The sequence below is a fragment of the Mycobacterium sp. ACS4331 genome, from assembly GCF_001667265.1.
In the GTDB taxonomy this organism is placed as follows: Bacteria; Actinomycetota; Actinomycetes; order Mycobacteriales; family Mycobacteriaceae; genus Mycobacterium.
In genome coordinates this window covers 56,088-111,493 of sequence record NZ_LZHW01000103.1, presented here as the reverse complement: position 1 = coordinate 111,493, position 55,406 = coordinate 56,088, and the positions used below count along the sequence as shown (strand labels likewise).

Genomic DNA, 55,406 nt, shown 5'->3' with positions numbered 1-55,406 from the left:
GAAGTTCCTCGGTTCTCTCGCGGTGCGAGTCGGCCGTTGTCGGCGGACAGGTCCTTTGACTCTATAAACATAGAGCGCAAGCCTCGGGTGGAACGGGGTGTATCGACCCCACAACGCGACAGTGCCCCGCGCGCCGAGGCGGGGGGGCACTGCCACTTCTCAGGGCTGCAGAGAAGTCTTACTTCTTGACGTCGAACCGGTCGGCGTCGAGCACCTTGGTGAACGCCGCGACGAAGTCCTTGACGAACTTCTCCTTGGCGTCGTCCTCGGCGTAGACCTCGGCGACCGCCCGCAGCTGCGAGTTGGAGCCGAACAGCAGGTCCACCCGGGTGCCGGTCCAGCGCTGCTCGCCGGTGGCGCGGTCGATGGCGACGTAGGTGCCGTCGTCAGCCGGCGACGGCTTCCACTCGACACCCATGTCGAGCAGGTTGACGAAGAAGTCGTTCGTCAGCGCGCCCGGGGTGTCGGTGAACACGCCGTGCTTGGTGCCACCGAAGTTGGTGTCCAGCACGCGCAGACCACCGATCAGGACCGTCAGCTCAGGGGCCGACACGCCCAGCAGGTTGGCGCGGTCGATCAGCCTGAACTCCGCCGGAAGGACGCCGCCCTTGCCGAGGTAGTTGCGGAAGCCGTCGGCCTTGGGCTCGAGGTAGGAGAACGACTCGACGTCGGTCTGCTCCTGCGTGGCGTCGCCACGACCCGGAGTGAAGGGCACCGTGACGTCGAAACCGGCTGCCTTGGCGGCCTTCTCGACACCGACGACACCGCCGAGGACCACCAGGTCGGCGAAGGACACGTTGACGCCCGCCGAGGACTGGATCTCCTCGAGCTTCGCGATCACCTGGGCCAGCTCGTCGGGCTCGTTGACCTCCCAGCCCAGCTGCGGCTGCAGGCGGATCCGACCACCGTTGGCGCCACCACGCAGATCGCTGCTGCGGAACGTCGAGGCGGCCTTCCACGCGGTCGAAACCAGTTGCGAGACGGTCAGACCCGAGTCGGCGATGGCCGACTTGAGCGTCGCGACATCAGCGTCGGACAGCTGCGGCCCGGCCGGGGTGATGTCCTGCCACAGCCAGGTGTCCTTGGGCGTCTCCGGCCCGAGGTAGCGGTCCACGGGTCCCATGTCGCGGTGCAGCAGCTTGAACCACGCCTTGGCGAACTCTTCGGCCAGCTCTTCGGGGTGATCCAGCCAGCGGCGGGTGATCTGCCCGTAGATCGGGTCGAAGCGCATCGCGAGGTCCGAGGTCAGCATCGACGGGTGCGTCTTGCCGGTGCCCTGGGCCTCCGGCACCGAGTTGGCCCAGCCGTTGTCCTTCGGCTTCCACTGGTTGGCGCCGGCCGGGCTCTTGGTCAGCTCCCACTCGTTGCCGTAGAGGATCTCCAGGAAGCTGTTGTCCCACTTGGTGGGCGTGTGCGTCCAGATGACCTCGAGGCCCGACGAAACGGTGTCGTTGCCGTGGCCGGTGCCCTGCGGGTTGTGCCAACCCAGGCCCTGCAGCTCCAGGGGAGCGGCCTCGGGCTCGGGGCCGACGAGTTCGGCGTCACCGTTGCCGTGGGTCTTGCCGAAGGTGTGGCCACCGACGATCAGTGCCGCGGTCTCGACGTCGTTCATCGCCATGCGCGCGAAGGTGTCGCGGATGTCGACGGCCGAGGCCAGCGGATCCGGGTTGCCGTTGGGGCCTTCGGGGTTGACGTAGATCAGGCCCATCTGGACTGCGGCCAGCGGGTTGTCCAGGTCGCGCTCACCGGTGTAGCGCTTGTCGTCGAGCCACTCCTGCTCGGGACCCCAGTAGACGTCCTCCTCGGGTTCCCAGCGGTCCTCGCGGCCGAACGCGAAACCGGCGGTGCGGAAGCCCATGTCCTCCAGCGCCACGTTGCCGGCGTAGACGATCAGGTCGGCCCACGAGATGTTCTTGCCGTACTTCTTCTTGACCGGCCACAGCAGGCGGCGCGCCTTGTCCAGGTTGACGTTGTCGGGCCAGCTGTTGAGCGGCGCGAAGCGCTGCATGCCCGCCCCGGCACCGCCGCGGCCGTCCTGCACGCGGTAGGTGCCCGCGGCGTGCCACGCCATCCGGATGAACAGCGGGCCGTAGTGCCCGAAGTCCGCCGGCCACCAGTCCTGCGAGGTCCGCATGACCTCGACGATGTCGGCACGCAGCGCGTCGACGTCCAGCGACTGCACGGCGCTGGCGTAGTCGAAGCCCTCGTCGAGGGGGTTGATGACCTCGGGGTTCTTCTGCAGGATCTTCAGGTTCAGCTGGTTGGGCCACCAGTCCCGGTTGGAGCCGCCGGCGACCGGAGGCTTGACGCTGCCGAAGCCGGCGGGGCAGCCGCCCTGGGCCGCGTCCGTCTGGGCCTCGCCGACGGGCGGGGAGTCTTGAATCGGGCGATCGTCAGGCACTGACTGTTCCTTTCGAGAGGGTGAAATGGGCTGTGATCACGAATGTGATCGCGAAATCTGAGCTTTCGAGCAGTCGGGGCACAGACCCCAGTAGATGACCTCGGCCTCGTCGATCATGTAGCCGCGGTCATCGGAGGCCGTCAGGCACGGGGCCTCGCCGATCGCGCAGTCGACATCGGCGATCTCGCCGCAGGAGCGGCAGACGATGTGGTGATGGTTGTCGCCCACCCGAGCCTCGTAGCGCGCCACCGATCCGGAGGGCTGGATCCGGCGGATGAGGCCGACGGCGGTCAGGGCGTTCAGGGAATCGTAGACCGCCTGGTGGGAGACATCGGGGAGGTCCTCGCGGACGGCCCGGATGATGGTGTCGGTGTCAGCGTGTGCGTGCTCACACACTGCGCCCAACACCGCGACCCGGGGCCGCGTCACGCGAAGGTCAGCTGCACGCAGCTGATTCGCGAAGTCGGGAGCCGTGGTCATGCGAACATGTCTACCGAGTTTTCTTGATTCAGTCAAGAATAGCGATTGCGGCGAGTCGAACCACCGCCGGCGACGTTCAGCGGGACCAGCGTACGACGAAGTTGCGCAGAATCAGTGAGGAATGCTCGATGTGTCGTGCGTGCGCGGCGGCCTTGATCGCGTCGGCCGTCTCCGGCGGGAAGTACCCGGCGTGTTTGTACGCCTCGACCCGGGTGGCCATACCGTCGGCATCGAGTTCGGGGTGGAACTGCGTGGCGTAGACGTTGGTGCCCACGCGGAATGCCTGAACGGGGCACGCTGCCGACTGCGCCAGCCGAACCGTCCCCGCCGGGAGGGCGGAGGCCGCCTCTCGGTGCCCGCCCAGTGCGTCGAACACCGAGGGGACGCCGGCGAACAGGGGATCGGCCCGTCCGTCGTCGGTGAGTTCGACGGTCACCGGCCCCACGGGTTCGGGAAACCTGCGGTCGACGGTCGCGCCGACGACGGCGCCCAGGGTGCCGACGCCGTAGCAGCAGCCGAGGAACGGGAAGTCCCGATCGACGATGCGCTCGAGCAGGCCACGAAGGTCGCCCTCGACCCGCCGCTGGGTCGCGGACTTCGACTCGGGCGGGTCGCTGACGTTGTAGGGGCCCCCGCCCAGGATCACCCCAGACCAGTCGTCGAGATCGATCTGGCCCAGTGGGGTTCGGGTCAGCACCACTCGGTGCAGCTCGTCGGCCCCCAGACCGCCGAAGCGCCGCACGGCCCGGTACTCGTCGTCCGCGGCCGCGCGGTCGTCGCGGACCGAGAGCAGTAGGAAGGGCCGTCGCGGTGCGCGTGTCGCGGCGGGTCCGGTCACGACGGGTCCGGTCACGACGTCGACCTTCCTTCCGGCGGAACGGTCCAGAGTCGATTCTCGCACCGAACATCGTCGGCTACCGTGAGCGCCGGTGCGGACTTTCATTGATTTCGACGATGCTCCGGTCTTCGCGATTCCCAGGGTCGACGGATCGGTGTACTCCGGCGTGCTCATCGAGGGCCCGCAGGGCTGGGGTGAGTTCGGCCCCGGCCCCGACGCTGACCTCGAGACCGCGGTCCGCTGGTTGACCGCGGCCGTGGAGCCGGGGACGGTGGGTTGGCCCGATCCGAGGCGGGGTCGAATCCCCGTCGCGCTGTCGGTGCCGGCCGGCGGGCCCGAGCAGGCCCGCCGGCTGGTGGCCCAGTCCGGCTGTGTCGCAGCCGATGTCACCGTCGCGGCTCATCCGGGCGCACTCCGTGAGGATCTGGCCACGGTGGCCGCCGTACGGGAGGCCTTGGGCCCCGGTGGTGCGATCCGGGTTGATGCCGGCGGTCGCTGGGACCTCGACGCCGCAGTGGCGGCGATCCCAGAACTCGACCGCGCCGCCGGCGGGCTGGAATTCGTCGCGCAGCCCTGCTCCGATCTGACCCAGACCGCGCGGGTGCGCGCCACAGTGGGCGTGCGCATCGCGGTGCCGGTGACGGCGCGGACGGCGACGGCCGAACTGGCCGACTCCGCCGACGTGCTGGTGCTGAGCACTGGTCCGCTCGGCGGCGTCCGCCGTGCGCTGCGCGTCGCCGAGCGCTGCGGGTTGCCGGCGGTGGTGACCTCGGCGGGGGAGACGACGATCGGTCTGTCGAGTGGCCTGGCCCTGGCCGGGGCGCTGCCGGAGCTGCCGTTCGCGTGCGCCCTCGACGGAGTGTCACGACTGCGCGGTGACGTGGTGCCGGGATCCCGGTCCCTGATCCCCTCAGACGGGCACCTGCCCGTGGCGCCCATGCCGCCGGCCCCGGATCGCGAGGCCCTGGAGCGCTTCGCGGTCGCCGACGCGGCCACGGTCGCCCGGTGGCGCGGGCTGGTGTCCGCGGCGCTGACCAGGTTGTGAACTGGCGCGATGCGCACCCGGTCCAGTGCAACCGGCGGCGGCTTGGCAGACTGTGCGCATGGCACAGATAACCTTGCGCGGAAACCCCATCAACACGGTCGGTGACCTGCCCGGCGTCGGATCTTCGGCACCCGGCTTCGAGCTCACCGGCACCGACCTCGGCACCGTCGACAACGCTCAGTTCAGCGGTAAGGCAGTGGTGCTGAACATCTTTCCGTCGGTGGACACGCCGGTCTGCGCGACCAGCGTCCGCACCTTCAATGAGCGGGCCGCCGCCAGCGGTGTCGCGGTCCTGTGCGTCTCGAAGGATCTGCCGTTCGCGCAGAAGCGGTTCTGTGGCGCCGAGGGCATCGAGAACGTGACCACCGCGTCGGCGTTCCGCAGCAGCTTCGGCGAGGACTACGGCATCACCATCGCCGACGGCCCGATGGCGGGCCTGCTCGGTCGTGCCGTCGTGGTGATCGGTGCCGACGGCAACGTCAGCTACACCGAGTTGGTGCCCGAGATCGGAACCGAGCCCGACTACGACGCGGCGCTGGCCGCGCTGGGCTGACCGCCCGGGACTTCGGCGCCCGCACCGCATCGCCTCTGCGATGGGTGCGGGCGCCGTTCTGTCTGCGGGATTCGTCACGCATCACCGTTCGGTCACGGAACCGCAACGCCTTGAGCGGGCGGCCCATCGCGATTGGTCTGTTGTCGGCCCACTGTTGTAAAAGTGAATTAAGTGGCAGACGTGACGAAAGTTGAAGATCGATGAGACGCATGTGGGCGCCTGTGGTCGCAGTGGCGGTGGCTTTGGCGACGGTTCTGGCGACGGCCGGCGTGGCCGTGGCCTACCCGCAGAGGCCCGCGGTCAACCAGAAGGCCGTCGAGCAGGTCATCGCGCGCGCGGTGGCACAGCGCGGCGTGCCGTTCACCTACGGCGGCGGGGACGCGACAGGTCCCACCAAGGGCAGGCCGCAGGCGCCGCCGGCGGCCGCGCCCGGCCTGACCGAGACCGTTCCGGCTGTGCCCGGTTCCTCGCCGCTGATCCCGGGACTCGACGTGCCGCCGTCGCCCGGTCTGGTTCTGGGTGGCCAGCCGTCGGCCGGGGCTGCCGCGGTCGACCAGCAGGCCGCACAGCAGGCCGCTGAGCAGGCGAATGTCGTCGGGTTCGACGCCTCGGGCCTGATGGTCTACGCGTTCGCGGGAGTCGGCGTGAAACTGCCGAGGTCCTCCGGCGAGCAGTACCGGGTCAGCCAGAAGGTTGCGCCGTCGCAGGCGCTGCCCGGCGACCTGATCTTCTACGGGCCCGAGGGCACCCAGAGTGTCGCGCTGTTCATCGGCAACGGGCAGATGGTGGAAGTTGGGACTCAGGGTGTCGCGGTGTCGCCGGTGCGCACCAACGACATGACGCCCTACCTCGGACGCATCATCGCCTGACTCGCCGGTGACCCTTTGCCGTGAAGGCAACAGTATGGCCCTAGACTGACTGGCCGTGGGCACCCTCATCGCGTTCGCACCCTGGATCGTCTACTGGATTCTCGTAGGCAACGTGCCATTCCTGACCGCCGTGCTGGTCGCGCTGGTCATCGCGATCTTGGCGTTCGTGGTGGGGCGGATCCGCGGTGGACCGGGCCGCTCGCTCGAAATCGGCGCCTTGGCAACCTTTGTCGTGCTGACGGTGCTGGCGCTGACGGCGGACCAGGGGTTCATGGAGCGCTGGATGCAGCCGCTGAGCAACATCGGCATCTTCCTCGTCGCGCTTGTGGGTGCGTTGGTGGGCAAGCCATTCGTGCGCGAGTTCGCCGAAGTCGGCCAACCGCCGGGCGTCGTCGAGACCGACCTGTTCAAGCACATCACCAGCGTGCTCACCTGGATCTGGATCGCGGCGTTCGCGGGAATGTCGGTGTCCTCGGCGATTCCGCCGATCGTGTACGGCGAGGCGACCATTCTCGACACCAAGACCCCGCTGTCGTTCGTGTGCTACTGGGTCATTCCGTTCGCACTGCTCGGCGCGGCCGCGGTGGCCTCCCGCTATCTGCCCGACCGGATGCTCGCGGGCATCGACGACGTCGAGCGCAAGACCAGTTTCGTCGCCTACAGCGAAGCCGCCATCGACGAGTTGTACTACCTGGCACAGCAACACGTCGACAAGGAGGTCGGTGCCGGCCAGGAGGCCTACAACGTCAAAGTCGGCGGCAGCGGCACCCCGTTGACCGGAGACGAGAGCCGCCTGTCCTGGCCGGCCACCTACAAGGTGCGGGAGCGTAAGCGCTAGACGGGCCAGGTTTCGATGCGGTGGCCCGCATCGAAGAACATCCACTCATAACGAGACGTCGTCACGAAATGTCCGCGGGCGGCGGCCTGCTCGTCGGCGGCCAAACCCGGGCCGACTCGGTCGGTCAGCGTCAGGACCTCGGTGACGGTGGCGGCGAACTCGTCCCCGCCGTAGCTGTCGATCCAGAGTTGGTAGCGCGGATCCGACGAACCCCGTTGCAGCAGTTCGGCACCCACTCGCGCGTAGATCCAGTAGCACGGCAGCACCGCGGCCAGCCCCTCGGCGAAGGACCCGCCGTAGGCGGTGGCCAGCAGGTAGCTGGTGTAGGCGCAGGTGGTGGGGCTGGGCGGAATGTCGGCGAGGCGCGCTGAGTCCAACCCCAGCTGCGGCAGCAGTTCCCGGTGCAGCGCCAACTCGACGTCGAACACCTCGGCCGCGTGCCGGGCGAACATCGCGGTGTCCGCGGGCGTCGGAGCCTTGGCCGAGACCACCGAGAGGGCCTTGGCGTAGTCGCGCAGATAATGCACATCCTGCGCGACGTAGTGGCCGAACGCCTCCGGTGCCAGAGTGCCGTCGGTGAGTCCCGAGATGAAGGGATGCCCGATGATCGCCGGGTAGATGTCGTGATCGATGGCGTCCCACAGCCGGGCCGACCACGACTGGGGATCTCGGACGGTCAGAGATTCTGCGCTGCTCATCGCGCCACAACTTACCGGACGTCGAGGCTGCGGTGGTCAGCCGAGTCGGCGGGACGACAGGGTGCCGTCGGAGATCAACGCGCGCAGCGTGTTTCGGTCCAGCTTTCCACTGGGCAGGGTCGGTATCTGCTCGCTGGTCGCGATCACCCAGCGGGTCGGCACCTTGTAGCTGGACAGCTGCTCGCGGGTCAACCGCGCGACCGCGTCGAGGTCCAGTGCCGGGTCCGCGGGGACCAGCACCGCGCACACCTCCTCGGTGCGCACGGCGTCGTCCACGCCGAGGACCACACACTGCGCCACGCCGGGGAGTGCGGCGACGACGGCCTCGACCTCCAGTGGCGAGACATTCGCCCCGGCGGACTTGATCAGGTCCGTGGTGCGGCCGACGTAGAACAACCGCGGGTCACCGGACCTGCGGTAGACCCGGTCGCCGGTGTGATACCACCCGTCGGCGTCGAAGGTGTCCCAGCGTTCGCGCTTGTTGTAACCGGCCATGACGCCGATGCCGCGGACCAGCAGTTCGCCGACGGTGCCGTCGTCGACTGGGCGGCCCTCGTCGTCGACGATGGCGATGTCGGTGTGGACGAATCCGCCCGCGGTCTCAGACATGGTGCGGTGCACGGGAAATCCGTCCGGGACGTTGACCATCGCGATGTCGATCGGGCCGTCTTTCAGCAGTGGGGCACTGGACAGGTCGCGGGTGTCGAACGAGGGATCCTCACGCAGCTTCTGGGTGAACGCCGGCCACCCGATGACGCCGGTGCCGCGTTCGCGCTCGATCAGATCCAGCGCGGTTTCGGCGTCGAGTCTGGGCAGGGTCAGCAGGGTCAGGCCGCCGTGCAGTGCGCCCATCGCCGCAAGCACACCGCCGATCCAGAAGAACGGCATGGCGCACAGGACCCGGGCCGACGCGTCGGAACCGGTGACCGCGCGGACGGCCTCGGGCCAGGTCGAGGTCTGCCGCACCAGGGTCCCGTGGGTGTGCAGCACGCCCTTCGGGTCGGCCGTCGATCCCGAGGTGTGCACCATGATCGCAAGGTCCGCCGGCGAGACCTCGCGCTCGGCGGCGGCGAGAATCTCTGTGGGGCACCACGACTCGCTGTCGGTGTGACCGCCGGTCGCCCAGGCGCGATCAGTCGGCCCCGTCAGCACGATCGTACGCAGGTAGGGGGCGCCGACAACGGAGAGCGCCGCGCCGGTCTGCTGCGCGAGATCGGGGAATGCGGACTCGAACTGCCGAGCGACGTCGATGCTGAGCACTCGATCGGGTGCCACCAGCACGGCGATGTCGGAGAGCCTGGCGACCTTGGCAACCTCGGCCGGCGTGTAGAGGGTGCTCAGAGGCACGGCGAGCGCACCGATTCTGGCCGTCGCCAACCACCACAGCACCCAGTCGATCCCGTTGGGGAAGAACAGTCCGACACGGGTGCCCTTGCCCACACCCCGGCGCAGCAGCCAGCGCGCGATCTCCGCTGACCGCTGCTGCGCCTGGGCGAAGGTCAACCGCTCCGTCGGGGTCACGACGTAGTCCTGTGCGCCGAACTCGGCCGCGGTGCGGTGCAGGAGGGCCGGGACGGTCAGCGGCGATGAGGTCACGAGTCGATCTTCGCCGATGCGTCCGCACGGAGGGAGGCGGCCACGCCGACTACCCTCGGCAGGGGAACGCGTCACGTCGTAGAGAGCAGCACTGGAACGGAACTGAGAGGGACGGATGGACGCAGAGTCGGATCCTGGGGCCGGCAGCGCTGACAACACCGAACCCCTTCCGGTCCCCAGCCTCGGCGGTTACGCCGTGCGGCCCAGCCGCGAGCTTCTCGAGCACCACGCGCAGCGTGCCGTCGTCGACGACCCACGGCACGTGCCCACCGTCCTGCCACCGTTCGACTTCTCGGCGCTGGACATGAAGCGGGCACCCATGAGCCGCGCCCGCTGGGCCATGCTCGCGGGCGCGGTGGGACTCGTCGCCGTGCTCATCGCGGCGGTCACCGTCACGGCCACCCGATCCGAGGACACCGACGCCGTCGCCGAGAAGACTCCAGTCCTCGAGGACACCGGCGACCCGGCGGCCGAGCAGCGGCTGGCCGCACTGTTGCCCGCCGGCTTTCCGGCGGATGTGTGTGCGGCGAGCGCGCCGCAGGCGGATGCCCTGGCGCAGCTGGACTGTCGCGCGGCAGCCGACCCGGCGGAACGGCCGGCGGCGCGGTTCACCCTGGTCGCTGACCGGGACACGCTGGTGTCCACCTTCGACCGCATGGTGCAGTCGTCCTCGGTGGTGGTCTGCCCGGGACGGATTCAGTCCCCGGGCCCCTGGCGACGCAATGCCACCCCGAACGTGGTGAGCGGCACGGTGTTCTGTGCCCTGACGGGCCAGCAGGCCCTCGTCGCCTGGACCGATGAATCCAGCCTGGTGCTCAGCGAGATCCGCTCGAACGCCGGTCAGGCCGGCCTGGACCAGCTGTTCACCTGGTGGTCCGCCAACTCCTGACGGTCACGACACGGGCAGCGGAGTTCCCTGGCTGCCCTGTGCCGGCCCGTGCGGGGTGCCCTGGACCGGTGTGCCCTGGCTGCCGGGGGCTGGGGTGGCGGCGGCTGACGGTCCGTGCGGGGTGCCCTGGACCGGAGCCTCCGGAGCGGATGTGGCCGGCGCTGCGGGCGCGGGAGCGGCCTCGACGGGAGCGGCTTCCGGTGTGGCGACGTCCTCTGCGACGGTGGCGTCCTCCGGCAGCGGAGTGCCCTGTCGGCCGGTCGCGGGTGTGCTCGCAGGTTCGGTTTCCGGCGCCGCCGCCGGCGCGTCCGCTGCCGGCTCTGCTGCCGGGGCGGTGGGGACATTCGCCGTCGCCGCCGAAGAGGTGCTGCGCGCGGGCTCGGGCGCGGGCGTGACCCACACGAGAAGATCCTCGGTGCCGTTGTTGTAGACGACGGTGTCCGGCGCCGCGCCGGTCACGTCGAAGTACAGCTTGCCGGTGGACTTCTCACCCTGCGCCAAAGCGTTGGGGCTGATGCCCTGTGGGCTGGCGATCTGGAAGAGCACCCGGTAGCTGTCGCCGGATTCGCTGCGGGCGTTCAGGTTCGAGATGATCGGCAGCACGGTGCCCTGGATGGCCTCGTTGGTGGCGGTGGCCTCCCACAACGTGCCCCGCACGGCGTAGGGCACGGCATCGGCGCTCTGCTTGAGGTCGGCGATGGTCCAGCCCTGGACGACACCGCCGTCGTCGAGACGACCCTGCGAACCGATCTCCGTGGTCTCCGCATTGGCCAGCGGACCACCGAGGAGACCGGCGGCGAACAGTGCGGCCGACGCGGCAGTGGTGACGAGCCACCTGGTCTTCACAATCGAACTCCCTGGGATTGCCGAGACGTTCCCCCCGCGGGGACTGATCGAAAGTGAAACTAGCAGGTCAGGTTCCGTCGTGATGATGTTCCCGCGAGCTTTGATCAAATCCGTTCCGTCGTGCCCCTGTTTTGACAGAGCCGTGCCCGGGCACTGTTGAACCTGACAGACTTGCGCTGCAGTCGGAAGGGGAGCGAGCGGACGATGCAGGTTCTCATCACGGGCGCCACCGGGTTCGTCGGGGCATGGACGGCCAAGGCCGTACAGGACGCGGGTCATCAGGTGCGGTTCCTGGTGCGAAGCGCGGACCGTCTGCGCACCAGCGCGGAGAAGATCGGCGTCGACGTGAGCGACCACGTCGTCGGCGACATCGCCGACGAGTCCTCGACGGCTGCCGCCCTCGACGGATGTGATGCGGTGATCCATTGCGCGGCCATGGTTTCCACCGACCCCAGTCGGGCCGACGAGATGTTGCGCACCAATCTCGACGGCGCGCGCAACGTCCTGGGTGCCGCGGTGAAAGCCGGGCTCGACCCGATCATCCACGTGTCGAGCTTCACGGCGCTGTTTCGGCCCGGGCTGCCAGTCCTGCACGCCGACCTTCCGATTGTGGGCGGGTCCGACGGCTATGGCAGGTCCAAGGCGTTGGTCGAGGCGTACGCGAGGGGTCTGCAGGATGCCGGAGCGCCCGTGACCATCACCTATCCCGGGATGGTGCTGGGTCCGCCCGCGGGCGATCAGTTCGGTGAGGCCGCAGAAGGTGTCGAGGCAGCCGTGAAGATGCGTGGTGTGCCGGGGCGCAGCGCCGCCTGGATCGTGATCGACGTCCGCGACCTCGCCGACCTGCATCTCGCGCTGCTCACGCCGGGACAGGGGCCGCGGCGCTACATGGCCGGTGGCGTGCGGGTCGCGGTGAACGAGCTGGCGGCGATGATCGGCTCCGCGGCCGAACGCGGACTGCTGGTGTTTCCCGTCCCCGACACCGCGCTGCGCACCGTGGGCCGACTGTTCGACGTGATCGGTGATCAGTTGCCGTTCGAGACGCCGATCAACTCCGCGGCCATGCAGTACTACACGCAGATGCCGACGTCCGACGACGAACCCGCACACCGCGATCTGGGTGTCAGCTGGCGTGACCCGGCCGAGACGATCGCCGACACCGTCGACGGTCTGCTCGAGGTGGGCCGACTCTGATCCTGTTGCGCCGAGAAGAGCCACGATCACACCCGACCTGGCGAAACGTGTCCGGCGGCCTCTCCTCGGCGCGGGTTCAGGATTAACCGCGCCGGGCCAGCAGCCACGCCTGACCGCCACCCTCGTCGGCGGCCAGCACCTCCAGCGTGCCGAACGCCTCGGTCAGCTCGTGGGCGCGGGCGCGAAAGGCGCCCGGTGTGCCTCCCACCTCGCTGAGCACGCTGATGGCCAGCATGCCCCCCGGCGCCAGCCGCTCGACCATCTGCGGGTAGAGCGCCGGGTCGCGGAATCTGATGCAGCACAACACGTCCACCGGATCGCCGGGCGGCAGACCGTCATCGAGGTCGACGACGTCGAAACGGCAGCGGTCGGCCACGGCATGCCGAATCGCGAGATCGCGCGCGGCCGCGACGGCGACGCCGGACACGTCGACTCCGTGCACGGAGAGACCGCGCCGCGCCAGCCAGACCGACAGCGTGCCGGGCCCGCACGCCAGATCGAGCGCTGCGCCCGAGTGCGGGAACAGGCCGGCCATTGGCCGGAACACCTCGGGGAGCGCGATGTCGTCGTCGGAGGGCGGATCGCCCTGTCCGTGGCGGCGGTCCCATCGGACTCGATCCTCGTCGGACACGGGCACCAGCCTAGAGCGAGCGACTAACGTCGAGACAATGAGCCAGGCGCGCACGAAAGTGCTCATCATCGGAGGCGGCTTCGGCGGCCTGTTCTGCGCCCGCAGGCTGGGGCGCCGCGACGATGTCGAGGTCACGGTGCTCGACCGCGCCGCAGGCCATCTTTTTCAACCACTGCTGTATCAGTGCGCGACCGGAACGCTGAGCATCGGGCACATCAGCCGCTCGCTGCGAGAGGAGCTCGCGCGCTACGACAATGTCAAAACCCTGCTCGGCGAGGCGATCGACCTCGACCCCGGGGCCCGCACCGTCACGGCGCTGCGACCCGACGAGACGTCGTTCACGCTCGACTACGACGTGCTGGTCGTCGCGGCCGGGATGCGCCAGTCGTATTTCGGCAAGGAGCATTTCGCCGAGTGGGCGCCCGGGATGAAAACGCTGGACGATGCGCTGAGCATCCGGCAGCGCCTGTTCACGGCGTTCGAGATCGCCGAGACGCTGCCGCCCGGTCCCGAGCGGGACAGTTGGCTGACCTTCGCGGTGGCCGGCGGCGGCCCGACCGGGGTCGAGTTGGCCGGGCAGATCCGCGAGGTGGCGACCCGGACCCTGGCCCGCGAGTTCCACAGCATCGATCCGGAGGAGGCACGGGTCCTGTTGTTCGACGGCGGTGACCGGGTGCTCAAGAGTTTCGCCCCGGACCTGTCGGGCCACGCGGCACGCACGCTGGAACGTCTCGGCGTCGAACTGCACATGGGCGTGCACGTGACTGACGTTCGGCGCGAGGGCGTCACCGTGACGCCCAAGTCTGGCGGCCCCACCGAGGAGTACGACGCCCGTACGGTGCTGTGGACCGCGGGCGTCGAGGCCGTGCCCTTCGCGCGCCGGGTCGCCGAGGTGCTCGGCGCGTCCACCGACCGGTCCGGCCGGATCGCTGTCGAACCCGACCTCACGGTCCCAGGCCATCCCAACGTGTTCGTCGTGGGCGACCTCGTCGGCCGCGACGACCTGCCGGGGGTTGCGGAGAACGCGATGCAGGGCGGCCTGCACGTCGCCGCGTGTGTGCGGCGCGACCTCGACGGCCGGGCGCGGCGCGCCTACCGGTACCGCGACCTCGGTTCGGCCGCCTACATCAGCCGCGGCCAGGCGCTGCTGCAGGTCGGTCCGGTGCGGGTGTCGGGGTTCCTCGGCTGGCTGGCATGGGGTTTCATCCACATCGCGTTCCTCACCGGCGTGCGGAACCGGGTGAGCACCGTGGCGACCTGGCTGGCCACGATCGCACGGGCCGGCCGCTACCATCGGGCCTTCATGCTGGGCAGCGCCGCAGCACCCGAGCAGCGGTACACCTGGTCGACCGATGACCGGCCGGAATCAGAGGCGAGGCCCGGGTGACGTCAGTTTTCGACGTTCGGCGTCGGACTCTGCTCGGACTCCCACTTGGATTCCAGTGACCGCTCGACGGGCGTGCCCGCGGCCAGGTCGAGCTGGAACGTCGCACCGCCGTCCTCCTCCAGGGTGATCACGAACCCGGAGTCGGTGCTCTCCTTGTGCACGACCTTGAGGGCGACGCGGTCGGCGGCACGGGGGATGACGACGATGTCGCCGGGGGCGACGTCATCGATGATGTCGTTGGCGGGGGAGTCGGACATGCGAAGTCCGTAGCCGTTTCGCGGTGACGCTAAACGGCTCCCAAACGAGCGGGAGTCGGTCAGTAGTTCTGACAGCTGTTGGCGACCTGGTTGATGACCGTGGTGTAGGTCTCGATGCCCTGGAAACCCTGGATCTGGGCGATCATCTGTCGACGCTGGTCAGGGCCCGCCGCGATCAACTGCTGCAACCACTGGGTGGCCATCGAGCTGGCCTCGAAATCCCTGGCGACCTGTGGGTTGGTCGCATTCAGTGCCCTGATGACCTGCGGGTATGTGCAGGACGAGTTCACGATCGCCTCCACGTCGGGCTGTGCTGAGGCGACGCCGCTGCCGGCCAGCATCGCGACTGCTGCTGCGCCGGAACCGATGATCGATCCGATGACCTTGGTGGCTTTCATACGCGAACGCCTGCCCTTCACTCCGTGTGATCCGTGTGACAGGGACTCTACCCAACCGGAGGGCGGGTCAGGCGCCCTCTTCTCTACGGCCGCGACGTCGGCCACGGTTGTTCGTTGGCCGCGCGCCGCGCGGATTCATCCGTGCGGTCCTGGACCCAGAATTCTTCGAACGACTCACCCGGATGCACATTCGGTGCCCGATTCATGGCGCGGCTCAACCACTTCGGAGGTTCCTTCGGTTCCCACTGCGGTACCGCGAAACTCAACGCGGACAGGCTCTTGAGCACGACGAAGGCACTGAACAGTGCCGTGGGTGCATCCGTGACGGCGATGCCCACCATGCCGAAGATCAGCGTGAGGTGGACGACGACGACCCGGCTGAGCCCCCGATTGGCGGTCTGCTCGACCTGCCAGAAGGACCACTGCCGCAGGCTGAGCAGGTCGAGGACGAAATCGAGCAGGAGGAACAGCATCACGCCGAGGCATCCGAATCCGACACTGCGCCAATCAAGGTCGATCAGATCGTGGTGTCCGTTGGCGGTGAGCAGCAGCACGATGATCCCCAGGAACACCCCGTGAGCCGCACTGAACCCGATACTGACCAAGGCGAAACCCGAGATGAACGACGACGTCGGAGCGCTGCGCCGGGCAGTGCTCGGCGCCCGGTAGCGGAAGTGGCCACGGCGCGGAGTCCACCGCTGGTGAAGCGCGATGCGTGCGATGACCAGAAGACACAGGGCCAGCGTCTCGAACCAGTACACCGCCAGCGTCGTCGCCCCGGACCAGTCCTGAACGAACCACCCGACGGCCGGGATCGCGATGACACCCAGCCACGTCGCGATGTGCGCGATTCGAGGCACGTCGCGACCGCCGGGGGAGTCACCCTCGGCCGGCACGCCACTTGTCCAGGGTGCGGCGGTCCTTCTTGGTGGGGCGGCCCGCGCCACGGTCCCGCACCGCCACCGGTGTCGCGACGACGGGAGGCGGGGCGGGTGTGCGGTCCAGATAGCAGGTCGCGGCATCGGCGGGTCCCACCCTCTTCTGGATCACCCGGACCACCTCGACGATCCGGGTCCGTCCGCCCACGACGGCGCGGACCTGGTCGCCGGGGACGACTGAGGTCGCGGGTTTAGCGGGCCGGTCGTTGACGCGTACGTGCCCGCCCCGGCATGCCGCCGCGGCGTCAGGCCGGGTTTTCGTCAGGCGGACCGCCCACAGCCAGCGGTCCAACCGGGTCGACTCCATGCCCTCCATGATGAACGGTCCGACCCCCCTGAGAACCCGACGCCCCGGTGCGTCGGCGGGCGGTGTCACCAGGAACATCCGCGCAGACTGGCCAGTTGCACTGTCCGGTGGCTGATGCGCGCGATACCCCTCGTTGACGAGCATGGCTTCGTGGCACTGATGTCGACCTCGTTGCCGCATCAAAGGAGCCGTACTCATGACCACGCCCCTGGTCCCGCCGTTCACCCGTGACATCGCTGTGGCGAAAGTTCGTGCAGGAGAAGATCTCTGGAATACCCGTGATCCCGAACGGGTGGCGCTGGGGTACACCCCCGACAGCCGGTGGCGCAACCGCTCCACGTTCGTGCAGGGGCGTGCGGCGATCGTGGAGTTTCTCGCGGCGAAATGGGCCCGCGAACTCGACTACCGCCTCATCAAGGAACTGTGGGCCTACGGCGACGAGCGGATCGCCGTGCGATTCGCCTATGAGTACCACGACGCCTCAGGCCAGTGGTTTCGCGCCTATGGCAACGAGAACTGGGAGTTCAACGCCGATGGGTTGATGCACACGCGGCATGCCAGCATCAACGACCTCGCAATCACCGAGGCCGAACGGTTGTTCCACTGGGACCGCAGCGGGCCCCGCCCCAAGGAGCATCCGGGTCTGAGCGACCTGGGGCTGTGACGTGGCGACGATGAAGGCAGTCGGCGTGACCGAGTACGGCGGTCCCGACGTCCTCGAGCTCGTGGAGGTGCCGCGCCCGGATCCTGGCCCGGGTCAGATTCGGATCCGCGTTCATGCCGCGACCGTCAACCCGGGAGACACGCTGCTGCGGATCGGGAACCTCGACGCGACATTGAGATCCGGTCCGCTGACGCCGCCGTACGTCCCGGGGATGGAGGCTGCCGGCGTCGTCGACGAGATCGGACCAGACACCCAGACAGAGCTCGCCGAGGGTGACCGGGTGATGGCGATCGTCATGCCCATCGACCCCACGGGCGGGGCCTACGCCGAGTACCTCGTCGTCGACGCCGACCAGGTCACCCGAGCGCCCGCAGGCAGTACACATGCCGAGGCGGCGACCCTGCCGATGAACGGTCTGACCGCCCGGCTCGCCCTGGACGTGTTGGGTCTGGGAGAGGGCGACACCATCGCCGTCACCGGGGCCGCGGGGGCGGTCGGCGGGTACGCGGTCCAACTCGCCAAGGTCGACGGACTGCGAGTGATCGCGGATGCCGCGGAGAAGGATGAGAACCTCATCGCCGAGCTCGGCGCCGACCAGATTGTCGCGCGTGGAAGCGACGTCGGACAACGGATTCGACAGTGGTGGCCCGATGGAGTGGCCGCGGTCATCGATGGCTCCCTGCAGGGCGGTGACGTCGTGCCGGCGATCCGGGACGGCGGGCAGCTGGCCACCGTCCGCGGATGGGAACTGCACGGGGACTTGGGCAGCGAGCGCGGCATCGGTGTCCGGGAGGTCTTCGTCCCGGAGTACACCCACGCCCACGACAAACTCGACGCACTCAGGCAGCTGGCCGATGAGGGCCAGTTGACCCTGCGTGTCGCCCGCACGTATCCGGCCGCCGAGGCGGCGCAAGCACATCGCGATTTGGAGGCCGGCGGCCTGCGAGGCCGTCTGGTGCTCACCTTCGACTGACTCGCGAAAGATAGGAGATGACATGAAACCGATCGGAGTCGGCGTCATAGGCGCGAGCCCACCGCCCAACGGCAATCTGCAGGCCAGCGCGGAAACCTCAGAGAGGGAAGACACATGAGATTCGCATTCAAGACCTCACCCCAGAACACCACCTGGCCGGACATGCTCGCGGTGTGGCGCGCAGCCGACGACATCGAGATCTTCGAATCCGGGTGGACGTTCGACCACTTCTATCCGATCGAGGGGAACTCTTCGGGGCCGTGCCTGGAGGGATGGACCACGTTGACGGCGCTCGCGCAGGCGACCACACGACTGCGATTGGGGACATTGGTCACCGGCATTCATTACCGGCATCCGGCAGTTCTGGCGAATATGGCTGCTGCACTGGACATCATCTCCAACGGACGGCTCGAACTCGGGATCGGAGCCGGGTGGAACGAGGAGGAGTCCGGCGCCTACGGCATCGAACTGGGCTCGGTGAAGGAGCGCATGGACCGCTTCGAAGAGGCCACCCAGGTGTTGATCGGCCTGCTCAGTCAGGAGACCACCACCTTCGACGGCGCCTTCTACCGCCTCAAGGATGCACGCAACGAGCCCAAGGGGTTTCAGCGTCCGCACCCACCGATCTGTATGGGCGGCAGCGGTGAGAAGCGCACGCTGCGCATCGTCGCCAAGTACGCCGACCACTGGAATTTCGTGATCGGCACACCCGAGGAGTTCGCGCACAAGCGTGACGTGCTGTGGTCGCACTGCGCCGACATCGGCCGCGATCCCGCCGAGATCGCCCTCTCGGCACACATCTGGGTCAAGCCCGACCACGGCCACCAGAAGGTGATGTCCGAAGTCGCGGCCTTCGGGGAGGAGGGGTTGGACCTCGCCATCCTGTATCTGCCACCGCCCCTTGACCCATCGGTGCTCGAACCCCTGGCCGCCGCGATCTCCGACGCCGGCCTGCTCAGCTCGCGGAGGGCGGCCTCATGACTCGGGTGTGGTTCATCACCGGTTCCTCGCGTGGTTTCGGTCGCGCCCTGGTGCAGGCGGCGTTGGCCGCCGGAGACTCCGTCGCGGCCACCGCACGTCGGCCCGAACAACTCGCCGATCTGCAGGAGACCCACGGCGACCGCCTGCTGGCGGTGCCACTCGACGTCACCGACCGTGCGGCCGTCGACCACGCGATCTCGGCCGCCACGGACTGGTTCGGTCACATCGACGTGGTGGTGAACAACGCCGGCTACGCCAACGTCGCCCCCATCGAAACCGGCGACGAACAGGATTTCCGAGCACAGTTCGAGACCAACTTCTGGGGCGTTTACCACGTATCCAAGGCCGTGCTTCCGGTGCTGCGAGCCCAGGGCGGCGGCCTGATCATCCAGTTCTCGTCTATGGGCGGGCGGGTCGGCGGATCTCCAGGGATCGCGTCCTATCAGGCCGCCAAGTTCGCGATCGACGGCTTCTCTCGGGTCCTTCTCGCCGAGGCCGCGCCGTTCGGCGTGAAGGTGCTCGTCGTGGAACCCAGCGGTTTCGCGACGGACTGGGCTGGATCGTCGATGGAAGTCCACGACGTCCCCGAGGAGTACGCGGGGACCGTCGGCGCGATGTCGGCGATTCGGCACAGCGATGCCGTCACCGCCGGGGACCCCGCACGTGCGGCCGAGATCCTGGTGCAGATGTCGCGACGCAAAGACATCCCGTATCACCTGCCGATCGGCGTCGATGCGGTGGAGGGGGCGATCCGCCAGGACGAATTCCTGCTCGGCGAGGATCGCAGGTGGGCGGCCGTGGGCCGCTCCGCTGATTTCGCCGAGGAGTACCCGGTCGAATTTCCCTCCGACACCGGCGGTGACGCGGCCTCCACATGAGGGTCACGGCCAGACGTGTGCCAGTTGGCTGCGTGAGGTGATCTCGAGCTTGGTGAACACCTTGCTCAGGTGGTACTGGACGGTGCGGGCGCTGATGAACAGGCGCGCGCCGATCTCGGGATTCGACAGCCCATCGCGGGCCAGCCGGGCCACCTGTTCCTCCTGTGCCGTCAGCGTCGGCCCGGCGAGGGCCGGTGCCTTCGTGGGCAGTGCGTGTCCAGTGGCCTGCAACTCGCGTCCGGCGCGCTCGGCGAAGGCTTGCATGCCCATGGTGGTGAACTGGTCGTGCGCTGTTCGCAACTGCTCACGCGCTTCGTTGCGGCGTCGTTGCCGGCGCAGCCACTCCCCGTACAGGAGGTGCGCGCGGGCGGCGTCGGGGCGAATTCGGGTGCGGCCCAGCAGTTCGACGGCCGTGCGGTACAGCGGTTCGGCCGTGTCGTCGTCGCTCACCAGGGCACGACAGCGGGCTTGAAGCCCTCGCGCCCAGTCCGTCCCGCTGGGCTCACTGACCGCGACGAACTGACTCAATGCGCCTTCGGCGTCGGCGTATTCGCCCAGTCGCGCCGCGGCTTCGATGAATTCGGTGAACGCCCAGTTGGCCGAGCTCAGACCGACTGGGGGCGTGATGGCCTCCCGCGCCGCCGCCAACGCGGAACGGAAATCACCAAGACCGTTGTGCAGCAGGGATGTCGCCCATCTCGCGACGGAGATGCCGTTGCCCTCGCCCCGCGCTGTGACCTCGGCAATGGTGGCGCTGCTCAACGCCAGCGCGGCGTCCCGATCACCGCGCATGGCCGCGAGTCCGAGGGCGGCATAGGGGGCGATTCTGCTCCCGAGGGCCTCCTGCACGGCGGCCTGCTCGTCGACCAGAGCCTCGGTGGCGGACAATTCGCCGGAGAACATCGTGACGAACGCGTGTGTGTTGAGCGCAAGGGGAGTGTCGCTCAGGGCGCCCGCACCGCGCACAAGGTCGAGGTGGCGCATCGAGAGTTCATGCCATCGCTGGTCGTCCCAGGCTCTGATCGCCGCCACAGTGCTCAGCCAGGCCCATCGGCGTTGTTGGTCGGCCGGGACCTCGCCCTCCGCCGCGGACAGCACACGCCGCAACTGCGGCATCGCCGCCCCGTAGCCCTGGGTGAAGAACGTCACCAGCCAAGCCAACAACTCGTCGTGCAGCCGGGGATCCGCCGAGGGGCGTGGTGCCCTCTCGGCGGTGCGGGCGACCTCCTCGCTGTCCGCGCCGACTGACAGTCGACCCGCGAACATCGCGGCGGTGAAGGCGTCGATGTAGGTGGCCCTGCACAGGTCGACATCGATCGCCTCAAGCCGCCGTGCCGCCTTCAGAAGCAGTGGGGGAGCGTCACTTCCGTGGTTGGTGACGAACGCGATCCGCGCGCGCACCAGGTCCGCCCGGGCCATCTGGAGGTCGGTGAGGCGCGCGGAGTCCGTCGTGGCCAGCAGGTCCATCGCCACGTCGAAGGCGCCCGCCTCCACCTTGGCCGACGCGGCGGCCAGGGCACGGTCGACGCGCTTCTTCGGGTCCAGGGTCAAGGCCGCAGCCCGCTCAAGGAAGGCAGCGGCCGCTCCCACGCCGCCGCGCCGCTGGGCTCGGTGCGCCGAACGTTCGAGTTCGGCGGCGACGGCCTCGTCGGGACCGGCGGCGGCGTGCGCCAGATGCCAGGCGCGCCGGTCGGAATCACGCTCGCTGTCGGTCGCTTCGGCGAGCGCGAGGTGCACCCGCCTCCGGTCCTGCGGGGAACCCGAGCGGTACGCCGCCGAACGGACCAGCGGATGGCGGAACCGTACGCGGGTTCTGAAGCTGATCAGGTCGGCCTCGACGGCCGCAGTCGAGGCCTCCGGTGCGATGTCCAGCGCATCGGCGGCCCGCCACATCAGTGCGGGATCTCCCGTGGGTTCGGCCGCGGCGAGCAGCAGAAGCAGCCGGGTCTGTTCCGGAAGCACGTCCATGCGTGCCCGGAAGGTCGACTCGACGTCACCGGAGATCCGCACCGCGCCAGGGAATCCGAAGCCGCCCGCCAGCTCCTCGGCGGTCAACTCCCTCGGCACCTCCAGCAGGGCAAGGGGATTGCCACGGGTCTCGGCGACGATCTGGTCGCGCACGCGGTCGTCGAGGGGACCGGTCAGCACGGTGTCGAGCAGGGCGCGGGCCTCACGCGCCTGCAGACCACGGACGACGAGAGTGGGCAGACCCGCCACGGCATCGGTCGGCTGGCGCGCCGCGAAGACCAGCGCCACCGATTCCGCGCCCAGGCGGCGTGCGACGAAGGCGAGGACCTGGGCGGAGGCGCGATCGAGCCACTGTTCGTCATCGACGAGGCACAACAACGGGCCGTCGATGGCGGCGTCCGAGAACAGGTTCAGCACGGCCAACCCCACCAGAAACCGGTCCGGTGTCGGACCTTCCGTCATGCCCAGGGCTGTGCCCAGAGCGCCGCGCTGTGGCGTCGGGAGCCGGTCCACGTGGTCGAGAAATGGCAGACACAGTTGGTGCACACCGGCATACGCGAGCTCCATTTCAGCCTGGACACCGGACGTGCGGGTGACGCGACCCGGCGCGGCTCTGTCAGCCAGGTGATCGAGCAGGGCACTCTTTCCGACGCCGGCCTCTCCCCGCATCACCAGGGCTCGGCTCTCCCCGGCACGTATGGCATCGACGAGTTGGTCGAGCACCCGGCACTCGTCGCTGCGTCCGATCAGCTCACCCATCGATCCACCCTTCGATGGACGTCCACGGGCTGACGCTATACCGCGACCGCCGTCTTTGGTGGGTGAGAACCACATTCAGATCGGCTACGACATCCCGCTCTGCACCATCGGGGATTTCAGCACCCAGAGTGATCAGCCGCTCATGAACCAGCAGATCGTCGAGGTCGTTCGTTCGGGTCCGCGACATCACCGAGTGGTGCGAATCCGGATGGGCCCGCGCCAGTCCTCGTCGGGATCGAGCGGCGTCCCGCGTTGGGTGATCGTCACGTCCCCCGACCGGGCGAGCCGACGAGTGATCTCCCGGGCATCGGGCACGAGGTCACGCCAGTGGGCACCGCCGACGGCCCGCGCGGCGTCTGAGGGGCAGGTGCTGCTGCCCGCACCGCGGTGATGCGCCAACGCCAGGATGGCCGCCTCGAGGCGCCGCAGGATCGGGCCGTCACCGAGTGCCTTCTGAGCCTCGGCGGATCCGGGCCCGCCGGACTCGAAGACCGCGCGCAGTTCCGCGGCCCGCTGGTCAGTCACGCTGCCTCCCCGAACCATCGTGGCAGGTGGGCGAGCAGGTCCTGCTGCCCGTCACCGACCCACGCCACATGTCCGTCGGGGCGCAGCAGCGCTGCGGACGCGTCGATGTCGGCGCGGGGGTCGACGACGTGGTCGACGCGATCGGCCCATCCCGACACGGACAGGCGGCCGGTGCGGTCGATGAGCAGCCCCCGGCCGTCGCGCATCCGCTCGTAGAGTCGTGCGCCGTCGAGCCCGACGTCGCGCAGTCGCCGTCCGATCAGTGGGTGGTCACCGCCGAAGTCGTACCGGATGTCGATTGCGGTGATCGTTTCGATGAGCCAGCGGTTCACCTCGTCGAACTCCATCAACTGAGACATGAGGTCACGCAGCGCCCGCGCACCCGGCGTCGACGCCAACAGCGCCATCTGCGCCCGGGTGTTGGACAGGACCCCGGCCGCCACCGGATGCCGTTCGCGTTCGTAGCTGTCCAGCAGGTCCGCCGGCGCCCAGCCGTTGACCTCGGCCGCCAGCTTCCAACCGAGGTTGAACGCGTCCTGCACACCAAGGTTGAGGCCTTGCCCACCGGTCGGCGGATGGATGTGCGCGGCGTCCCCGGCCAGCAGGACGCGACCGACCCGGTACCGCTCGGCCTGCCTTGTGGCGTCACCGAATCGGGACAGCCAGCGCGGTGAGTGCACCCCGAAGTCGGTGCCCGCAACGGCGGTCAACTGCTGGCGGAACTCCTCCATGGTGGGCGGTGTCGCACGGTCCTCGGCGAGTCCGGCGGCAGGGACCAGCACGCGGTGGAATCCGTCGCCCAAAGGCATGAGGCCGAACAGCAGCTGGGTTCGTCGGATCTCCGCCACCACGTCGGCGACCGTGCCGGGATCGGATGTCACAGCCATCTCGCCCAGCAGCATCTCCACGGTGCTGGGTTCGCCGGGGAAACCCACACCGAGCAGACGGCGCACGGTGCTGCGGCCGCCGTCGCAGCCGACGAGGTGCCGCGCCCGCAGATGAATTCCGTCAGCAAGCTCGATCGTCACACCCGCGGCGTCCTGGCTGAGTCCGACGACCTCGCAACCACGTCGGATCGGCGCGCCGAGTTCGCCGGCCCGCTCGGCCAGCAGGCGCTCGGTGACGGTCTGTGGGATGCCGAGCACATATCCGTGGGAGGTGTCGAGTGTGTCGGGAGCGGGTTTCATGATCCCGGCGAAGAATCCGTTGAGTGGATGTGTCTGTCCGTTCGACAGGAACCGATCCAGCATCCCGCGCTGGTCCATCACCTCGATGCTGCGGGCGTGCAGGCCCAGCGCTCGGACGTGCCGGGTGGGTTCCGGCTCTCTGTCGAGGACGAGCACATCCACCCCGTGCAGCCTCAGCTCGCACGCGAGCATCAATCCCGTCGGTCCGGCTCCGGCGATGACCACGTCAACCACTGTTCAACCCCCTGGTTCGGTGCGGTGTCCCACCGTGAAACAGCCTTGTTTCCATGGTGTTTGGACACGGACCGACGATTGTGCAGCAACACCCCGGCCTTGCCGCAAGCCCCGGGGTGCGCGGTACAGTGAGAGGGGGAGGCGGTCGCGCCCGTCACGCGGACTGGGTGAGCGGATTCCGCGCCAACGCGTTCACGGTGAAATCGGCTGCCTGATCGGCCATTCCATTGCTCTTGTAGCCGCTGTGCGCCGACCTGTCCAGGCCACCGGGGAAGCACACGGGATCTCCGGGTGCGCACAGTTCGAGGGTCTTGGCCGAGTAGAGGGACCCGATGGTGAGGGGCGGGGCATCACGGTCGACCAGGTTCAAGAACCAGTTGTCGGGTGTGCCGAACAGGATCACCGCCGCGACGTGCGGCGCGACGGCCGGGGGCATGGGCCCGCGGATGCCCGCGGGCAGGGTGAAGCCCTCGGGAACCGCGTCGGCCGTGATGTACCCGGCGACCGCGGCGCCCTGCGAGTACCCGCCGACCACGATTTCGGTGGCGGGGCACTCCGCCGCGATCGCCTCCACCTTGGCGCTGGCGTCCTCGACCCCGTCGGCTGCGGCCTGAAAGTCCAGAGATGCGGGGTAGTCGACGGGGTAGGCCACGACGTTCCGGCCGGGCAGACGGGCAGTGAGCGCATCGACGAAGGCCTGGCCGGTGTCGCCCACGCCGGGCGCCTCGAAGGTGCCGCGGGCGAACACCACCTCGACGTCGGGACATGACGGATCCACTGCGGCCGAGGCGGTTCCGGTGGCTGGACCGTCGGACAGCGCCAGCAGGGACAGCGCCGCCGCGGCGACAGTGAGGACACGAGATCGCGACATGGTCTGCGGGGCGGTCTGGGCGGACACATCCGCTCCTTTCAGGGGGCTTCGTCGGTCACCCCAAGGCTTCCGCGTCGCCGCACACCGCACATCGATGCCAGCGGCCACACCGGTTACCTGCTGGCAGGTACGTCCCGCACCGCTGTCGGCCCTGCTGGGCCACGATGTGGAACCCAGCTATAGCTGTACTCTAGTCTCGTCTCAACGAAAGGGGCGTGCTGTGGCGAGCCGATCGGACGACCACCGGGTGCCGGTGGAGCTGGTCGACGCGGCGCTGCGGGCCTCCGAGGAGACGGGCAGGGCCGTCGCCGAGGTCCCCATCACGCTCATCGCGCGACATGCCGGAATCTCCCGAAGCACGCTGTTGCGTCGCCTGGGCGGTTCCCGCAGGGCGCTGGACCAAGCCGTGTGCGCGCACGGGGTGGACCCGGGCGGCCGACTTCCGGTTCGCATCCGGGCCGTCGACGCGGCCGCGCAGTTGATCGGTGAGAATGGCTTGGCAGCAGCGACATTGGACGCTGTCGCGGCTCGTGCCGGGTGCTCGGTGCCCAGTATCCACGCGATCTTCGGAACCCGGGATGGGCTGTTGCGCGCAGTGTTCGAGCGGCACAGTCCGGTTCAGGACGTCGAGGAGTTCCTGGCCCAGCCGCATGGAGAACTGTCGGAGACGGTCCGCGAGTTCTACCAGGTCATCGCCGCCGCGTTGGGCCGGGCGCCCCGAGTGGTCGGCGCGATGTTCGGCGAGGCTTTCGCCCGCCCCACCAGCCCCGCGGTCCAGGCGCTCGCCGGCCATGGTGCGCCCCGGATGCTGGCGCTGCTGGGTCAGTGGCTGACCGGCGAGATCCAGGCCGGCCGCATCCGCGATGAGCCCATCCTCCTGCTCGTCCAACAACTGATGGCACCGATGCTGGTGCACGCGCTGATGCGTCCGGTCGCCGAGAAGATCGCGCCGGCGGAACTGCCCGAACTGGACACCGTGTGCGTGGTGTTCGCCGAGAACTTCGTCCGTGCCGTCGGCACGCGTCAGAGAGAGGATCACCCGTGACCCGTATCGAATCGACCTCGTGTGCCATCGCGGGCGGCGGCCCGGCCGGCATGGTGCTGGGCCTCCTGCTTGCCCGCGCCGGGGTGGAGGTGACCGTATTCGAGAAGCACGCGGACTTCCTGCGTGACTTCCGCGGCGACACGGTCCACCCGGTCACGCTGCGTCTGTTGGAGGAGCTCGGGCTGTTCGACCAGTTCGACGCGCTGCCCCACACCAGGTTCGAGCGTGCCCAGTTCGACGTGGGTGGCCGTCAGGTGACGGCGGTGGATTTCCGCCGGCTCGACCTTCCCCATCCCTATATGGCCCTGGTGCCGCAGTGGGATCTGCTCAACCTGCTCGCCGAGGCCGGAAGCCGAGAGCCCACGTTCACCTTGAGGACGAGCACGAAGGTCACCGGACTGCTGCGCGACGGCGACACCATCACCGGAGTGCGCTACGAGGGTCCTGACGGACCGGGTGAACTGCGCGCGGACCTGACCGTGGCCTGCGACGGCCGCACGTCGGATGTGCGGCGCGAGGCCGGGCTGGTCCCGAAAGAGTTCCCGGTGCCCTTCGACGTGGGGTGGTTCCGCATCGATCGGGTCGGTGACGCGCAGTATCAGCTGATGCCGCGGCTCTCATCCGAGCTGGCGTTGATCCTCATTCCCCGGGAGGGGTATTTCCAGGCGGGCTGCTTTCTTCCGAAAGGCGGCGAGGCACAACTGCATGCGCGCGGTTTCGAGACCTTCCGCTCACAGGTTGCCGCTCTGGTGCCCGAGGCCTCCGTCGCGCCGCTCACCTCGTGGGAGGACGTCAAGGTGCTCGATGTGCGGCTCAACCGGCTGCGCCGATGGCACCGGCCGGGGTTGTTGTGCATCGGTGACGCCGCCCACGCGATGTCGCCGGTCGGCGGCGTCGGCGTGAACCTGGCCATCGCGGACGCTGTCGCCACCGCACGTCTGCTGGCCGGCCCGCTGCTGGCGCATCGAGTCACCTCCCGCGACCTCGAGGCCGTGCAACGGCGCCGGCGCATGCCCGCCGTCGTCACGCAGGCGGTGCAGCGGTTCATGCACCGCCGGCTCGCGCCGGTGATCCTGTCGGGACGAACACCGCAGTTCCCGCCGGTGCTGGCCCGCGTGGGCGGTGCGCTGCTGAGTCGTATTCCGGCTCTGTCGGTGATCCCGGCGTACGCGATCGGTGTCGGTCTTCTTCCCGAGCACGCCCCAGAGTTCGCACGCCGGACGGCGTGACGCTGAGCCGGGGAGGCGCTAGCCTTTTCCGAAGCATCCAGAGAGGACATCCCCGACTCATGACTTCACGACTTCGCGGCACCCGGTCGGTCGCCGCCGCTCGACTCGGAGTCGCGGGCCTCGCCGTCCTCGGCGGCGCGCTGACGTGGGCGGGTTCGGCGTCGGCCGATCCGGCGGAACCCGCGCCCGGCGTTCCCGTCGTCACCGAGGGCGAAGGCCTCGTCGGGCCTCCTCCGCCGCCGCCGGCCGGGCCACCGCCGGTTCCCGAGATGGCCAACCCGGTCTACGGCCAGGGGGAGACCCCGGGCGCGTTCGGCTACCTGCGTGACCTCTGGCAGACGGCTCGCAGTGGTGACCCCCGAGGGCTGATGTCCGGGCCGCCGGCGAGTTCGCCCCCGCCGCCGCCGGGAGCCGGTCCCGCGCCCGCGCTGCCGCCGGGCTTCGTGTCGTTGAACGCGCCGGAATCCACCACGTCGTCGACCGTTCGCAGTTCGGACGAGCCGGTCTCGGGCCCACCGCTGCCGCCCGGGTACTACTCCCTCAATGGTCCGCCGCCTCCGGGGTGGTACGACACGCCCCCGCCGGACCCGAACGCGAGCCTCATCCCGATTCCCGGGGCGCAGTGACCGCGCTTCGAGCCCGTTTCACCCGACAAGGGCAGGTTCCAGACATCCTGCGATGAGCCGTGGCATCAGGCTGAGTCTGTACATGTGACGTCCAGACTCAGGAGGAACACGTGACGCAGCTGCTCAAGGTCCAGAATTTCACCGTCTCCAGGGACGGCTTCGGCGCCGGGGTGAACCAGAGCTTCGAGCGCCCCTTCGGCCACGCCGACCCCCAGGCCATGTTCGTCTGGGCCGGTGCGACCGCCAGCTGGCCCAACCGCACGGATCCCGGAGGCACTCGCGGCCTCGATGACTTTCTCACCCGTGACTTCGCCAACAATATCGGTGCGGAGATCATGGGCCGCAACAAGTTCGGGCCCCAGCGCGGACCTTGGCGCGACCACGAGTGGCGGGGCTGGTGGGGTGCGGAGCCGCCGTTCCACACGCCGGTGTTCGTGATGACCCATCATGAACGGCCGTCGTTCACTCTGTCGGACACCACCTTCCACTTCCTCGACGCGGACCCAGCCACCGTTCTCGACCGTGCGAAGGACGCCGCGACGGGCCGGGATGTGCGCCTCGGCGGAGGGGCGAGCATCATCCGGGCATTTCTCGACGCCGACCTCGTCGACACCCTGCACGTCGCGGTCTCGCCGGTCGAGATCGGTTCAGGATCGCGCCTGTGGGAGTCGCCCGACGAACTTCGCGACCGATTCCACGTCGATGTGGTGCCGAGCCGCAGCGGAGTCACCCACCACCTGTTCTGGCGACGGTGACGTTTGCGCGATACCCACCTGCGGATCGTTTCAAACCTGAATATCGAGGGATATTCGAGTCCGAGAAACTATTGGCCTGCAACGAATTTCAGTAAAGGCTTGATACCGTCCAGCTTGCGGTCCACACTCGAATGGATGGCTGATGGCCTCGAATTCACAGGTATGTTGCGGGCGTCCGGACTCCGGGTCACCCGGCCCCGGCTCGCGGTGCTGCACGCGGTGAGCGAGTATCCGCACGCCGACACCGAGACCGTGATCCGCGCTGCCCGCGCCCACGTGCCTGACATTTCGCATCAGACCGTGTACGACGCACTGAACGCGCTGACGGCGGCGGGCCTGGTCCGGCGCATCCAGCCGAGCGGATCACTCGCACGCTATGAGACGCGGGTCGGGGACAACCACCACCACGTGGTGTGTCGCTCGTGCGGAACCATCGCCGATGTCGACTGCGCTGTCGGTGAAGCTCCGTGCCTGACCGCCTCCGAGGACCGGGGGTTCGAGATCGACGAAGCTGAGGTCATCTACTGGGGACTGTGTCCCGCATGTTCAGCCGTCCGAAGTTCCTGATCACCCGTGATCGCAGCCCGGTCACCCCTCGATGAAAGGCCAGAACGTGACTGACACCTCCGACACCCGGCCCCCGCACAGCAGTGCCGGCACGGCCAGCAAGAGCGAGTCTGAGAATCCGGTGATCGATGCGCCGACCCCCAAGGTGCACGGCCCCCTGACCAACAAGGACTGGTGGCCCGAACAGGTCGACGTATCGGTGCTGCACCGCCAACCCGCCAAGGGCAACCCGCTCGGTGCGGACTTCAGCTACAAGGAGGAGTTCGCCAAACTCGACGTCGAGGCGCTGCGGGCGGACATGCTGGCGCTGATGACCTCCTCGCAGGACTGGTGGCCCGCCGACTACGGCAGTTACGCCGGCCTGTTCATCCGGATGAGCTGGCATGCGGCCGGAACCTACCGGATCCACGACGGCCGCGGCGGCGGCGGTCAGGGCGCCCAGCGATTCGCCCCCATCAACAGCTGGCCGGACAACGTCAACCTCGACAAGGCCCGCCGACTGCTGTGGCCGATCAAGCAGAAGTACGGCAACAAGATCTCCTGGGCCGACCTGATCGTGTATGCCGGGGACGTCGCGCTGCAGTCGGCCGGCTTCAAGACGTTCGGTTTCGCCTTCGGCCGTGAGGACATCTGGGAGCCCGAGGAGGTCCTGTTCGGGCAGGAGGACACCTGGCTGGGCACCGACAAGCGCTACGGCGGCACCAACGACTCCGACCGCAAGCTCGCCGAGCCGTTCGGCGCCACGACCATGGGCCTGATCTACGTCAACCCCGAAGGCCCAGAGGGCAAACCGGATCCGCTGGCCGCAGCGCACGACATCCGGGAGACGTTCGGCCGGATGGCGATGAACGACGAGGAGACCGCCGCCCTGATCGTCGGCGGCCATACGCTTGGCAAGACGCACGGCGCCGGCGACGGCGACCTGGTCGGCCCCGAGCCCGAGGCCGCCCCGATCGAGCAGCAGCAGCTGGGCTGGAAATGTGCGTTCGCCTCCGGCAAGGGGCCCGACACCATCACCAGCGGCCTGGAGGTGGTGTGGACCACCACGCCGACCAAGTGGAGCAACAGCTTCCTGGAGATCCTGTACGGCTACGAGTGGGAGTTGACCAAGAGCCCCGCCGGTGCCTGGCAGTTCCAGGCCAAGGACGCCGAGCCGATCATCCCGGACCCCTTCGGTGGCGCGCCGCGCAAGCCGACCATGCTGGTCACCGACATCTCGATGCGGGTTGACCCGATCTACGGCCCAATCACCCGTCGCTGGCTCGACCACCCCGAGGAGCTCAACGAGGCCTTCGCCAAGGCCTGGTACAAGCTGCTGCACCGCGACATGGGACCCGTCAGCCGGTACCTCGGCCCCTGGATTCCGGAACCCCAGCTGTGGCAGGACCCGGTGCCGGCCGTCGACCACCCGTTGATCGATGAGCAGGACATCGCCACCCTGAAGAGCCGGGTGCTCGACTCCGGGTTGTCGGTGCCGCAGTTGGTGAAGACCGCGTGGGCCTCGGCCGCGAGCTTCCGGGGTACCGACAAGCGCGGTGGCGCGAACGGGGCCCGGCTGCGTCTGGAACCACAGCGCAACTGGGAGGCCAACGAGCCGTCCGAACTCGCCAAGGCGTTGCCGGTGCTCGAAGGCATCCAGCAGGATTTCAACGCTGGAGCGTCCGGCGGCAAGAAGGTCTCGTTGGCGGACCTGATCGTGCTGGCCGGCTCCGCCGCGATCGAGAAGGCGGCCAAGGATGGCGGGTACGACATCACGGTGCACTTCGCCCCGGGACGCACCGACGCCTCCCAGGCTGACACCGACGTCGACTCGTTCGCGGTGCTGGAAACCCAGGCCGACGGGTTCCGTAACTACTTCCGCCCGGGGGAGAAGGCTCAGCTGGAACAGCTGTTGGTGGACAAGGCGTACTTCCTCAACCTGACAGCTCCCGAGATGACCGTTCTACTGGGCGGTCTGCGCTCGCTGGGCGCCAACCACGGTGGCAGCAGGCATGGCGTCTTCACCGACCGGCCGGGGACGTTGAGCAACGACTTCTTCCGGAATCTGCTCGACATGGGCACGGAGTGGAAGCCGTCCGAGAGCACGGAGAACGTCTACGAGGGCCGTGACCGCGCGACGGGTCAGACGAAGTGGACCGCCACCGCGAATGACCTTGTCTTCGGCTCGAACTCAGTGCTCCGCGCCGTCGCCGAGGTCTACGCCCAGGACGACAACGCGGGCAAGTTCGTCGAGGACTTCGTCGCCGCGTGGGTCAAGGTGATGAACAACGATCGGTTCGATCTGGACTGAGCCGGACCGTTGCGCACCGAGTGCCGGGTCGGACCCGGGCGGCTCAGCTGGTGGCGTCGAGGATCTTGATCGCGAAGACCAACGAGTCGCCCGGCTGGATCCCGGCGCGCGGCTGCCCCTCGGGGTAACCGTCAGCAGAGGTCATCGCGACCGCGACCGTCGACCCCACGTTCTGGCCCGCGATCGCCTTCTGGAAGCCGGGCACCACGCCGGTGAGCGGGAAGTCGACCGGTGCGCCTCGGTCGTAACTGCTGTCGAAGACCGACCCGTCACGGCCGTTGACGCCCATGTAGCAGACCAGCACCGTGGCCGTGTCGGCAACGACGGGACCGTCGCCCGGCTTGAGCGTCTGCACCTGGGTCTCGGCCACGCTGAACGGTCCGTCAACCGTGACCAGCGGTGCCGTGGTGTCGGTCGACCCGGTCACCGCGATGTTGCCGGTGGTGCCGGCCAGCGTCCACTCGGGTGTGCCGCCGCTCGCGGGCGCCGCCGTGGGGCAGGCGCTGGCGGCGGCGGGCGTCTCGGTGGACACCAGTTCGGCGGCCGACGAGGACGTGGCCGATGCTGCGTTGTCCTTGTCGGATCCGCAGGCGGCGAGCGACATGGTCAATGCTGCGGCACAGGCCGCGAGCGCGACGGGTGAAGACACACGGGAGAAGTTCACGGCCGCCACGGTACAGGTGTGGTGTCACGCCGTGGTGGGACTCGCCCGAGTTCTTCGGGCCCGCACCCTGGTCTGGCTGTCACCAGCCGCCCGGCTATTGTTCGGAGTCGATCAACTCTCAGGGAGGGGCAGTGATGGCGTCAGAGCAGGAACTCACCGTCGGCCAGAAGATCAAAGTCGGCTTCCAGGCTGCAGGCGCCTTCGCCCGCAACCCGAAGGCCCTGGTCGCGCTGGTGAAGTATCAGCTCGCCCAGCGCAAGCAGGCCAAGACCCAGCCCGAGCCCGGAACTCCGGAGGCCGGCGCCCCCGAGGTGTGATCGCAGCGCGTCATGTGATCGCCACGGCTTGTGCCGCCGGACGTGTGGTCGGGCACTCGCTGGGTGCCCACTGTCCTGAGCTGTTGGGCCAGTGGGCCAAGGCGGTCGACGAACTGTGACGGTCCCCGCCGTCAGTTGCGCCCGATGCCGGGAACGAAGCGCCCCACCGACGCGCGGTAGTCGCGGTAGGTCTGGCCGTGGGTGTGAAGCAGATACGGCTCTTCGACGACGCGCACCTGAAGCTCGATCGTCGCCAGCAACACGGCAAAACCGGCGAGCGCCAGTGGGTTTGGTGTCATCAGGGCGACGCCGGCGGCGAAGATCAGCATCGCCGTGAAGATCGGATTTCGCACCACGCCGAACACCCCGTGTCGGACCAGTGTCGTGGTCTCGCCGGGATCGACGCCGATGCGCCAGGATTCACCCATATCCCGCTGGGCGTAGAGCGTTGCCGCGATTCCGGCGACGGCCAGTGCGGTACCGAGGCCCTGGAGCCACGGTGTGTGCAGGGCCGCGACGGGCGCGAGGAGGCCGAGCAGTTGCAGCGCGGGGGCGGCGACTCCGACGACGATCGCGGCGATGAAGCCGGCACCGGCGCACCACTCCAGCGATCCGGGATTCCCGTGGATTCCGCGGAATCCCGTTGAGCCGGTGTGCCTGTACTGGGTCCAGCTGCGCCAGCAGAAACCGAGTGCACCGAAGACCAGGTAGAGAATCAGGGCTGCGAGGGCCATGAGGCCGACTATACATCGAAATATGTACTATCGGAACGGTGCGCCACGCTCAACGAATGCGCCGGCACGCCGCGGGCAAACCGCCGCCCAACACCGCCACTGATGTCATGCCTATTGGTTCTGCGCGTTCAGCGGGTTCGTCATCCTGAACGTCGCTGCTTGGAAGTCGTCGGGAGTCACCGCTCGCTGGGCGAACAGTTGGAAGTTCCTCGCCACGATGTAGACGTCGCTCGACTCCGCCCAACGGAAGGAGACCTGGTTCGGGTCGATGAGTCCCTTTTCGAGAATGAAGGTCGAATCTCGCAGAACCTCGGCTTTGCGCTCCGGGTCCACGATGCCGTCAAAGAACTTCTCGTGTATGCGGTTTCCGTCGAAGGTGGCGATCATCATCAGGAACCCGGCAGGGGTGGAGCCGCGCCGCAGTTGGCCCTTCTGGCCGAATCCGCCGAACGTCCCGCCGGGGCCCAGCACCAGCCCTGAGCCCGTCCAGTTGATCGTGGCGTCCTCACGGTCCTGATCGGTGACGACAGTGGCGATGTCGGCGAAGCCGCCTCGCAGGACGACGAAGTGGTCTTGGAACCTGTTCGAGAACAGCGAGATCAGCGTCATGGTGCACCTCCGTGCATTGTGGTCAACCGCGTACCAGTCGAGTGTCGGTTCCGGACACTCTGCGACCGCGCGTAATCCACTACCCGAACGGATGGGGGCGATCAGAGGCCCGCGCGGAACTCCTCGACGACCCGCTCGATCGCGTCGACCACCGGGCGCGGGTTGTACAGGTGGATGTCGTGGCCGCTGTCGGTGGCGGTGATCAGTTCCACGCCAAGGGATGTCGCCAGGCGATCCTGACCTGCCCGCCAGTCCTCGAAGGTGACCTGCTCGGAACTCACCGGCTCCGGTGGCAGCAGGTCGGTGCGCCAGGGCTTGTCGGCCGCCAGCGCGGCAGCGGGTATCGCCGGCATCGGGGGCGCCGCGTCGATCTGTTGAAAGGCGTCGATGACCCGGACTCCTTCGGCGACCTGCGGTGAGGTCGCCGCATTGCCGGCGTCCCAGTTCTCGAGTTGGGCCGGACTGATGACATCGGCCATGTGCTCGCTCAGCGCGTCCACCATCACCAGGCCTGCCACCTTCTCCGGGTGGGTCCGGGTGAACAGCGTGGCCACGACCCCCGAATAGGAGTGCGCGACGAGGACCGAGGGCCCCTCGGCCCCGACGGCGGTCAGCAGGGCATCGAGGTCTGCCACGTCCAGGTCCACGGAATGCGGTTGGCTGCGGGGTGTGGTGAGGTCGGCGCCCTCGAAGCGGACATCGGGCCGGTCGTAGGCGCAGACGCGAGTGAACCGCGCGACCGACGGCAGCACGGCGTCCTGGCTGCCGACGAGTTCGCCGAATCCCCAGGGCAGGTCATCGCCCGGGCTGTCGTGGGCGGGGTCACCGGGGGCGAGCACCTGCGACCAGTCCTCGGCTCCGTTGCCCTTGCCGGACATCAGGATCACCGTCGGCGAGCCGGTCCCACGGCACTCGACGAACATGCTGCGGCCCGCTCCGATGTCGACGGCCCCGGTGACGTCGCCGACGACAGCGTCCGCGGCGGGGGTCGGGTACAGACCTGCGACCACCAGCATCACGCCGATCGCCGTCGGCAGGGATCGGCGGCTCATGGTGAATCGGCTCCCCGTCGTCGGCGGTCTCAGCGCGCAGCTTAGCCGTGACCCGCCCGCTCACCCAGTGTCCACCTGGGTCGTCGGTTGGACTCCGGCATCTGAGAGCCGGCGCGGTGGTTACGTCGTGATCCGCATTTCGGCACCCGGGTGTGAGCTCAGGGTGATCACGGCCGTGCCACGGCCCGTCTCGAAGGTGGAGTTGGCGTAGCCGATGAACCCGTAGTGCCCGTCGATCGTGGACACCGCCGTGATGTCCCCGCGTCCAGTGGCTCCCGTGTCCAGGTTCCGCCACGCGGCTGCGACGGTGAGCGAGCAGGAACCGTCGTAGACGCCGGCGTCGTAGTGGATTGCGACGCGGACACCGTCGTCGACCCGATCGCCGATCTGGACCGGCGCCGCCTGGGCCTCGGCGCTGACGGTGCCGCCGCACGTGGGGGAGGCCACCACCGGCACGGCCTCGAGTTGTGCGAACGCGTCGGCCTGGGCTGTGGGCAGGGTCAACAAGGGCGCCGTCAGGGCGGCGGCGAGCGCACCGCCCACGCGGATCAAGGTCATGTTCCTGATATCGGCGGACACGGGGGTGACGTTAGCGCGCACCGTCAGCGGGCCAGCGACTGACCAGCTCCTCGGCCGTCCACGTCGGCCAGGCGGGAGCGCCGATGACCGTGCCGGCCGTGAACTGCGCGACGATTCGGGGCCCTTCCCGCCGGGAGTTGTCGTAAAGGGTTGCGGTGTCGGCCATGTGGATCGCCTCGGCCACCAGCTGCCACAGACGCCGGTGCCGTTCGCGGATCTTGTCCTCGGGGACGTCGTGACCACCGTGCAGGACGCGCCGCCGCACGCGCTCGACGGCGAGATCCTCGGGGATCAGCACCGCGTGCAGCGCGACGGTGTAGCCCGCGTCGTGGGCGGAACGGATCAGATCCAGCTTCGATGGATGGGAGAAGACCGTCTCGGCGATGAACGATGCGCCGGCCTCGATCAGCTTGGCGCGGGTGTCTGCGGCGACCCGCGCTGCGTCATAGGCGTGGCCGAGGGGGTCGTCAGGCCAACGCTGTTTGGCGATCTCGTCGGCGTTGACGAACACGCTGCGCGCTAACAGCGGCGCCAAGGTGAAGGCGACGAAGGTTGACTTGCCCGCGCCGTTCGGACCGACGACGAGGTCCAGTCGTTTCACCGGCGGCTCGCGACGTCAGGTGTCATCGGTCGGTGCTGACCACCACGGCGGTGCCGTCGGGACGGTACTCGACGATCTCCCCGTCATCATTGAGCGCGACCGTCGTGATGCCCCGTGCCGCCAGGGTGTCACCGTAGTTGGTGCTGGACAGGGACTCTTCGATGGCGGCCGAGATCTCCGCGTTGAACACCAGACCCTCGTCCTCGGACAGGTCTGTGGTGTCCAGGCGGCCGGCCAGCGCGGCCTCGACGCGATGGCGCGAGGCCGTCTGATGGCTTGACACTGCGCGCCCCACCCGGGCCCAATGGTCGAGCTGCTGCTTGGCCGACCGGCTCTGGCGGGCCCCTTCGGCAGCGGCGCTGTCCATCAGGTCGGCGGCGACCCTGGTGACGCGATCGGCGACGTTCGTCATTCCCGCACCTCCTGTTGTAGCAGAATGCTACGCCTTGTAGCAGGATGCTACAAGGCGTAGCCCGCTCCTACCGCCGGGCGGGGGTGTCACCCGTCAGGAGGGCGTTCTGAGGCCGGCGGGGCCGCGGGATGAGCATGGGAACCGCCTGCCGGTATGCGGCGTAGCGGGATCCCAGCGACACCAGCAGATCCCGCTCCTCAAGCTGCAACGCGATGAGGATGTAGCCCGTCGTGGCGGACGCGAACAGCAGATGCCCGGCCGTCATGGTCGGCGCAGCCCAGAAGGCGATGAGAAACCCCAGCATGAGGGGATGGCGCACCACGCGATAGAACATCGTGGCCCGGAATCCGGTCTCGGACTCAGGTTGCGCCCGCCAGGCGGCCAGCACCTGCCGCAGCCCGAAGAGCTCGAAGTGATTGATCATGAACGTCGCGGCCAGCACGATCGCCCAACCGGCCCAGAACAGCACCCACACCGCGATCCGCGCGGGTTGATTCTGCACGTCCCAGACCATGACGGGAATCTCCCGCCACTGCCAGAACAGCAGCGCGAGCACCAGGCTGGCCAGGAGCACATAGGTGCTGCGTTCGATGACCGGCGGGACGTAGCGCGTCCACCATCGTTTGAACGCCGGACGAGCCATCACGCTGTGCTGCACCGCGAACAGGGTCAGAAGGGCGAGGTTGACGAGCAGTGCCTGCCAGAGGGGCGCGTCGACGGCATGGTCGACGGTGCGCGGCACCAGCAGGTCGCCGACGAATCCGATGGCGTAGAGAAACACCACCAGGAAGAACAGGTAGCAGACGGCGCCGTAGCCGACTGCGAGAACACGCGTCATCTTGGTCATGCCTCATCGTTGAACCGCGCGGTGCGGCGACACATGAGGCAACTGCCTCAATTGTTCTCACCCGCGCCGGGTCAAAGGTGGCACGAGCGGGTTGCCCCCGCGGTAACCTCAGTGCGCAGTGGCAGGGCTGTGGCGGGTATGTGCCACCCCACGTCCCCGGCAACGCACCCGGCGGCGATGTGACGGGAGAATCCCAATGAAGCTCGGCATCGGTGTTCTGGCAGTCGTGTTGGCGGCGGCGGGTCAGATCGCCTCCGCGCCGTCAGCCAGCGCCGGCTGTGTGTACGGCGGGCCAGTCATCAGTAAGTGCGACGGGCCGTTTCAGCCCGACGGCACCTGGGAGCGTTGTGTGGCGGTTTTCAACTATGTGCCCAGCGGCCTCAGTTCCCACCTGGTCCCGGTCAAGCGCTGTGATCTCATGGGCCCCGGCCGGCAGTATCCGCCTTGGGATTTCGCCTTCACCGACCCGCCGACCCGTATCGAGGGCTGAGCCCCGGCCCGGCTCGCCGGGGCAGAATTTTCAGGAACGACAATATGGTCGGCGCGTCTCGGTCCTCGTGTGCTGGGCGATGGCTATGTTGTCCGAATGCAATCGACTTCGCTGGCAGGACGGTTCAGCGTGTGCGCCGCCGCCATGCTCGTAGTGGCCGGATGTTCCCAGTCACAGGGAACCACGCAACCGCCGACCGCTGCCGCGGAGTCCGTCACCGCCTCCTACGAGGCTGCGCCGTGCCCGTCGCCGATGGTGCCGGGGGTGCCCGAGGCCGACTACGGACCCGACGTCGTGTGCGGCATCCTCACGGTTCCAGAGAATCGGTCGAAAGCCGATGGGCGAACCATCAAACTCACCGTCGCGACCTTCCCGGCGCAGTCCGCGGACCCCGATCCCGAACCGATGGTGTACCTGCACGGCGGCCCCGGCGGGACCATCCTGCCCTACGGCGAAGCCCTGCGTGAGTTGGGCATCAACCGCGACCGCGACGTGATCCTGGTCAGTGAGCGCGGCACCCTGCACGCCGATCCTCTGTTGGCATGCCCGGAGTTCGACGAGGTCACCGAGCAGTCGAAGGGGGTGTCATCGCTGGACCCTGACCTGGCCGCACGAAGCGTGGACGCGGTCCGCGTGTGCCATGACCGACTGGCGGCCAAGGGGATTGATCTGACCGCCTACAACACCGTCGAGAACGCAGCCGACTTCGCCGACCTGCGACGGGCGATGGGAATCGAGTCCTGGCACGTGTACGGCGTCTCCTACGGCACATACGTTGCCCTGCAGCTGATCCGCGACCATCCTGAGGGGATCAGCAGTGTGGTGCTCGACTCGGTTGTTCCGCCGCAGCGGAATCTGCTCGACAATCTGTGGAGCAGCACCGCCGGTGGCCTCAACGCCCTGTTCGACGCCTGTGCTGAGCAGCCTGCCTGTGCCGCCGCCTATCCCGATCTCGCCGAGGAGTTCTCGGCCACGGTGCGCAGACTGTCCGAAGATCCTCTGCGGGTTGATCTTCCGGCAACGCCTGACCGGCCGGCGCAGACTGTCGTGCTGGACGGCTACAAACTGGCCAACGTTGCGGTGCTCGCGAGCATGGACGCCACGCGTTACGCGGGCTTACCTCAGATGATCAGCGCGACAGCGCGTGGCGACGGACGCGCTCTGGCCGAAGCGGTCGCCGGAGGAGGGCAGATGCCGGGCCTGTTCAGCCACGGCCTCAAACTCGGCGTCCTCTGTGGCGAGTTCGCCCCGTTCACCACGCCGGAGGACATCGCGGCCGCGGGGCAGAAAGCGTTCCCGGGCTTTCCGGCGGAAGTCCTCGAACTGCAGCCACAGTTCGGCCGCCCCCTGGATGACTGCGGGGTGTGGCAGGTCAGTGCGAGTGATCCGCGCATAGCCGAGCCGGTGCACAGCGATCTGCCGGTGCTCGTGTTGGCGGGGACATTCGATGCGATCACGCAGGCCGGCCTTGCCGATGTCGTCGCCGAGACACTGCCGAACAGCACCGTGGTTCGTTTTCCCGCGATCGGCCACGACGTCTATGAGGAGTCGGAGTGCGGGCGTGAGGTGACGGCGTCGTTCTTGAATGATCCGAAGTCGGTGGCTGTGGAATGCGTGGCGCAGATGGAGATTCCGGAGTTCATCAGCTGACCTGCACGCTGGACTCGTGCCGTTCGGAGTGACGCCTGCGCCCGACCCTGCGTGAGTGCGGTCAGCGTCAGCCGCAGTGTCGCCGTGACCAGTGGATTCTTCGCCGGAATTGATGATTGTGTGGGCTGCGCCACTATTATATTGTCCAGTTAATTAGTCCGCCGCGGAATGCCCGGGTCGGAATTCGGCTCGGACGTCCGACGATCAGTGAGGCGCCGCTGTGCTGCACCTTCACTCATCGCCCGTATCCCCGGTTGCTGAAAGGATCCGCTGACGATGGCTGACGAGACGACGGTTCATAAGACGCTGTGCGCGGTCTGCCACAACTGTTGCCCGATCGAGGTCGACGTCGTCGATGGCCGCGCCGTCAAAGTTCGTGGGAACAAGGCCAATCGGCACTATGACGGGTTCTCCTGCGTCAAGGGCCGTGGCCAGCTCGAGTATCACTACTCACCCGAGCGGCTTCTGCACTCGCTCAGGCGTGGGGCCGATGGTCGCTACACACCGATCTCGTCGGCGCAGGCGATGGACGAGATCGCCACCCGACTGCAGCAGATGATCAGCGACCACGGCCCGCGTTCGATTTCGGCGTACTTCGGGACTCAGGCCTTTCAGGCCGCCGGTGCCTCGATGCCCGTGGCCAAGGGTTTCCTCGCCGCGATCGGAACGCCGATGGTGTTCGAGTCGGTGACCATCGACCAGCCCGGTAAGGCCATCGCCCCGGCGCTGCACGGCACCTGGTTGGGCGGCCGCTACGGCCCCAACGAGGCAGACCTGCTGATGCTGATCGGAGCGAATCCGCTCGTCAGCATGCTGGGGTTGCCGTTGGGCAACCACGGCAAATGGCTGACCAACAAGCTCGAGTCCGGTGGCCAGCTCATCGTCATCGACCCGCGGCGCACCGAAACTGCCCGTCGTGCACATCTTTTCCTGCAGCCGCTGCCGGGGCACGACGTGGCCATCCTGGCAGCGATGATCAAGGTGATCCTCGCCGAGGATCTGATGGACACCGAGTTCGTGTCCGACCACGTCGTGGGAGTGGCTGAACTCCGCGCTGCCGTCGAACCGTTCGACCCGACCACCGTCGCGGCAACAGCCGATCTGGATCCCGCAGACCTCGTGACGGCGGCTCGGATGTACGCCGCAGCCCGCCGCGGCTACATCGACGCCGGAACGGGGCCCAATATGGCCCAGTCCGGGACGCTGCTCGAATACATGATCCTCAACCTTGGTGCGCTGTGCGGAAACCGACGTCGCGCCGGCGAGGTCGTGGCCGACCCGGTGTCGCTGTATCCGCCGCTGCCCGCGGTGGCCCAGGCGCTTCCCCCGTACCCGGCGAACGGGCTGGGGGAGGCCATGCGGGTCCGGGGGTTGAGCCTTTCGGCGGCGGGGATGCCGGTGTCCGGGCTGGCCGAGGAGATCCTGACTCCCGGCGAGGGACAGGTGCGGGCACTGTTCAGTATCGGCGGGAACCCCATCGCCGCGTGGCCGGATCAGATCCGGACGGCCGAGGCGATGTCGGCACTGGAACTGCTGGTGCAGATCGACCCGTTCATGTCGCACACCGCGCGGTATGCCGACTATGTGATCGCCCCGCGGATGCCGCTGGAGACACCGCATGTCAGCCAGATCCTCGATTACCTGCAGGCCGCGGGCATCGGTCCGGGCGCCCCGTATGCCTACTACGGACCCGCCGTACTCGACACCCCTGAGGGCAGCGACCTGCTCAGTGAATGGGAGTTCTTCTACGGGCTCGCGCAGCGGATGGGGCTCAAGATCGAAGCTCCGCATCCGCTGGGATTGGTCGAGCCGATCCCGCTGGATATGACGCATCCGCCCACGGAGGAGGAGCTGCTCGACATCGTGTGCCAGGGTTCACGGATCCCGTTGGACGTTGTCCGCGCTCATCCGGACGGCCTCGAAGGTGAGCTCGCCGCCGAACCCGCCACGGTGGTCCTGCCGGGTGATCCGAATGCACCGACGCACCTCGATGTCGCCAACGCGCAGATGATGGAGGATCTCGGCGTCGTCGCTGATGCTGTGGCGCGCAACGGCACCGCGGACATGCTGCTGGTCTCGCGGCGTGAAATGCACACCACAAACTCGTCCTACAACGCGATGGCCGCCCGCGGCGGTCGTCGTCACAATCCCGCGTATCTCAACCCTGATGACGCGGCTCGCCTCGGCGTCGAACCCGACCAGGTGGTGTGCATCACGTCGGCCCGCGCCAGTGTCATGGCCATCGTGAGCCTCGACGAGTCCGTCCGGCCGGGGGTGGTGTCGATGAGCCACGCGTACGGCAACCCGTCCCCGGACGTCGACACGCCCGTGCAGGACGGGTCCAGCACCGCACGGTTGGCCGACGTCACCGTCGACTTCGACCGCTACTCGGGGCAGCCCCGCATGAGCGCGATTCCCGTCACGGTGACGCCGGCGCCACGCCGAGGAGCAGCGCGGCCCGAGCGTCAGAACTTGAGGTAGCCGCCGTCGATGCGCAGGACATCACCGGTGTGGTAGCGGCTCGCCGCGCTGGCCAGGTACACCGCGACCCCGCCGATGTCATCAGGTGAGCCCCAGCGGCGAAACGGAACACGAGGCAACACGCGCTCGCGGAACCGTTCGTCGTGCAACCCCTCCGAGGTCATCTCGGTGTCGAACCAGCCGGGAGCCACCGTGTTGGCGCGGATCCCGTAGCGGGCCAATTCGACGGCCATGCTGTCGGTCAGTGAGGTGACGCCGGCCTTGGAGGCCGCGTAGGCCGGCTGGCGCGGCATGCCCTGGAAAGCCCCGAGGCTGGACACCGCCACCAGACTGCCGCCGCGGCCCACCTCGACCATCTGGCGGGCGGCCTCGCGCAACGTGAGGAAGACACCGTCGAGGTCGACACGCGTGACCTCGCGGAACATCTCCAGCGAGGTCTCCAGCACCGGCGTGAACGCGCCGCGCACTCCGGCGTTGGCGAAACACGAGTCCAGACAACCGAACTCGCTGCGGACCCGGGCCATCGCTGCTGTGGTGGCGTCCTCGTCGGCGACATCGCAGACCAGCGGCAGCACCGGTCGACCGTGTCGGCGGAGTTGTTCGGCGGCGGTGTCCAGGCGGGAGGCGGTGCGGCCGAGGATCGCCAGGGACGCGCCTGCACGGGCCAGGCCCTCGGCCATGCCGAAACCGATGCCGGAACCGCCGCCGGTGACGACCGCCACGTGGCCGGTGAGGTCGAAGGGATTGTCAGTGGGTGCTGCGTCGGTCACGGGCCGACTCTACGCAGACGCTCGGCACAGGAACGCGGGCGCCCTATTCGTCTTCTTCCTCTCGACGGCGCGCGGCCTCGATCACCTCGGGCGGGGCGGGTTTCCGCAGCCAGGCGCGCATCCGCAGCAGGCCACCGGCGATCGTCCCGATGGCGAGCACCGCGATGACTATCCAGAACACCGTGGACATGGGCCCATTGTCCGCCCCTTGACGGCTGCTCGGGGCCGATACGCACCGCCCGGATGCTGAGAGCGGGACGTCATCCGTTGTCGCGCCAGGTGAGCACCTGCTTGAGTGGCGTGAGGTCGTAACCGTCGTCGGCGGTGAGTTCGGTCTGGAACAGCGTGACGCCTGCCTCGCGGAAGGCATCGGCACTGTCGGCGTCCTGCCAGAGTGTCGAGCGTTCGATGTCGGCGCCGTCGCGTCCGAACGTCTCTGCCAGCGCATCGACGCGGTCGCTGGCTCTGCGGAATGTGTCGAGTTCGGCGAATGCGTGCCAGATGTCGGCGTGCCGGGCAACGGCGGGCAGCGAACGCTTGGGGCCCGTGCCGCCGATGAGGATCGGTATCCTGCGCACCGGTGGCGGGATCAGTGCGGCGAGCCGGTTCTCGATACGCAACAGGCTCTCATCGAACAGATCGAAGCGGGAGCCGAAGGTGCCGAATTCGTAACCGTATGTGGTGTAGTCCTTTTCGTACCACCCCGCGCCAAGGCCGAGGATGAGCCGGCCTCCGCTGATGTGGTCGACGGTGCGCGCCATGTCTGCGAGCAGGTCCGGGTTGCGGTAGCCGACACCGGTGACGAGAAGTCCGATCTCGGCATGTGAGGTGATCTCGCCCCACGACGCCAGGGCGGTCCAGCCCTCAAAATTGGCGACATCGGGCTGGCGCTCCGACTGGATGGGTTTGCCGTCGACGATGGCGTCCAGCGCGGGGCGGTGAAAGTGGTCGTAGCCGAAGATCACGTCGACGCCGAGATCGTCAGCGGCCAGCACGGCGTCACGCCAGGTGCGGTAGTCGGGCGCACCACCGGGCTGAATCTGCACGGCGACGCGGATTGGGCGGGTCATGAATGCTCCTGGGTCGGGGGAGAGGCGACCCTTGAGCCAAGTCATCGGGGGCGGGGTTTATTCCGGATCAGACGTCGTTGTCGGTGGAGCACTGTTCTACACGACCGGCTGTGTTAGCGAGCACAGGCGGAAAAGTGCTGCGCTACAAGTGAAAACGAGTCATTTTCAAGATTGCCCGCGCTGCGCGCTCGGCGATCAGCATGACCGGGGCGTTGGTGTTGCCCGAGGTGATGGCGGGCATCGCCGAAGCGTCAGCCACCCGAAGACCGGCGACGCCGAAGACCCGGCAGTCGGTGTCGAGCACCGTGGCGGCCGACCGCGGCAGACCGCGTCCGTCGAAGGCGCCCATCGCGCAGGTGCCCACCGGATGAAAGATGGTGGTGCCCAGTTCACGGGCCGCCGTCTGCAAATCGTCGTCGCTGACCAGTTGCGGGCCGGGAAGCACCTCCCGCGGGTGGTAGCGCGCCAAGGCCGGTGCCGCCATGATCTGCCGGGTCATCCGGAGCCCGCGCACGGCAGTTTCGCGATCGGCGTCCGTGGACAGGTAGTTGCAGAAGATCTTGGGGCTGGTCAGAGGATCCGCGGTGGCCATCCGCACATGGCCGCGCGAGGTGGGGCGCAGGTTGCAGACTGACGGAGTGATGGCGCCGTAGGGGTGCAGAGGCTCGCCGAACTTGGGCAGAGACAACGGCTGCACATGCCACTCGAGATCAGGACTGGCCAGCGAGGGGTCGCTCTTGGCGAAGGCACCGAGGGTGGACGGCGGCATCGTCATGGGCCCCGATCTCATCACCATGTACTGGATTCCCATGCCCGCACGGGTGATCCAGTTCCGGTAGAGCGTGTTGACGGTGCGTGCGCCTTTCACCCGGTAGACGGATCGGATCTGCAGGTGATCCTGGAGGTTCTCGCCGACTCCGGGCAGATCGACGGCCACCGGCACCTGGTGTTCGGTGAGCAGCCCGGCGGGTCCCAGGCCCGAGACCTGCATGAGGTGTGGTGAGCCGATGGCGCCTGCGCTCAGGATCACCTCCCGGCGTGCGTGGACGTCCACGGTCTGGCCGTCTTTGAGCAGTCGCACGCCGGTGACGCGGTGCTGGGCGGTGGTCCAGGCGCCGCGGCGCTGATTCTCCTGGACCTGATCGTCCATCAGCAGCTTCAGGGCCTGGGTGTGGGTGTAGACGGTGAGGTTGGGGCGGTGCGAGATCGGGTGCAGGAAGGCGTCGGCCATCGACCAGCGCCGACCGCGTCTCTGGTTGACGTGAAAATAGGCGCTGCCGGAGTTGTCGCCCCGGTTGAACTCCTCGATCGGCGCAATGCCCAGTTCGGCAGCCCCGTCCTGCCAGGCGTCGAGGATCTTCCAGCGCACCCGCGGCCGCTCGACCCGGATCTCACCACTGTCGCCGTGCCATTCGTCGGCGCCGCCGAAGTAGTTCTCCAACTCCTTGTAGATGTCCAGGGTCTGGCCGTCGGGGCCGCCCCAGAGCCATCGGTCGTCGCCGGTGGCCTGCGCCCAGAGCTCGTAATCGCTGGCCTGCCCGCGCATGTGGATCATGGCGTTGATCGATGAGCAGCCGCCGATCACCCGGCCCCGCGCGTAGATGATGCTGCGGTCGGCCAGACCGGGATCGGGCTCGGTGGTGAAACACCAGTCGGTGCGGGGGTTGGCGATGGTGTACAGATAACCCACCGGGATCTTGATCCAGAACCAGTTGTCCCTGCCGCCGGCCTCGATCAACAACACCCGGTGATCCGGGTTGGCGCTGAGCCGATTGGCGAGCAGGCAGCCCGCGCTGCCCGCGCCCACGATGATGTAGTCGTATTCGGCCACAGGGCTGCTATCCGGCACCGTTCCTCCATTGCGCTTCGTTGCGCGTACCAGTCTGCGCGAGACCATTCTGCGGGTCGCGGTCCTCGCACGGTCACCAGGTCCACTGTTGGCAGAGTGGCTGCCGGACGCCGCGGCGGTCTACCCCGCACCCGATGAACTCAGACCAATATCCAAGGGCGCGCTTGCCGATGCCGGTCCGTCCGTCGTAGCTTTACCCGAACAGTCGAACATTTCGAGTGAAAGGTGCCCCGATATGGCTCAGGCGCCGCGGGTCGCATTCATCACCGGCGCAGCCCGGGGCCAGGGCCGAGCGCATGCGGTCCGGCTGGCCGCCGACGGTTCCGATGTGATCGCCGTCGACGTGTGCGCCGACATCGCCACCATTCCGTACCCGATGGGGACCCGCGACGACTTGGAGGAGACCTGTCGACTGGTGAAGAAGCAGGGACGTCGCGCCAGCCTGCAGGTCGCCGATGTCCGGGAGCTGGAGCAACTGCAGCAGGCGTTTTCGGCGGGGACCGCCGAACTCGGAGTGGGCTGCGCTGACATCGTGATCGCCAATGCCGGCGGCTGCGCCTACCCGTCGGACGTCGACGAGGCACGGGCCTTCCGCGACGCGGTGGACATCATGCTTGTCGGCGTGTGGAACACCATCAAGGCGACGACACCGGCGCTCGTCGAGGCCGGGCGCCCGGGATCGGTGGTGCTGACCAGCTCCACGGCTGCGGTGAGGGGGTTCACGGGCGGCTGGGGCGGGCTCGATGGCTATACCGCGGCCAAGGCTGGAATCCTTGGCCTGTTGCGGCTGTTCGCGAATCTACTCGGCCCCAAGGGTATTCGGGTCAATGCCATACTGCCGACGGGTGTCGATTCAGGGATGACGCGCAATCGGGCCTTTGTCGACTGGATCGGCACGGTGGCCGACAATCCCATCGGCAATATGCGCAATGTGCTGCCCGGAATCGACGTGCTGCAACCCGACGATGTCGCAAATGCGGTGGCCTGGCTGGTCTCCGACGAGGCCCGCTATATCAGTGGGGTCTGTCTGCCCGTCGACGCCGGATTCTGCAATGCCTGACCGCCCGCCACGCCGCGAGATCGAAGAAGACCACGATCTGCTGACCTTCGGCGAGGCCGGTGCGCGACTGCACCGAGAGATCACCGAGGAGCGTGCGACCATCGCCGGGCTGGCGGATAACGACCCGGCCCGCCCTGCGGTGCAGCGTCGGCTGCGACTTCTGGAGGAGGCCGCCGAGCGCAACTTCCGCGGCCGGATCACCGACGAGAACTTCGAAAGGTTCTTCGGTTACCGGGGTACGGCACGGCGAAGCCTCTGAGTGTCACTGCCAGTCGACGAGATGGTCGGCCAGTTCGGGGGCAACCTCGAAGATCGCCTGGGCGGCCGATTCCATGTGGTCGCGCATCAGGCCGCGTGCGGTCTCGGCGTCCCCGCCTTGGATGGCATCCGCGATCCGAATGTGGTCGAAGTGCAGGCGGGTCCGGGTGTCCTTACTGAAATGGTTGGCCCCGCCGCCGGCCGTGCGGCTGGCGAAGATGTGGCTCACCGATTCGGTGAGCAGATCGAGCACCGGATTGGGATCGATGTCGCGGACCAGCAGATGGAAACGGCTGCCCGAGTCGACGTAGTCCTGGCTGGACAGGGTTTGTTCGGTCACCCGTGCCATCCCGCGCCTCGTCTCTTCGACCATTTCGGCCACGGCCTGCGGGTCCGCCGATCCGTTGCGTACTCGCAGCGCGGCCCGTTCGGCCGACAGCGGTTCGAGCTGGATCATCGCCGAGTTGACGTCGCCCATGGTGGCCCGGGCCAGCTGCAGGTGCATCGTCATCGTCTCGCCGAAGCGTTGCGGCCCCCGGTGGCCGACCACCGGCCCGCCACCGTTGCCCCGGCGGATCTCGACGATGCCCTGCAACTCCAGCACGCGCAGTGCCTCGCGGATGGATGCCCGTCCGACTCCGAATTCGGCGGCCATCGCCTGCTCGGTGGGCAGCGGGCTGCCGGGGACCAGCCGATCCAGGGCGATCTGCCGGACGATGTCCTGGGCGATGGCCAGTGAGATCTTGCCGCGCCGTGTCCGGGCGACCAACTCCTGCCGTGCGGGATGGGGAGTGGCCAGCGCGTCGATGGTCATCGGCAGAGCCCGATCTGCATGCATGCACCTCTTTCGAACAGTGGGGTATTCAGGCTACCTCGTCAGACGACGGGTGGAGCTCTTCCCGATCCGCCCCAAATATGAGTATGTTCGGTAGGTCGCCGGTAGCCCGGCCCCAGGAGGATGCCATGCCGCTTCAGGACAGCCACCAGATCATCTCCGTCGACGATCACCTCGTGGAACACCCACGTGTGTGGTTGGACCGGCTGCCCGCCCGCTGGCGCGACGACGCACCGCAGATCAGGGAAGTCGGCAGCGCCCAGCTGTGGCATTACAACGACACCCGGTTCGCCACCATCGGACTGAATGCGGTGGCCGGTAAGCCCCGTGCGGACTGGGGGGTGGACCCGGTCCGATACGAGGACATGATCCCGGGTTGCTATGACCCCGCGCTGCGGGTCAAGGACATGGATGTCGACGGGGTTCAGGCGGCACTGTGCTTCCCGTCCTTCCCGGGTTTCGCGGGCAGCACCTTCTTTCACGGCAGGGACAAAGAACTCGCCCGGCTCTGCATCCAGGCGTGGAACGACTTCTACATCGACGAATGGTGTGCCACGGCCCCCGACCGGTACATCCCGTTGGGCATCCTGCCGTTCTGGGACATCGAGGCGACGGTGGCCGAAGCGCAGCGCCTGCTGGACAAGGGGGCACGCACCCTGTCCTTCCCCGACACGATGTCGGTGTTCGAGCTGCCCTCGTTCCACACCGATCATTGGGATCCGCTGTGGCAGTTATGCTCCGATGCCGACCTTCCGGTTTCGCTGCATTTCGGCGCCGGAGGATACGTACCGGGATTCTCGTTCTCCGGCGCACCTTTCGCGCCGAAGACGATGAAGAGCAAGGCCGCGCCGTTCGCCGTGGCCATCGCGGTCTTCGCCACCAACTCCTGGTGGACCACCGTCGATCTGCTGTTCTCCGGCAAACTGCAACAGTTCCCGAATCTGAAGTTCTCGCTTGCCGAAGGTGGGATCGGCTGGGTGCCCTACATGCTCGAGCGCACCGACTTCACCTGGGAACGCCACCGGTACTACCAGGACATCGACTTCGATGCCCGGCCCTCGGAGTTGTTCCACCAGCACTTCTGGACCTGCTTCATCGACGACGAGCACGGCGTGGAGAGCCGTCACAAGATCGGCGTCGATCGCATCATGCTGGAAAGTGACTTCCCCCATTCGGATTCCAACTGGCCGAACTGCCGAAAGCGTGCCGCGGAGGTGTTGTCGGCTGTGCCCGATGAGGAGGTGGTGAGGATCGCCGAGGCGAACGCGCGCGAACTGCTGCACTTTCCGCGCACCGCCTGAGCATCAGGTGATGGCGCCGCCGATCTTCAGGTTCAGGATGTCCTCGTCGCTGTAGCCGCACGCCCGCAACACCTCATCGGTGTGTTGGCCGTGCCCGGGTGCCGGGGTCAGTTCGGTTGTCGCCTCATCGAACTGCACGGGGGCGGGGACCAGCGGTAACCGCGCACCGTTGTCATAGCCGACCATCGAGAAGTAACCGTTGTCCCAGGCCTGTTGGTCGGTGAGCGTATCCCGCGGTGACTGCACGACGCTCCACTGGCCCTCCTGGCTGTCCAGCACCGACTTCCAATGTGCCAGTGGATGTTGCGCGAACAGCTCGTCGAGTAGTTGCACGCAGGTCTCGATGTTGCGGTACCGGCTCTTGGCGGTCGCGAGCAGAGGATCGTCGATCCACTCCGGACGCTCCACCGCACGGCAGAAACCGGGCCAGTACCGGTCGGCTTCGAGCATGGCGAGGAAGACGAACCGGTCGTCGGCGGTGCGGTAGACATTGGCCAGCGGATTGCCCGGGTGGCGCCGATCTCCGCGGGGCAGCTGCTCGCGGTCGGTGACGTAACTGCCCGCGATGGTCGACTGCATGGCCCACAGGCCCGCCGCGAACAGGGAGGCGTCGACGACAGCGCCGGAACCGGTCTGCGCCCGGTGATACAGCGCCGCGCAGATCCCGCCGGCGAGATTGAGCCCGGCCTGGATGTCGCCGACCGCCGGGCCGGGCAGGTTGATCGGATAGTCGTAGTCCACCGGGCGCGCCGCGGTGGCCAGTCCGGAGCGCGCCCAGTACGAGATGCCGTCGAAGCCGCCACGGTCGGCATCGGGTCCGCGCACGCCATGTCCGGTGCCCCGGGCGTAGATGATGTCGGGTTTGCGGGCGTGGATGTGCTCGGCGTCGATGCGCAGACGCTGACGGGCCGGACCCAGGAAGTTGGTCACGAAGACGTCGGCCTGATCGACCAGCGCCATCAGTGCGGCGTAGCCGTCGGGGTGCGCGATATCAATTCCGGCGCAGCGCTTCCCGCGATTGAGCACCTCCCAGAGCATCGTCACTCCACCGTCGCCGGGCTTGACGCCGAAGGCCGACAGGCCACGGATCGGATCTCCAGTCTCTGGGTGTTCGATCTTGATGACATCGGCGCCCCAGTCGGCCAGGGCGCTGGCCGCCGCGGGCACGAAGCCGTAGAGCGCCACCTCCAGCACGCGAACGCCGTCCAGTGTCTTGGTCACGTCAGATTCCTCCGGTGTCGTCGGGAATGGGTTCCCAGTGCGCGAGCATCACCCCGGCCGCATCGGGATGGGGGTTGAACCGCATGGGCTGTCCTGCGTGCAGCGGTGGCGTTCCGTCGAGGCGGGCCAGCAGGCGGATCGACGGTTCGGCGAGGAGCGCGACGAGGACCAGGGTGTGCGGGACGGGAAACGCCGGATGCACCGGATGACGTACCACCGTCCACGAGTACACGGTGCCTGCGCCGTTGACCTCGCGCCACTGCAGCGTCGTAGACGCGCAGCGTGGACACTGCGGTCTGGGCAGGTGGATGAACTCGGAGCAGGCCTCACACCACTGCACGGCCAGGACGCCCCGCTGGAGCGCCTGCCAGAACCCGCCGGTGTCGGGATCGTCGATGACGGGGGAGGGCGCGTCGGGCACGGGTGGTCCTATCCGGCGGTGGTGAGCAGCAGGGCGCCCGTCGCGGTGGGCAGGCCGGACGTCACCAGGCACACCTCGGCGCCCGCCACCTGACTGGTCGAGGTGCCGCGGATCTGCCGAACACCCTCGACGACGTGGTTTAGACCGTGCAGATAGCCCTCGGAGAGGTTGCCGCCGGCGGTGTTGACGGGCAGTGCGCCGCCGACCCGCAGCGCGCCGGACGCCGCGAACGGGCCACCGTCGCCCTTGGCGGCGAAGCCGTATTCCTCCAGTTGGAGCAGCACAGTGATGGTGAAGCAGTCGTACAGTTGCGCGACGTCGACATCGGCCGGACCCAGACCTGCCCGGCGGTAGAGGATTTCGGCGGTGCGTGCCGATGGCTGCACCATCGGGTCGGTACGCATCAGTGCCGGGAACACGAGCCCGGGCTGCTGGCCGGCCCCGCCGGCCTGGGCGACCGCGCGAATGGACACCGCCGGCGCGGCGGAGTCGCGGGCTCGCTCGGCGGAGGTCACCACCACCGCGCACGCCCCATCGGTCTCCAGGCAGTAGTCGTAGAGGCGCAGCGGGTCGGCGATCGGACGGGAGTCGAGGTAGTCGGCCAGCGTCATGGGCCGGCCGTACATCTGGGCGGCGGGATTGGCATTGGCGTGCTCCCGGCAGGCCAGTGCAATGGCGCCGAGGTGTTCTGGCAGCGTTCCGTATTCGATCATGTGGCGCCGCGCGATCAGGGCGAACATCTGCCCGGGTGCCATGAGGCCATACGGAAGGAAGAACTCGTCGTAGGAGCCGTTACCACCGACCGGACGACGGTCCCGCCGGCCGCGGCCGAAGCGGACACCGGAACGCCCGTTGAGCGAGCGGAAGACGAGCACGGTGGTGGCCAGACCGGACGCTATCGCCGCGCATGCCTGAGCGATCATTCCGGCAGGCGCCGAGCCGCCGGTGCCGGTCGAGCCCCAGTACGTCAGCAGCGGAAGGCCGAGCGCATCGGCGAGGTCGTTGTGGCGGACGGTGTCCTGTTCGCACCGGACGATGCCGTCGATGTCGGCCGGGGACAAGCCGGCGTCGGCGAGGGCCGCGGTTGCGGCGGCTGCGGCCAAGGCCAGTTCGGTGCGACCGGACTTCCTGCTGAAATCGGTGGCGCCGATCCCGACGATGGCGCACCGGTCGCGCAGTGGGTGCGCCGCGGTCTGTTCGGCCATACCGCGACATTACGGGCCGGACCGTTGAATATGGCTACATTCGTCGATCGTAAGCGGCTGTCGGCGGCGCTTGGTCGCGGGAAACCGCCGTAAATGGCCTTGAAACCTTGCTATGTTATTCCACAGGCTGACCAGTGCGGAGGTTCAGATGACCGACACCCTCAACGTCGAGGCGCCGGACATACCGATCGATCTCTACTCGGCGAAGTCGTTCAGCAAGGGCCATCCCTTCGATCAGTATCGGTGGCTGCGGGCGAACGCCCCGGTCTACCCGCACCCCGACCCCGACGGCGGGCATTTCTGGGCGGTCACGCGCAATGCCGACATCCGCTATGTGGAGCATCACCCGGAGCTGTTCCAGTCCGCCCCGTCTGTCGGCATCGCCGATGCGCAGATCGAGGTCGGATTCCTCTCGATGGACGGGGCGCGGCACCTGCAGTTCCGCAAAATCATTGCACCCCGGTTGATTCCGCCGCGCGTCAAGCACATGGTTCCCGACCTGCAGCGCCTGGCCGCCGGCATCGTCGACGAGGTGGCGGGGGACGGTGAATGCGATCTGGTCGATATCGCCGGCCGAATGGCCGGTTACACCGCTGCCGCACTGCTGGGAATCCCGCGCGAACACGGACATCGGCTGCACGAGTTGTTCATGATCACGCACAGCTCACCAGATGTGGTGGGGGAGGCCGCGTTCCAATCGTCGTTCGTCGAAATGGCCTCGATGGGCCTCGAGGCGCTGGCGGCGAAAAGGGCTGATCCAGCAGACGATGTACTGAGCGCGTACGCGAACATGGAGGTCGACGGTCGCCCGATCACCGATATTGAGTTCCTGGGCAACTTCATCCTGCTCAGCGACGGCAGCCTCGACACGTCGCGCAATCTGATCTCCGGCGGGATGAAGCTGCTCTTCGATCATCCCGACGTACGTCGCCGTCTGGTCGCGGACCTGGACGCCCGGCTGCCCGGCGCCATCGAGGAGATGCTGCGGCTGCTCTCACCGGTGGTCTACATCCGCAGGCTGGCCACGCGGGACACCGAGCTGGCCGGCCAGCCCATCGCCGAGGGGGAGAAGGTGGTGATCTACTACGGTTCAGGCAACCGGGACGAGAGCGTCTACGACGATCCCGAGGCGTTCGACATCGACCGTAAACGCGGTGACCACCTGGCTTTCGGTGGCGGCGGCCCGCACTTCTGCGTCGGCTCGCACCTGGGCAGGGCCGAGGGCTCGGTGATGATCCGTGAGTTGCTCACCCGGCTGCCCGATATCGAACAGGCCGGACCCGAGACGTGGGCGGCGACCAGTCTGACGTCTGGACTGGCGACCCTGCCGGTGCGCTACACGCCCAAGCGCCGCTGACCGCTCGGCGCCTTACGTCACCGTGTTCAGCTGTCCTCCGGCGACGCGGTGCGATACTCCCGAGCGATTGCGGTGGTGATGGCTTCCAGTTGGCGGGCGAGTCGGCCGGCATCGTTGAAGGTGCGGTCACCGGCGGCCAGCCGGGTGAACACGCCGGTGATGTAAGTGGTGACGGCGGTTGTCTGCGCGTCCAGCAGTTGGGGGTCGGCGGTTTCAGGCTGCAGGTGCGCGATGGCGTCTTGGGCAAGCTCGATCGTTCGACCGACCACCTTTGCCGAGGCTGTGGCCAGTTCGGGGTCGCGCATATTGTTCAGCATCAGCTCGTGGCGTGCCCGGTTGAGTGCCAGGCCGGCGCCGTCGGCCTGCATGAGGGTCAGCTCGGCGAGATGGGCGAACGGCACCTGCGGATCAAGGGGATGCTCGGTGACCGAGCGCAGGTTGGCCAGATCGATTTCAGCGACGCGCTTTCCGACCCCGCGCAGCAGCGCGGCCCGGGTGCGGAAGTAGTACGAGGTGGTGCCTTCGGGGACGTTGGCATAACGGTCGACTTGGGCGTGGGTCAGGCCCCGTGAGCCGTGCTGAGCCAACACCTCGATTGCCGCATCGCACAGTTCGCGACGTCGCTGCTCGCCGTCGCGTTTGCGTGTTGAGGAAGTGTCGGTGTCCATTGTCGTGTCGGTTGTCAGCGCACCACTGCGGTTCAGCGCAACACGGTGCCGCCGTCGATGTTGACGACTTGACCGTTGATCCATTCTCCCTCATCGGAGAGCAGGAACGCCACGAGTGCGGCGACGTCGGCCGGTTGGCCGACGCGGGTGCTGCGGATGCGCCGCAACGCGGCGGCCTCCAGGTCGGGCCACTGTGGTGCGTTACGGATCGTTTCGGTTGCGGTGAATCCCGGAGCGACAGCGTTGCAACGGATTCCCTCCTTTCCCCACCGGGACGCCACGTGGCGGGTGAGCGCGCCGATTCCGGCCTTGGCGGTGGCGTAGGCGGGTCGGGCCGGCTCTCCCTGGAATGCCGCGGCTGAGGACATGTTGACGATCGCGCCGCCGCCCTGCTGCAGCATCGCCGGAATCGCGTGTTTCATCGCCGCGAGGTAGCCGCGCAGGCTGACCGTCATCACCCGATCCCAGACATCGAGGTCGATGTCCACCACGTCGGTGTCGGCGCGGAGGGTGGACATATCGGCCCCCACGTTGAAGAGCAGGTCCAGCGCGCCGAAGGTTTCCACCGCGGCGCCGATGAGGTCGGCGACCGACGAAGGATCGGCGAGATCGAAGACGACCGGCACCGCCGTCCCGCCGGCGTTGACGATGCGCTGCACGATCTCGACGGACGCTTCCTCGGCGACGTCTCCGACCACAACGCGGCAGCCCTCCTGCGCCAACCGCATGGCGGTCGCGGCACCGAGGCCGCTGCCCCCGCCCGCCACGACCACGACCTTTCCCGACAAACCCCGCAACCCCATACCCGTCGTCCTCACTGTCGCCCTTTCGGCTATTGACTTTACCTCTATGGTTCTAGAGGATCAGCCTCTATAACCATAGAGGAGGTAGTGATGGCCGGGATTCACCGCAGGCGGCCCGGTGCCGATGACCTCGAATCCGCAACTGACACACCGGCGATCCCGCTCGGCAACGACATCTGGATGTCCCCCGGGGTTTCCAACGCCTACGCGATCGGCACGGATGACGGTCGCGTGATCGTCAACGCCGGGTTGGTGTTCGAAGGACATCTGCGCGCGAAAGCCTTCGCCGAGATCGCCGGACCCACCCGCAGCATCGTCATCACTCAGGGGCATGCCGACCACTGGGGAGCTGTCAACGCACTGCGTGATCCCGAGACCGATGTGGTGATGCATCGCAACTACCGCTATTGGCGTGAAGACAATGCCCAGTTGATG

Annotated in this window: 59 protein-coding genes (1 of these 59 only partly in view); 26 read left to right on the top strand and 33 right to left on the bottom strand. The window is 68.0% G+C overall.

Features of this window, described 5'->3' with window-relative positions; translation table 11 throughout:
- Positions 1–178: 178 nt before the first annotated feature.
- From katG (A5727_RS25070) to A5727_RS25060, 3 genes are all read right to left on the bottom strand, one after another.
- Positions 179–2,401 (bottom strand): catalase/peroxidase HPI, encoded by a 2,223-nt coding sequence (gene katG, locus A5727_RS25070; protein WP_068256938.1) that lies wholly within the window; start codon positions 2,399–2,401, stop codon positions 179–181.
- 36 nt (positions 2,402–2,437) lie between these two features.
- Positions 2,438–2,881 (bottom strand): Fur family transcriptional regulator, encoded by a 444-nt coding sequence (locus tag A5727_RS25065; RefSeq protein WP_068256933.1) that lies wholly within the window; start codon positions 2,879–2,881, stop codon positions 2,438–2,440.
- 76 nt (positions 2,882–2,957) lie between these two features.
- On the bottom strand, positions 2,958–3,734 hold the full coding sequence (locus tag A5727_RS25060; protein ID WP_231992219.1) for a glutamine amidotransferase: 777 nt from the start codon (positions 3,732–3,734) through the stop codon (positions 2,958–2,960).
- Positions 3,735–3,810: 76 nt separating this feature from the next.
- Between A5727_RS25060 and A5727_RS25055 the strand changes: the two genes are divergently transcribed.
- The 4 genes from A5727_RS25055 (at position 3,811) to A5727_RS25040 (ending at position 7,024) form a co-directional block, all read left to right on the top strand.
- On the top strand, positions 3,811–4,764 hold the full coding sequence (locus A5727_RS25055) for an enolase C-terminal domain-like protein (RefSeq protein ID WP_068256931.1): 954 nt from the start codon (positions 3,811–3,813) through the stop codon (positions 4,762–4,764).
- A 58-nt stretch (positions 4,765–4,822) separates the two neighbouring features.
- Positions 4,823–5,317 (top strand): thiol peroxidase, encoded by a 495-nt coding sequence (gene tpx, locus A5727_RS25050; RefSeq protein WP_068256928.1) that lies wholly within the window; start codon positions 4,823–4,825, stop codon positions 5,315–5,317.
- 200 nt (positions 5,318–5,517) lie between these two features.
- Positions 5,518–6,186, top strand: a complete 669-nt coding sequence (gene ripD / locus A5727_RS25045; RefSeq protein ID WP_068256924.1) for an NlpC/P60 family peptidoglycan-binding protein RipD — start codon at positions 5,518–5,520, stop codon at positions 6,184–6,186.
- A 55-nt stretch (positions 6,187–6,241) separates the two neighbouring features.
- Positions 6,242–7,024: a hypothetical protein gene (locus tag A5727_RS25040; protein WP_068256921.1), complete on the top strand. Its 783-nt coding sequence runs from the start codon at positions 6,242–6,244 to the stop codon at positions 7,022–7,024.
- Here the strand turns inward: A5727_RS25040 and tenA are convergent.
- Entirely contained in the window at positions 7,021–7,722 is a 702-nt protein-coding gene (gene tenA, locus A5727_RS25035) for a thiaminase II (protein WP_068256918.1), read from the bottom strand. The genes A5727_RS25040 and tenA overlap by 4 nt on opposite strands.
- Before the next feature lie 36 nt (positions 7,723–7,758).
- On the bottom strand, positions 7,759–9,318 hold the full coding sequence (locus A5727_RS25030; protein ID WP_082950025.1) for a class I adenylate-forming enzyme family protein: 1,560 nt from the start codon (positions 9,316–9,318) through the stop codon (positions 7,759–7,761).
- Between the two features lie 115 nt (positions 9,319–9,433).
- On the opposite strand from A5727_RS25030, the gene A5727_RS25025 reads away from it, so the two are divergent.
- The gene (locus tag A5727_RS25025) at positions 9,434–10,207 is read left to right on the top strand and encodes a hypothetical protein (RefSeq protein ID WP_068256915.1); all 774 of its coding nucleotides are present in this window, start codon (positions 9,434–9,436) and stop codon (positions 10,205–10,207) included.
- A 3-nt stretch (positions 10,208–10,210) separates the two neighbouring features.
- Here A5727_RS25025 and A5727_RS25020 read toward each other — a convergent pair whose 3' ends face one another.
- The gene (locus A5727_RS25020; protein ID WP_068256910.1) at positions 10,211–11,053 is read right to left on the bottom strand and encodes an MPT63 family protein; all 843 of its coding nucleotides are present in this window, start codon (positions 11,051–11,053) and stop codon (positions 10,211–10,213) included.
- A gap of 204 nt (positions 11,054–11,257) precedes the next feature.
- Here A5727_RS25020 and A5727_RS25015 point away from each other — a divergent pair, with 204 nt between their 5' ends.
- Entirely contained in the window at positions 11,258–12,247 is a 990-nt protein-coding gene (locus A5727_RS25015; RefSeq protein ID WP_068256908.1) for an SDR family NAD(P)-dependent oxidoreductase, read from the top strand.
- An 82-nt stretch (positions 12,248–12,329) separates the two neighbouring features.
- On the opposite strand, the gene A5727_RS25010 is transcribed toward A5727_RS25015, so the two are convergent.
- On the bottom strand, positions 12,330–12,878 hold the full coding sequence (locus A5727_RS25010) for a class I SAM-dependent methyltransferase (RefSeq protein WP_068257151.1): 549 nt from the start codon (positions 12,876–12,878) through the stop codon (positions 12,330–12,332).
- 37 nt (positions 12,879–12,915) lie between these two features.
- Here A5727_RS25010 and A5727_RS25005 point away from each other — a divergent pair, with 37 nt between their 5' ends.
- Positions 12,916–14,265 (top strand): NAD(P)/FAD-dependent oxidoreductase, encoded by a 1,350-nt coding sequence (locus tag A5727_RS25005; RefSeq protein WP_068256906.1) that lies wholly within the window; start codon positions 12,916–12,918, stop codon positions 14,263–14,265.
- A gap of 2 nt (positions 14,266–14,267) precedes the next feature.
- Here A5727_RS25005 and A5727_RS25000 read toward each other — a convergent pair whose 3' ends face one another.
- The 4 genes from A5727_RS25000 to A5727_RS24985 form a co-directional block, all read right to left on the bottom strand.
- Complete coding sequence (locus A5727_RS25000; RefSeq protein ID WP_068256905.1) at positions 14,268–14,522, bottom strand: hypothetical protein; 255 nt, start codon at positions 14,520–14,522, stop codon at positions 14,268–14,270.
- Between the two features lie 59 nt (positions 14,523–14,581).
- The gene (locus A5727_RS24995) at positions 14,582–14,920 is read right to left on the bottom strand and encodes a hemophore-related protein (protein ID WP_068256904.1); all 339 of its coding nucleotides are present in this window, start codon (positions 14,918–14,920) and stop codon (positions 14,582–14,584) included.
- A gap of 83 nt (positions 14,921–15,003) precedes the next feature.
- Complete coding sequence (locus tag A5727_RS24990; protein WP_231992218.1) at positions 15,004–15,816, bottom strand: DUF6498-containing protein; 813 nt, start codon at positions 15,814–15,816, stop codon at positions 15,004–15,006.
- Positions 15,800–16,165 carry an RNA-binding S4 domain-containing protein gene (locus A5727_RS24985; RefSeq protein WP_082950032.1) on the bottom strand — a complete coding sequence of 122 codons (366 nt, stop codon included), beginning with the start codon at positions 16,163–16,165 and terminating at the stop codon, positions 15,800–15,802. Before A5727_RS24985 ends, A5727_RS24990 begins: the two co-directional genes overlap by 17 nt.
- Before the next feature lie 196 nt (positions 16,166–16,361).
- On the opposite strand from A5727_RS24985, the gene A5727_RS24980 reads away from it, so the two are divergent.
- From A5727_RS24980 to A5727_RS24965, 4 genes are all read left to right on the top strand, one after another.
- Positions 16,362–16,829 (top strand): nuclear transport factor 2 family protein, encoded by a 468-nt coding sequence (locus tag A5727_RS24980; protein ID WP_068256901.1) that lies wholly within the window; start codon positions 16,362–16,364, stop codon positions 16,827–16,829.
- Positions 16,830–16,839: 10 nt separating this feature from the next.
- Positions 16,840–17,802, top strand: a complete 963-nt coding sequence (locus A5727_RS24975) for an NADP-dependent oxidoreductase (protein WP_068257143.1) — start codon at positions 16,840–16,842, stop codon at positions 17,800–17,802.
- A 114-nt stretch (positions 17,803–17,916) separates the two neighbouring features.
- Positions 17,917–18,783: an LLM class F420-dependent oxidoreductase gene (locus A5727_RS24970; protein ID WP_068256898.1), complete on the top strand. Its 867-nt coding sequence runs from the start codon at positions 17,917–17,919 to the stop codon at positions 18,781–18,783.
- Positions 18,780–19,661 carry an SDR family NAD(P)-dependent oxidoreductase gene (locus A5727_RS24965; RefSeq protein WP_068256896.1) on the top strand — a complete coding sequence of 294 codons (882 nt, stop codon included), beginning with the start codon at positions 18,780–18,782 and terminating at the stop codon, positions 19,659–19,661. Before A5727_RS24970 ends, A5727_RS24965 begins: the two co-directional genes overlap by 4 nt.
- Before the next feature lie 3 nt (positions 19,662–19,664).
- On the opposite strand, the gene A5727_RS24960 is transcribed toward A5727_RS24965, so the two are convergent.
- The 4 genes from A5727_RS24960 to A5727_RS24940 form a co-directional block, all read right to left on the bottom strand.
- On the bottom strand, positions 19,665–22,388 hold the full coding sequence (locus tag A5727_RS24960; RefSeq protein WP_082950024.1) for a helix-turn-helix transcriptional regulator: 2,724 nt from the start codon (positions 22,386–22,388) through the stop codon (positions 19,665–19,667).
- Positions 22,389–22,574: 186 nt separating this feature from the next.
- Positions 22,575–22,913, bottom strand: a complete 339-nt coding sequence (locus A5727_RS24950) for a DUF3253 domain-containing protein (RefSeq protein ID WP_231992217.1) — start codon at positions 22,911–22,913, stop codon at positions 22,575–22,577.
- Positions 22,910–24,334 carry a rifampin monooxygenase gene (gene rox, locus A5727_RS24945; RefSeq protein ID WP_068256890.1) on the bottom strand — a complete coding sequence of 475 codons (1,425 nt, stop codon included), beginning with the start codon at positions 24,332–24,334 and terminating at the stop codon, positions 22,910–22,912. Before rox ends, A5727_RS24950 begins: the two co-directional genes overlap by 4 nt.
- Positions 24,335–24,488: 154 nt before the next feature.
- On the bottom strand, positions 24,489–25,205 hold the full coding sequence (locus A5727_RS24940; RefSeq protein ID WP_068257136.1) for a cutinase family protein: 717 nt from the start codon (positions 25,203–25,205) through the stop codon (positions 24,489–24,491).
- 247 nt (positions 25,206–25,452) lie between these two features.
- On the opposite strand from A5727_RS24940, the gene A5727_RS24935 reads away from it, so the two are divergent.
- The 6 genes from A5727_RS24935 (at position 25,453) to katG (A5727_RS24910) (ending at position 31,717) form a co-directional block, all read left to right on the top strand.
- Positions 25,453–26,250, top strand: coding sequence for a TetR/AcrR family transcriptional regulator (locus A5727_RS24935; RefSeq protein ID WP_197507754.1), 798 nt, complete (start codon positions 25,453–25,455; stop codon positions 26,248–26,250).
- A 50-nt stretch (positions 26,251–26,300) separates the two neighbouring features.
- Positions 26,301–27,479, top strand: a complete 1,179-nt coding sequence (locus A5727_RS24930) for an FAD-dependent oxidoreductase (protein WP_068257133.1) — start codon at positions 26,301–26,303, stop codon at positions 27,477–27,479.
- A gap of 59 nt (positions 27,480–27,538) precedes the next feature.
- On the top strand, positions 27,539–28,105 hold the full coding sequence (locus tag A5727_RS24925) for a hypothetical protein (protein ID WP_068256884.1): 567 nt from the start codon (positions 27,539–27,541) through the stop codon (positions 28,103–28,105).
- 110 nt (positions 28,106–28,215) lie between these two features.
- A complete protein-coding gene (locus A5727_RS24920; RefSeq protein ID WP_068256881.1) occupies positions 28,216–28,860 on the top strand; it encodes a dihydrofolate reductase family protein in 645 nt (214 codons plus the stop codon).
- Positions 28,861–28,995: 135 nt separating this feature from the next.
- Positions 28,996–29,427, top strand: coding sequence for a Fur family transcriptional regulator (locus A5727_RS24915; RefSeq protein WP_068256878.1), 432 nt, complete (start codon positions 28,996–28,998; stop codon positions 29,425–29,427).
- 31 nt (positions 29,428–29,458) lie between these two features.
- Entirely contained in the window at positions 29,459–31,717 is a 2,259-nt protein-coding gene (gene katG, locus A5727_RS24910) for a catalase/peroxidase HPI (protein ID WP_068256875.1), read from the top strand.
- Between the two features lie 43 nt (positions 31,718–31,760).
- On the opposite strand, the gene A5727_RS24905 is transcribed toward katG (A5727_RS24910), so the two are convergent.
- Entirely contained in the window at positions 31,761–32,381 is a 621-nt protein-coding gene (locus A5727_RS24905) for an FKBP-type peptidyl-prolyl cis-trans isomerase (RefSeq protein WP_197507751.1), read from the bottom strand.
- Between the two features lie 134 nt (positions 32,382–32,515).
- Here A5727_RS24905 and A5727_RS24900 point away from each other — a divergent pair, with 134 nt between their 5' ends.
- Entirely contained in the window at positions 32,516–32,698 is a 183-nt protein-coding gene (locus A5727_RS24900; RefSeq protein WP_068256872.1) for a hypothetical protein, read from the top strand.
- Positions 32,699–32,829: 131 nt separating this feature from the next.
- Here A5727_RS24900 and A5727_RS24895 read toward each other — a convergent pair whose 3' ends face one another.
- The 7 genes from A5727_RS24895 to mddA form a co-directional block, all read right to left on the bottom strand.
- Positions 32,830–33,432 carry a methyltransferase family protein gene (locus A5727_RS24895; protein ID WP_068256868.1) on the bottom strand — a complete coding sequence of 201 codons (603 nt, stop codon included), beginning with the start codon at positions 33,430–33,432 and terminating at the stop codon, positions 32,830–32,832.
- A gap of 111 nt (positions 33,433–33,543) precedes the next feature.
- Positions 33,544–34,041: an AbfB domain-containing protein gene (locus A5727_RS24890; protein ID WP_068256864.1), complete on the bottom strand. Its 498-nt coding sequence runs from the start codon at positions 34,039–34,041 to the stop codon at positions 33,544–33,546.
- Positions 34,042–34,142: 101 nt separating this feature from the next.
- The gene (locus A5727_RS24885; protein WP_068256861.1) at positions 34,143–35,093 is read right to left on the bottom strand and encodes an alpha/beta hydrolase; all 951 of its coding nucleotides are present in this window, start codon (positions 35,091–35,093) and stop codon (positions 34,143–34,145) included.
- 120 nt (positions 35,094–35,213) lie between these two features.
- Positions 35,214–35,651 (bottom strand): hypothetical protein, encoded by a 438-nt coding sequence (locus A5727_RS24880; protein WP_068256858.1) that lies wholly within the window; start codon positions 35,649–35,651, stop codon positions 35,214–35,216.
- A 31-nt stretch (positions 35,652–35,682) separates the two neighbouring features.
- Complete coding sequence (locus tag A5727_RS24875) at positions 35,683–36,273, bottom strand: ATPase (RefSeq protein ID WP_068256855.1); 591 nt, start codon at positions 36,271–36,273, stop codon at positions 35,683–35,685.
- A 22-nt stretch (positions 36,274–36,295) separates the two neighbouring features.
- Positions 36,296–36,685, bottom strand: a complete 390-nt coding sequence (locus A5727_RS24870) for a TA system antitoxin ParD family protein (RefSeq protein WP_068256852.1) — start codon at positions 36,683–36,685, stop codon at positions 36,296–36,298.
- 67 nt (positions 36,686–36,752) lie between these two features.
- Entirely contained in the window at positions 36,753–37,523 is a 771-nt protein-coding gene (gene mddA / locus A5727_RS24865; RefSeq protein WP_068257125.1) for a methanethiol S-methyltransferase, read from the bottom strand.
- Between the two features lie 205 nt (positions 37,524–37,728).
- Here mddA and A5727_RS24860 point away from each other — a divergent pair, with 205 nt between their 5' ends.
- The 3 genes from A5727_RS24860 (at position 37,729) to A5727_RS24850 (ending at position 42,153) form a co-directional block, all read left to right on the top strand.
- Positions 37,729–38,022: a CDGP domain-containing protein gene (locus A5727_RS24860; protein ID WP_068256846.1), complete on the top strand. Its 294-nt coding sequence runs from the start codon at positions 37,729–37,731 to the stop codon at positions 38,020–38,022.
- A 96-nt stretch (positions 38,023–38,118) separates the two neighbouring features.
- Positions 38,119–39,672 carry an alpha/beta fold hydrolase gene (locus A5727_RS24855; protein WP_157521557.1) on the top strand — a complete coding sequence of 518 codons (1,554 nt, stop codon included), beginning with the start codon at positions 38,119–38,121 and terminating at the stop codon, positions 39,670–39,672.
- A gap of 276 nt (positions 39,673–39,948) precedes the next feature.
- Entirely contained in the window at positions 39,949–42,153 is a 2,205-nt protein-coding gene (locus tag A5727_RS24850; RefSeq protein ID WP_068256843.1) for a molybdopterin-containing oxidoreductase family protein, read from the top strand.
- On the opposite strand, the gene A5727_RS24845 is transcribed toward A5727_RS24850, so the two are convergent.
- The 4 genes from A5727_RS24845 to A5727_RS24835 form a co-directional block, all read right to left on the bottom strand.
- The gene (locus A5727_RS24845; RefSeq protein ID WP_068256840.1) at positions 42,138–42,923 is read right to left on the bottom strand and encodes an SDR family NAD(P)-dependent oxidoreductase; all 786 of its coding nucleotides are present in this window, start codon (positions 42,921–42,923) and stop codon (positions 42,138–42,140) included. The genes A5727_RS24850 and A5727_RS24845 overlap by 16 nt on opposite strands.
- 43 nt (positions 42,924–42,966) lie before the next feature.
- Positions 42,967–43,113: a hypothetical protein gene (locus tag A5727_RS27680; protein WP_157521556.1), complete on the bottom strand. Its 147-nt coding sequence runs from the start codon at positions 43,111–43,113 to the stop codon at positions 42,967–42,969.
- 70 nt (positions 43,114–43,183) lie between these two features.
- Positions 43,184–43,993, bottom strand: a complete 810-nt coding sequence (locus A5727_RS24840) for an LLM class F420-dependent oxidoreductase (RefSeq protein ID WP_068256835.1) — start codon at positions 43,991–43,993, stop codon at positions 43,184–43,186.
- Between the two features lie 142 nt (positions 43,994–44,135).
- Positions 44,136–45,824, bottom strand: a complete 1,689-nt coding sequence (locus A5727_RS24835) for a GMC family oxidoreductase N-terminal domain-containing protein (protein ID WP_157521564.1) — start codon at positions 45,822–45,824, stop codon at positions 44,136–44,138.
- 28 nt (positions 45,825–45,852) lie between these two features.
- Between A5727_RS24835 and A5727_RS24830 the strand changes: the two genes are divergently transcribed.
- Both A5727_RS24830 and A5727_RS24825 read left to right on the top strand, forming a co-directional pair.
- Entirely contained in the window at positions 45,853–46,902 is a 1,050-nt protein-coding gene (locus A5727_RS24830) for a mycofactocin-coupled SDR family oxidoreductase (protein ID WP_353612283.1), read from the top strand.
- Entirely contained in the window at positions 46,895–47,161 is a 267-nt protein-coding gene (locus A5727_RS24825; protein WP_068256827.1) for a hypothetical protein, read from the top strand. The genes A5727_RS24830 and A5727_RS24825 overlap by 8 nt, the downstream gene beginning before the upstream one ends.
- Positions 47,162–47,164: 3 nt before the next feature.
- On the opposite strand, the gene A5727_RS24820 is transcribed toward A5727_RS24825, so the two are convergent.
- Complete coding sequence (locus A5727_RS24820) at positions 47,165–47,998, bottom strand: FadR/GntR family transcriptional regulator (protein ID WP_068256824.1); 834 nt, start codon at positions 47,996–47,998, stop codon at positions 47,165–47,167.
- 125 nt (positions 47,999–48,123) lie between these two features.
- Between A5727_RS24820 and A5727_RS24815 the strand changes: the two genes are divergently transcribed.
- Positions 48,124–49,296 carry an amidohydrolase family protein gene (locus A5727_RS24815; protein ID WP_068256821.1) on the top strand — a complete coding sequence of 391 codons (1,173 nt, stop codon included), beginning with the start codon at positions 48,124–48,126 and terminating at the stop codon, positions 49,294–49,296.
- 3 nt (positions 49,297–49,299) lie between these two features.
- Here the strand turns inward: A5727_RS24815 and A5727_RS24810 are convergent, their stop codons facing one another.
- Genes A5727_RS24810 through A5727_RS24800 form a run of 3 tightly spaced genes read right to left on the bottom strand, consistent with a single transcriptional unit; the run spans position 49,300 to position 52,143 of the window.
- The gene (locus tag A5727_RS24810) at positions 49,300–50,517 is read right to left on the bottom strand and encodes a CaiB/BaiF CoA transferase family protein (RefSeq protein ID WP_068256819.1); all 1,218 of its coding nucleotides are present in this window, start codon (positions 50,515–50,517) and stop codon (positions 49,300–49,302) included.
- 1 nt (position 50,518) lies between these two features.
- Positions 50,519–50,938 carry a Zn-ribbon domain-containing OB-fold protein gene (locus A5727_RS24805; protein WP_082950018.1) on the bottom strand — a complete coding sequence of 140 codons (420 nt, stop codon included), beginning with the start codon at positions 50,936–50,938 and terminating at the stop codon, positions 50,519–50,521.
- An 8-nt stretch (positions 50,939–50,946) separates the two neighbouring features.
- A complete protein-coding gene (locus tag A5727_RS24800) occupies positions 50,947–52,143 on the bottom strand; it encodes a thiolase C-terminal domain-containing protein (RefSeq protein ID WP_068256817.1) in 1,197 nt (398 codons plus the stop codon).
- Positions 52,144–52,291: 148 nt separating this feature from the next.
- Between A5727_RS24800 and A5727_RS24795 the strand changes: the two genes are divergently transcribed.
- The gene (locus A5727_RS24795; RefSeq protein ID WP_068257116.1) at positions 52,292–53,500 is read left to right on the top strand and encodes a cytochrome P450; all 1,209 of its coding nucleotides are present in this window, start codon (positions 52,292–52,294) and stop codon (positions 53,498–53,500) included.
- A gap of 26 nt (positions 53,501–53,526) precedes the next feature.
- Here the strand turns inward: A5727_RS24795 and A5727_RS24790 are convergent, their stop codons facing one another.
- Positions 53,527–54,168: a TetR/AcrR family transcriptional regulator gene (locus A5727_RS24790; protein ID WP_068256814.1), complete on the bottom strand. Its 642-nt coding sequence runs from the start codon at positions 54,166–54,168 to the stop codon at positions 53,527–53,529.
- Between the two features lie 32 nt (positions 54,169–54,200).
- Positions 54,201–54,971, bottom strand: a complete 771-nt coding sequence (locus A5727_RS24785) for an SDR family NAD(P)-dependent oxidoreductase (protein WP_068256811.1) — start codon at positions 54,969–54,971, stop codon at positions 54,201–54,203.
- Positions 54,972–55,061: 90 nt separating this feature from the next.
- On the opposite strand from A5727_RS24785, the gene A5727_RS24780 reads away from it, so the two are divergent.
- Positions 55,062–55,406, top strand: the start of a protein-coding gene (locus A5727_RS24780) for an alkyl sulfatase dimerization domain-containing protein (protein ID WP_068256805.1). Its footprint extends 897 nt past the window's final position; the window shows 345 of its 1,242 coding nt (coding positions 1–345); the start codon lies at positions 55,062–55,064; its stop codon lies beyond the right edge, outside the window.

Excerpts from the sequence above, each read along its gene's own strand:
- A5727_RS25065 (WP_068256933.1), bottom strand. The coding sequence starts at position 2,881 with ATGACCACGGCTCCCGACTTCGCGAATCAGCTGCGTGCAGCTGACCTT.
- tpx (WP_068256928.1), top strand. The coding sequence starts at position 4,823 with ATGGCACAGATAACCTTGCGCGGAAACCCCATCAACACGGTCGGTGAC.
- ripD (WP_068256924.1), top strand. The coding sequence starts at position 5,518 with ATGAGACGCATGTGGGCGCCTGTGGTCGCAGTGGCGGTGGCTTTGGCG.
- tenA (WP_068256918.1), bottom strand. The coding sequence starts at position 7,722 with ATGAGCAGCGCAGAATCTCTGACCGTCCGAGATCCCCAGTCGTGGTCG.
- A5727_RS25025 (WP_068256915.1), top strand. The coding sequence starts at position 9,434 with ATGGACGCAGAGTCGGATCCTGGGGCCGGCAGCGCTGACAACACCGAA.
- A5727_RS25015 (WP_068256908.1), top strand. The coding sequence starts at position 11,258 with ATGCAGGTTCTCATCACGGGCGCCACCGGGTTCGTCGGGGCATGGACG.
- A5727_RS25005 (WP_068256906.1), top strand. The coding sequence starts at position 12,916 with ATGAGCCAGGCGCGCACGAAAGTGCTCATCATCGGAGGCGGCTTCGGC.
- A5727_RS25000 (WP_068256905.1), bottom strand. The coding sequence starts at position 14,522 with ATGTCCGACTCCCCCGCCAACGACATCATCGATGACGTCGCCCCCGGC.
- A5727_RS24995 (WP_068256904.1), bottom strand. The coding sequence starts at position 14,920 with ATGAAAGCCACCAAGGTCATCGGATCGATCATCGGTTCCGGCGCAGCA.
- A5727_RS24985 (WP_082950032.1), bottom strand. The coding sequence starts at position 16,165 with ATGGAGTCGACCCGGTTGGACCGCTGGCTGTGGGCGGTCCGCCTGACG.
- A5727_RS24980 (WP_068256901.1), top strand. The coding sequence starts at position 16,362 with ATGACCACGCCCCTGGTCCCGCCGTTCACCCGTGACATCGCTGTGGCG.
- A5727_RS24975 (WP_068257143.1), top strand. The coding sequence starts at position 16,840 with ATGAAGGCAGTCGGCGTGACCGAGTACGGCGGTCCCGACGTCCTCGAG.
- A5727_RS24970 (WP_068256898.1), top strand. The coding sequence starts at position 17,917 with ATGAGATTCGCATTCAAGACCTCACCCCAGAACACCACCTGGCCGGAC.
- A5727_RS24965 (WP_068256896.1), top strand. The coding sequence starts at position 18,780 with ATGACTCGGGTGTGGTTCATCACCGGTTCCTCGCGTGGTTTCGGTCGC.
- A5727_RS24960 (WP_082950024.1), bottom strand. The coding sequence starts at position 22,388 with ATGGGTGAGCTGATCGGACGCAGCGACGAGTGCCGGGTGCTCGACCAA.
- A5727_RS24940 (WP_068257136.1), bottom strand. The coding sequence starts at position 25,205 with ATGTCGCGATCTCGTGTCCTCACTGTCGCCGCGGCGGCGCTGTCCCTG.
- A5727_RS24930 (WP_068257133.1), top strand. The coding sequence starts at position 26,301 with ATGGTGCTGGGCCTCCTGCTTGCCCGCGCCGGGGTGGAGGTGACCGTA.
- A5727_RS24925 (WP_068256884.1), top strand. The coding sequence starts at position 27,539 with ATGACTTCACGACTTCGCGGCACCCGGTCGGTCGCCGCCGCTCGACTC.
- A5727_RS24915 (WP_068256878.1), top strand. The coding sequence starts at position 28,996 with ATGGCTGATGGCCTCGAATTCACAGGTATGTTGCGGGCGTCCGGACTC.
- katG (WP_068256875.1), top strand. The coding sequence starts at position 29,459 with ATGAAAGGCCAGAACGTGACTGACACCTCCGACACCCGGCCCCCGCAC.
- A5727_RS24900 (WP_068256872.1), top strand. The coding sequence starts at position 32,516 with ATGGCGTCAGAGCAGGAACTCACCGTCGGCCAGAAGATCAAAGTCGGC.
- A5727_RS24895 (WP_068256868.1), bottom strand. The coding sequence starts at position 33,432 with ATGGCCCTCGCAGCCCTGATTCTCTACCTGGTCTTCGGTGCACTCGGT.
- A5727_RS24890 (WP_068256864.1), bottom strand. The coding sequence starts at position 34,041 with ATGACGCTGATCTCGCTGTTCTCGAACAGGTTCCAAGACCACTTCGTC.
- A5727_RS24885 (WP_068256861.1), bottom strand. The coding sequence starts at position 35,093 with ATGAGCCGCCGATCCCTGCCGACGGCGATCGGCGTGATGCTGGTGGTC.
- A5727_RS24880 (WP_068256858.1), bottom strand. The coding sequence starts at position 35,651 with ATGACCTTGATCCGCGTGGGCGGTGCGCTCGCCGCCGCCCTGACGGCG.
- A5727_RS24870 (WP_068256852.1), bottom strand. The coding sequence starts at position 36,685 with ATGACGAACGTCGCCGATCGCGTCACCAGGGTCGCCGCCGACCTGATG.
- mddA (WP_068257125.1), bottom strand. The coding sequence starts at position 37,523 with ATGACGCGTGTTCTCGCAGTCGGCTACGGCGCCGTCTGCTACCTGTTC.
- A5727_RS24860 (WP_068256846.1), top strand. The coding sequence starts at position 37,729 with ATGAAGCTCGGCATCGGTGTTCTGGCAGTCGTGTTGGCGGCGGCGGGT.
- A5727_RS24855 (WP_157521557.1), top strand. The coding sequence starts at position 38,119 with ATGCAATCGACTTCGCTGGCAGGACGGTTCAGCGTGTGCGCCGCCGCC.
- A5727_RS24850 (WP_068256843.1), top strand. The coding sequence starts at position 39,949 with ATGGCTGACGAGACGACGGTTCATAAGACGCTGTGCGCGGTCTGCCAC.
- A5727_RS27680 (WP_157521556.1), bottom strand. The coding sequence starts at position 43,113 with ATGTCCACGGTGTTCTGGATAGTCATCGCGGTGCTCGCCATCGGGACG.
- A5727_RS24840 (WP_068256835.1), bottom strand. The coding sequence starts at position 43,993 with ATGACCCGCCCAATCCGCGTCGCCGTGCAGATTCAGCCCGGTGGTGCG.
- A5727_RS24825 (WP_068256827.1), top strand. The coding sequence starts at position 46,895 with ATGCCTGACCGCCCGCCACGCCGCGAGATCGAAGAAGACCACGATCTG.
- A5727_RS24820 (WP_068256824.1), bottom strand. The coding sequence starts at position 47,998 with ATGCATGCAGATCGGGCTCTGCCGATGACCATCGACGCGCTGGCCACT.
- A5727_RS24815 (WP_068256821.1), top strand. The coding sequence starts at position 48,124 with ATGCCGCTTCAGGACAGCCACCAGATCATCTCCGTCGACGATCACCTC.
- A5727_RS24800 (WP_068256817.1), bottom strand. The coding sequence starts at position 52,143 with ATGGCCGAACAGACCGCGGCGCACCCACTGCGCGACCGGTGCGCCATC.
- A5727_RS24795 (WP_068257116.1), top strand. The coding sequence starts at position 52,292 with ATGACCGACACCCTCAACGTCGAGGCGCCGGACATACCGATCGATCTC.
- A5727_RS24790 (WP_068256814.1), bottom strand. The coding sequence starts at position 54,168 with ATGGACACCGACACTTCCTCAACACGCAAACGCGACGGCGAGCAGCGA.
- A5727_RS24785 (WP_068256811.1), bottom strand. The coding sequence starts at position 54,971 with ATGGGGTTGCGGGGTTTGTCGGGAAAGGTCGTGGTCGTGGCGGGCGGG.